Genomic DNA, 55,774 nt, shown 5'->3' with positions numbered 1-55,774 from the left:
ATGCGCTGCACCGACCGGTAGTTCTGCTCCAGCTTGATGAGCTTGAGGTTCGGATAGTCGGTGGTGAGCTTGGCCAGGTTCTCGATGGTGGCGCCGCGCCAGGCGTAGATGGCCTGGTCATCGTCTCCCACCGCGGTGAACATGGCGCGCGGGCCGGTCAACAGCTGCACCAGGCGGTACTGGCAGACGTTGGTGTCCTGGTATTCGTCGACCAGCAGGTAACGCACGCGGTTCTGCCAGCGCGTGCGCACCTCTTCGTTGTTGGCCAGCAGGATGGCCGGGATGCGGATCAGGTCGTCGAAGTCCACCGCCTGGTAGGCGGCCAGCGTGGCGGCGTAACTGCGGTAGACGTTGGCCGCCTCGACGTCGCCCGGCGTGATGGCTTCGCGCGCGGCATCGTCGGGTTCCATCAGCGCGTTCTTCCACAGCGAGATGATGCCCTGCACATGGCGCAGGCGGCCCTTGTCGGTGGTGGCCAGCAATTCCTGGATGATCGCCATGGCGTCATCGGCGTCGAGGATCGAGAACGTCGGCTTGAGACCCGCGTTGCGCGCCTCTTCGCGCAAGAGCTTCACGCCCAGCGAGTGGAAGGTGCTGATGGTCAGGCCCTTGCCCAGCTTGCGGTCCACCAGCGTCCTGACGCGCTCGTCCATTTCGCGCGCTGCCTTGTTGGTGAAGGTCAGCGCCACCACGTTGCGGCCCATGTAGCCGCATTCGCGCAGCAGGTAGGCGATCTTCTGCGTGATGACGCGCGTCTTGCCGCTGCCGGCGCCGGCCAGCACCAGGCAGGGACCGTCCAGGTACAGCACCGCCTCTTTCTGCGCGGGGTTCAGGCCGTGGCCGATGGGTTCGTGTGCGGACATGGGATTCGGGGAAAGGGGAACGACATAGAGTAATCGGACGGGCGCGACGCGCGGGTCAGATTTCCAGCGGGTCGACCTCCAGCTGCCAGCGCACCCGGGCCTCGTTGGCCAGGTACGGCAGGTGGTGCGACCACGACGCCAGGAAGGCCTGCAACGCCGGGCGGCTGGCGCTTTCCACCAGCAGCTGGGCGCGCTCGATATTGGCCACCCGCACCACGCGCAACGGCACCGGGTCGTACAGCATGATCGCGTCCAGCCCCGGGAAATCGGCGGCCCACTCGCCTTCGGGCAGGGCGCGCGCCTGTTGCAGGAAAGCCTGCGCCACCGCCAGCTCGCGCGCCTCGGCCGTCAGCAGGGCCTGGTAGGCGAACGGCGGCAGGCCGGTGCTTTCGCGCTCTTGCAGCGCATGGCGCGCAAAGCCCGCGTAGTCGTGGCGCAGCAGCGCCTGGTACACCGGCTGCTCGGGATAACCGGTCTGGATGATGACCTGGCCGTTGCCCTGGTGGCGGCCGGCGCGGCCCGCCACCTGCATCAACTGGGCGAACAGGCGTTCGGGCGCGCGGAAGTCGTGCGCGAACAATGCCGAATCGGGGTTGAGCACGCCGACCAGCCCGAGCCGCGCGAAGTCGTGGCCCTTGGACACCATCTGCGTGCCGACCAGGATGTCGACCTCGCCCGCATGCACCGATGCGAACAACGCCTCGGCGCTGCCCTTCTTGCGGGTGCTGTCGGCGTCGATGCGCAGGATGCGCGCCGCGGGGAACAGTTCGGCCAGGTGTTCCTCGACCCGCTGCGTGCCGCGCCCCATCGGCGCCAGGTCCTGGTCGCCGCATTCGGGACAGGCATGCGGCACCGGCGCCTGGTAGCCGCAGTGGTGGCATTGCAGGCGGTGGCCGCGGCCGGCGGCGCGGTGCAGCACCGTGAAGGCGGTGCAGCGCGGGCAATTGCTGACCCAGCCGCAGGACTGGCAATGCAGCACCGGCGCGTAACCGCGGCGGTTCAGGAAGATCAGCGACTGTTCCTTGCGCGCCAGCCGTTCGCCCAGGGCCTCCAGCAACTGCGGCGACATGCCGTGCTTCATCTGCAGGCGGCGGGTGTCGACCAGCTTCATGGCCGGCAGCGAACTGGCGCGGGCGCGCGCCGACAGCGCCAGCCGCAGGTAGCGGCCGCGCTCGGCATGCTGCCAGGTTTCCAGCGACGGCGTGGCCGAGCCCAGCACCACCGGAATGTCGAGATCATGGGCGCGCCACACCGCCAGGTCGCGCGCGGAATAGCGCAGGCCGTCCTGCTGCTTGTACGAGGCGTCGTGCTCTTCGTCGACCACGATCAGGCCCAGCTCGCTCATGGGCGCGAAGATCGCCATGCGCGTGCCCAGCAGCATGCGCGCCTGGCCACGCTGCGCGCGCGCCCAGGCCTGCAGCCGTTCGCCATCGGACAGGCCGCTGTGCAGCACCGCCAGGCCGTCCGGTCCCAGCAGGCCTTCCAGCCGGGCGCGCAACGCGCCTTCCAGCTGCGGCGTCAGGTTGATTTCCGGCACCAGCAGCAGCACCTGGCGGCCCGTGGCCAGCACTTTTTCGGCGGCGCGCAGGTAGACCTCGGTCTTGCCGCTGCCAGTCACGCCATACAACAGCACGGGCTTGAACCTGGCGAGCCCCGCGATGGTGTCCACCGCTTGGCGCTGCGCATCGTTCAGTTCGGGCGGCTGGTCGGCCGTGACCGGGGCGCGGACCGCCTTGCGCTTGCGTCCGTCCAGCCGCGCCACCGGGCCGCCGGCCGAGCGCTTGCCCTGGTAGGCGGTCGGCTTGCGCAGCGGCGGCGGCAGCGGCGGCAGCATCACCTCGCCCAGCGGCCGCTGGTAGTACTCGGCGGCAAAGCGCGCCAGGCGCAGCCAGCCTTCGTCAAAGGGCGGCAGGTCGCGCAGCACTTCCTCGATCGGCTTGATCTGCCTGGGCTCGTAGGACGGCTCGGCCGGGTTGTCCACCACCACGCCGATCAGCTTGCGGCGGCCGAACGGCACGATCACCCGCAGGCCGGCGGCGATCGGCTCGTGGTGGCGGTAATCGAATGGGCCGGGCAAGGGCACGTCCAGCGCGACGCGCACCCAGCAGACCGCCGCGGGCGCGGCCGGCGTGGATTCGACCAGCGCGAAGACTTCAGACATGGAGGAGAAAACGGAACATGGACGGTGCGGGCCCGCAAGTCGGGAAAACGGTGTCGGGAAAATGGGCCGGGCCGGCCAGAGGGGATTGTCGCCTCAACCCCTTCCAGAACGCCAGGGGAAGCCTGTGGATAACTTTGGGGAAAAGGCCGGGGCAACGTTAAATATTGGAATAAGGCAAGATTGCATCAAGTCTTGCAATCCTGTTGAAAACTTATTTTATTCCATTAAAAACAACGACTTGTACAAACTTCCAAGATTGTAAAATAGCTTATAAAGGGTTTTCCCCGAGCGCAATCTTGCTGTGCACAACTGCGCTCGGAAGGCCTCGACGCCCGGCCCTGCGGGCCGAAGCGTTCACTCACTTACCCTCTGAGCGAACGGCTGTGACGGTGGACTTCATCCACCAATTCCGCTACCGCGTCTGGGGGAGTGAAGCGCGAAATGCCATGCCCCAGGTTGAACACATGCCCACCTTTGCCCACCGGCCCGAAAGCGTCCAGCACGCGGCGAGCCTCGGCGCGGATGGCGTCGGCGCCGCCGAACAGGGCCATCGGGTCGAGGTTGCCCTGGAACGCGACGCAGTCGCCGGTGCGGCGCCGCGCCGCCGCCAGGTCGACGGTCCAGTCCAGGCCCACGGCGTCGCAGCCGCAGGCGGCGATGTCTTCCAGCCACTGGCCGCCGCCCTTGGTAAAGACAATGGCCGGCACGCGGCGGCCTTCGTGTTCGCGCGTCAGGCCGGCCACCACCTTGCGGGTGTAGGCCAGCGAAAACTGCTGGAACAGACCGTCGGCCAGCACACCGCCCCAGCTGTCGAACAGCATGACGGCCTGCGCGCCCGCCGCGATCTGGGCGTTCAGGTATTGCAGCGTGGCTTCGGCGTTGATTTCCAGGATGCGGTGCAGCAGGTCCGGACGCGAATACAGCATGGTCTTGATCAGCCGGTAATCGTCGCTGCCCTGCCCTTCGACCATGTAGCAGGCGATGGTCCAGGGACTGCCGGCAAAGCCGATCAGCGGCACCTTGCCGTCCAGGTCGCGGCGGATGGTGCCGACGGCATCGAACACATAGCGCAGCTTGTCCATGTCGGGCACCGCCAGGCGCGCCACGTCGTCCTCGGTACGCACCGGACGGGCAAAGCGCGGTCCCTCGCCTTCGGCGAAGTCCAGGCCCAGGCCCATGGCGTGCGGCACGGTCAGGATGTCGGAAAACAGGATGGCCGCGTCCAGGTCGAAACGCTCCAGCGGCTGCAGCGTGACTTCCGAGGCGTAGTCCGGATTCTGAGCCAGACCCATGAAGGAACCGGCCCGGGCCCGCGTCTCGCGGTATTCGGGCAGGTAGCGGCCCGCCTGGCGCATCAGCCAGATCGGGGTGTAGGGCACGGGCTCGCGCAGCAGCGCGCGCAAGAACACATCGTTCTTCAAGACGGAAGCGGACACGACTATCCTCGATGATCGGAAGCCGTGATTTTACTGCCCCAAGCTGACAGGGTGCGGCGCGCACGCGATCCGGGCTTGCCGTGACGCAAGCCGCCGCGCTTTCGTCACGGGTTGGCGACACGCGGCGCCGCGACCGCCGCGCAACCGCTGCCGGGCAGGGCCGCCGGCGCTAGTCTCGCGCCTGCTCGGCCTGCCGGCGGTAGGGTCCGGCATCGATGCCATGCTTGCGCATCAGCGCCCAGAAAGCCCGCCGATGCTTGCTGGAGGCGCGCGCGGCGCGCGCCACGTTGCCCTGGTGGCGGGACAGCGCCAGGCGGATATAGTCGGATTCGAAACCATCGACCACGCGCGCCTTGGCCTGCCGGAAGGGTTCCTGGGCTTCGCGGCCCGGCTGGTAGCGCATCCCCGCCAGCCCCTGTTGCAACACCTGCCGCGGCACCCGCGGCCGGACGTCGGCCGCGCCAACGGCGCGTGGCGCGGCGGCGGCGTATATCACGCCGGGTTCTTCCACCAGGCCGCCCGGCAGGGGCGCGCGCCGCGCCAGCCGGCCGAGCCGCACGCGCAGGCTTTCCAGGCAGTACGGCGACGCGATGAAATCGGCGGCGCCCAGGCGCAGCAGGTCTTCGATGGCGGGCGCGGTCATGTCGTGCACCAGCAGCAGGATGGGCGTGGCAAGCGTGCCGCGGGCCTGCTGCAAGGACATGCGGGTCCACGCCAGCGAAGCCGGCGCGACCGGCAGGACGCAGTGATCGTAGCGGCGCAACCCCACCGCCAGTCCCGCCAGCGCGTGCGTATCCGGACCGCCCGGACCGCTGCCCGGCAGCCGCAGGTGCACCAGGTGCAGACGCACCCGCGCCAGCCGCGGCTGGTCGCGCGCGACCCAGTCGCCCATGGCGGTTTCGTGGCCGGGCGCCAGCAGCACCCCGCAATCCATGGTTTCTCGCACGCCACCCTCCAGCTTCGAATTGCAATGCCTGAAGGCTACCGGCGCGCCAGCCGGGCCGCCATTCGTAGCGAACGCAGGCCGGCCTGCGGCTGACCGAGGGGTTGCGCAGCCGTGGCCGCGCAAATGAAAAAAGCGGCCCATGGCCGCTTTTCCCGGATCCGGGGCGAACCCCGGCAGGTCATGCTTGCGCTCAGTGCGAGCGGCCGCCTTGGCGCAGCTTGCGCGCCGCGATGGCTTGCGCCGCCAGCATGGCCAGCTCGGCCTCGACAACCGCGATGTCCGCCTTGTCCTTGGCGTTGGCCAGGGCCTCTTCGGCGCGCTTGCGCGCTTCCAGGGCACGGGCCTCGTCCAGGTCGGCGGCGCGGATGGCGGTGTCGGCCAGGACCGTCACGCTGCCCGGCTGCACTTCCAGAATGCCCCCGGCGACGAAGATGTTCTCCTCGCCTTGGTCGGCACGGACGATCTTGACCGTCCCGGGGCGTACGCGCGAGATCAGCGGGGTGTGGCCGGGCAGGATGCCCAGCTCACCCGCCTCGCCAGGCAGCACCACGAACTTCGCCTCACCGGAGAAGATCGCTTCCTCTGCGCTGACGACATCCACATGCAGGGTAGCCATATCGGTTCCTTATTGCAGTTTCTTGGCCTTCTCGAAGGCCTCGTCGATCGAGCCGACCATGTAGAAGGCCTGTTCCGGCAGCGCATCGCACTCGCCGTTCACGATCATCTTGAAACCACGGATGGTTTCGGCCAGCGGCACGTACTTGCCGGGCGAACCGGTGAACACTTCGGCCACGTGGAACGGCTGCGACAGGAAACGCTGGATCTTGCGGGCGCGGGCCACGGCCTGCTTGTCTTCCGGCGACAGTTCGTCCATGCCCAGAATCGCGATGATGTCGCGCAGTTCCTTGTAGCGCTGCAGCGTCTGCTGCACGCCACGGGCCACGGCGTAGTGCTCTTCGCCGACGACTTGCGGGTCGAGCTGGCGGCTGGACGAGTCCAGCGGGTCCACGGCCGGGTAGATACCCAGGGCGGCGATGTCACGCGACAGCACGACGGTCGAGTCCAAGTGCTGGAAGGTGGTGGCGGGCGACGGGTCGGTCAAGTCGTCAGCGGGCACGTACACGGCCTGGATCGAGGTGATCGAGCCGGTCTTGGTGGACGTGATGCGCTCTTGCAGCTTGCCCATTTCCTCGGCCAGCGTGGGCTGGTAGCCCACCGCCGACGGCATACGGCCCAGCAGCGCCGACACTTCGGTACCGGCCAGGGTGTAGCGGTAGATGTTGTCCACGAAGAACAGGATGTCGCGGCCTTCGTCGCGGAACTTCTCGGCCATCGTCAGGCCGGTCAGCGCCACGCGCAGACGGTTGCCCGGGGGTTCGTTCATCTGACCGAACACCATGGCGACCTTGTCCAGAACGTTCGACTCTTCCATTTCGTGGTAGAAGTCGTTGCCTTCACGGGTACGCTCACCCACGCCGGCGAACACCGACAAGCCGCTGTGCTGCTTGGCGATGTTGTTGATCAGTTCCATCATGTTGACGGTCTTGCCCACGCCGGCGCCGCCGAACAGGCCGACCTTGCCGCCCTTGGCGAACGGGCACACCAGGTCGATAACCTTGATGCCGGTTTCCAGCAGTTCCACCGACGGCGACAGCTCGTCGAAACGGGGAGCCGGCTGGTGGATGCCACGCTTTTCGTCGTGCTGGATTTCGCCAGCTTCGTCGATCGGGCGGCCCAGCACGTCCATGATGCGGCCGAGCGTGCCGGTGCCGACCGGCACCGAGATCGGGGCGCCGGTGCCGGCGACCTTCATGCCGCGGCGCAGGCCGTCGCTGGAGCCCAGGGCGATGGTACGCACCACGCCGTCACCCAGCTGTTGCTGCACTTCCAGCGTCAGACCCTTTTCGGCGAACGAGGAACCCTCGTCGACCAGAGTAAGCGCTTCGTAGATCTTGGGCATTTGATCGCGGGGGAACTGAATATCCACCACGGCGCCGATGCACTGAACGATGGTTCCGTTGCTCATGTCGATTCCTTGCTTGATAGCTTTTGACGGGATGCTGCCTGCCTCAGACGGCGGCAGCGCCCCCTACGATTTCCGAAATTTCCTTGGTGATCGCGGCCTGGCGGGTCTTGTTGTAGACCAGCTGCAGATCGCCGATGACCTTCTTGGCGTTGTCCGACGCCGCCTTCATGGCGACCATCCGGGCCGACTGCTCCGAAGCCATGTTCTCGGCCACGGCTTGGTACAGCAGGCCTTCCACGTAACGCTGCAGCAGGTCGTCGATCACGCTACGAGCGTCGGGTTCGTAGATGTAATCCCAGCTGTAATCCGATTTCACTTCCGAAGTCTTGGCCAGGCTTTCGGCGCCCGTCTGGTACGGATCTTCCAAACCGCTGGCCAGGGGCAGCAGACGCAGGAACAGCGGCTCCTGCTTCATCGTGTTGACGAAGCGGGTCGAAGCCACGTACAGCGCGTCGATGCGGCCTTCCAGGTAGGCGTCCAGCTGCACCTTGATCGCGCCCAGCAGGCGATCCAGTTGCGGCTTGTCGCCCAGTTGCACTTCCTGGGAAACCAGCTTGGCGCCGATACGGGACAGCACGCCCACGCCCTTGTTGCCGAAAGCGGTCGCTTGAACGGCGATGCCGTTTTTCTCGAACTCTTTCAGCTTCGACAGCACCACGCGGGTGATGTTGGTGTTCAAGCCGCCGCACAGACCCTTGTCCGTCGTCACCATGACCACGCCGACCGCCTTGACTTCGCGCTCGACCAGGTACGGGTGGCTGTACTCGGGGTTGGCCTGCATCAGGTGCGCGGCGATCTCGCGCACCTTGGTGGCGTACGGACGGCCCGCGCGCATCCGCTCCTGCGCCTTGCGCATCTTGGATGCGGCGACCATTTCCATCGCCTTGGTGATCTTGCGCGTGTTTTGCACGCTCTTGATCTTGGTTCGGATTTCCTTAATTCCGGGCATTGCGCTTTCCTGTGAAGACTGGCCGATGGGTTGGCGCTTGCGCCTCAACCATCCGATAAGGATGGGTGAGGCGCAGCTGACGCCTAACCCATCACTTTCTTAAAAAGCACCGTGCTTCTTGAATTCCTGGATGGCGGCGGCGAGTTCGCCTTCGTCGTCCTTGGACAGTTCCTTGGTGTCTTCGACGCGCTGGATCAGGGCGGCGTGCTTGGCCTTGAGCTGGTCCTTGAGCGCCTTTTCGAACGACAGCACCTGGGCCACGTCCACGTCATCCAGGTAGCCGTTGTTGACCGTGTACAGCGTGACGGCCAGTTCCCACACCTGCAGCGGCTGGTATTGCGGCTGCTTGAGCAGTTCGACCACGCGCTTGCCGCGCTCGAGCTGGCGACGGGTGGCGTCGTCCAGGTCCGAGGCGAACTGCGCGAAGGCGGCCAGTTCACGGTACTGCGCCAGGTCGGTACGGATACCGCCGGACAGCTTCTTGACGACCTTGGTCTGGGCGGCGCCGCCCACGCGCGACACCGAGATACCGGCGTTGATGGCGGGACGCACACCAGCGTTGAACAGGTCGGTTTCCAGGAAGATCTGGCCGTCGGTGATCGAGATCACGTTGGTCGGAACGAAGGCCGACACGTCGCCCGCCTGGGTTTCGATGATCGGCAGCGCGGTCAGCGAGCCGGTCTTGCCCTTGACGGCGCCATCGGTGAACTTCTCGACGTAGTCTTCGTTCACGCGGGCGGCACGTTCCAGCAGGCGCGAGTGCAGGTAGAACACGTCGCCCGGGTAGGCTTCGCGGCCCGGCGGACGGCGCAGCAGCAGCGAGACCTGGCGGTAGGCCCAGGCTTGCTTGGTCAGGTCGTCATAGACGATCAGGGCGTCTTCGCCGCGATCGCGGAAGTATTCGCCCATCGTGCAGCCGGCGTAGGCGGCCAGGTACTGCATGGCGGCGGAGTCCGAAGCCGAGGCGGCCACGACGATGGTGTATTCCATCGCGCCGTGCTCTTCCAGCTTGCGCACCACGTTGTTGATCGTCGAAGCCTTCTGGCCGATGGCGACGTACACGCAGGTGACGCCCTTGCCCTTCTGGCTGATGATGGTGTCGACGGCCACGGCGGTCTTGCCGGTCTGGCGGTCGCCAATGATCAGTTCGCGCTGGCCACGGCCGATGGGAACCATCGAGTCGATAGCCTTGATGCCGGTTTGCAGCGGCTGCGACACCGAGCGGCGGGCGATAACGCCGGGGGCCACTTTTTCGATGATGTCGGTGGCCTTGGCGTTCACGGGGCCCTTGCCGTCGATCGGCTCGCCCAGCGTGTTGACCACGCGGCCTTTCAGCTCGGGGCCGACCGGCACTTCCAGAATGCGGCCGGTCGTCTTGACCGCGTCGCCTTCGGACACGCCGGTGTAGTCACCGAGAATAACGGCGCCGACGGAATCACGCTCGAGGTTGAGCGCCAGACCGAAGACGTTGTTGGGGAATTCGAGCATTTCGCCCTGCATCACGTCGGACAGGCCGTGGATGCGGGTAATACCGTCGGTCACGGACACGACGGTGCCCTGAGTACGGACATCAGCCGAAGCGCCCAGGCCCTCGATGCGGCTCTTGAGCAGTTCGCTGATCTCGGAGGGATTGAGTTGCATATTGACTCCTGGAATCCTGTTAGTGCTGCCTTTAAGCGGCGAGCGTATCGCGCATGCGGGCCAATTGGGCTTGTACGGAAGTATCGAGCACCTGGTCCCCGACGGCCACGCGCACGCCGCCGATCAACGACTGGTCGACGGTGACGACGGGCTTGAGCTTCAGGCCGAATTTCTTCTCGAGGGCGGCGACCAGTTCTTGGACCTGGGCGTCGCTCAGCTCGAACGCGCTGGTGATTTCCGCCTGCGCCGTGCCGTCGTGACGGTTCCGCAGCACCACGAATTGCGTGGCGATCTCGGGCAGCAGCAGCAACCGGTCGTTTTCGACCAGCAGCTCGATGAAATTGCGGGCGGCCTGGGGCAGTTCGGCCTTCACCAGGCCGGTGAACAGCTCGACGCGCTGCTTGTCACCCAGACGCGGATCGGCCATGGCCTCGCGCACGTCGGGGTTGGAGGCGACCTGCGACAGCTCGCTGACCAGGTCGGCCCAAGCCTGCAGGCCCGCCTTGTCGTCGCGCGCGGCGGCGAACAGGGCTTCGGCGTACGGCCTGGCAACAGTGGAAAGTTCAGCCATGACGGTCCCGGATTAAAGCTGCGCGCGAAGCTGGTTCAGCAGCTCGGCGTGGGCGCGGGCGTCAACCTCGCGCTTGAGGATCTGCTCAGCACCCTTGACGGCCAGCGCGGCGACGTCGTCGCGCAGCGAATCACGGGCGCGCTGGACTTCCTGCGCGGCATCCTGTGCAGCTTGCGCCACGATGCGGGCACGCTCGGCTTCCGCTTCACGGCGGGCCTGCTCGATCAGGGAGGCGGCTTGCTTCTCGGCCTCGATGATGCGGGCGTGGTTTTCGGACTTGGCAGAAGCCTCGATCAGACTGACACGCGCCTGGGCCTGGGCCAGATCGGCCTTGCCCTTCTCCGCGGCGGCAAGGCCGTCGGCGATTTTTTGGCGGCGCTCGTCCATCGCCTTCGTCAGAGGAGGCCACACGAATTTCATCGTGAACCAGCCCAGAACGAAGAACACGAGCATCTGGAAAATGATCGTCGCGTTCAGATTCACGGTCGTTCCTTTAACACCTTGCGGCTCCGACGGCGCCCGGGACGGGCAACGCGGAGCACTCGATACTTTGCCGGCCGGCGACGGGGCTCAAGCCCGCATCGCCGCCAGCGTCATGACCCGCCTTTTCGCCGGCGGGCGTGCCTTAGCCGACGAACGGGTTGGCGAAGGCGAACAGCATGGCGATACCCACGCCGATCAGGAATGCCGCGTCGATCAGGCCAGCCAGCAGGAACATCTTGGTTTGCAGAGCGTTCATCAGTTCAGGCTGACGAGCCGAAGCTTCCAGGTATTTGCCGCCCATCAGTGCGATGCCGATGCAAGCGCCGATAGCGCCCAGACCGATGATAAGACCGCAAGCGAGAGCAACGAAAGCGACGTTGGTCATGACAACTCCTTGGTTAGAAATCTGAAGTCAAAAAATAAAAAGATTGGGGTACTGCTCAATGCAAGATGATCTTGCTATCCAGCGCCGGCCGGGTGGCCGACGCCGGAAATTCGGGGGATCAGTGGCCTTCGTGCGCCTGGCCGAGGTACACCAGGGTCAGCATCATGAAGATGAAGGCCTGGAGCAACACGATCAGGATGTGGAAGATGGCCCAGATCGAGCCGGCCAGCACGTGGCCGATTCCCAAGCCGATGCTGGCGCCGTTGAAACCGGTCCAGGCACCGCCCAAGAGGGCGATCAGCATGAAAATCAATTCGCCGGCGAACATGTTGCCGAACAACCGCATGCCCAGCGACACGGACTTGGCGGCGTATTCGATCAGGTTCAGCAGCAGGTTGAACGGAGCCAGGACGAGGGCGCCCAGGCCATGCGCATGGAACGGCGCGGTGAACAGTTCCTTGACGAAGCCGCCCGGGTGCTTGATCTTGATGCCGTAGTAGAACATCAGCAGCAGCACGCCCAGCGACATGCCCATCGGCACGTTCAGGTCGGCGGTCGGCAGCACGCGGTGGTAGTAGAGGGGGTCGCCATGGTGCGCGCCCAGGCCGGTCAGTCGCCAGATCGACGGCATCAGGTCGACGGGCAGCAGGTCCAGCGCGTTCATCAGGATGATCCAGAGGAACACGGTGAGGGCCAGCGGAGCGATGAAGAGGCGGCTCTTGGCATTGTGGACGATGCCCTTGGCCTGGTCGTCGACCATGTCGACGATCATTTCCACGAAGGCCTGGAAGCGGCCCGGGACGCCGGCGGTCGCGCGGCGGGCGGCGCGCCACAGGAAGAAGATGACGATCAGGCCCGTCAGGCCGGACCAGAACAACGAGTCGTAGTTGATGATGTCAAACTGAGCAATTGCAGTCTGTTTTTCGCCCGTATTGTTCAGGTGCACCAGGTGGTGCTGAATATAAGCGGACTGAGGCGACACGTCGCTGGCAGCAGCCATTTGAATCCTACCCTATTTGCTGTATGCCCGAGCCCTTGCGAGCCGGACGATTCCACGATTCCGTTTGCCGTAACCTACCCGGCAGCGCTATGACAACTTGCGGAACATCAAAAGCAGGAGATATCCCTTCAGGGTGAGTATCAGACCCAGCAGCGCGGCGGGCCAGACGAGGCTGTCCTGCGCCACACGCGAAAGCAGCCACAACAGCAATGCCGTTGCGAACAGCTTGATCAACTCACCAGAGAGAAAGGTAAAGGGACTGGCTTTACCGGCCCGAACACTGACAGCCAGGCGCAATGCGAACAACGCATTGGGTATGAAATACGCTCCTGCCCCCGCCAGCGCCGACCAACCTGCCGCCGCCCCTCCGACAACCCCCGCTATTACTGCTGCTGCGAGCCCCATGGCGCCTTGCGCCGCCAGTGCCAACAGGAGACCGCGGCCCGCCTGAGCATTCAGCGCCGCGCGATCCGCGTCACTGAGAACCAGCACCCGGTCCACCGGATCCTGACCCGCCAGAACCTGGCGTGCCTCGCCCTGTTGCGCAACGGGCTGGTTCATTCCACAGGACTCGTCCCGGGCCTTTCCACCCCAACCGCGCGCAGGTTCGTGCCGCACTGTGTTCTGCTGCATCAAACTTCCCCGCCTAAAGCCGTCGTACTAAAAGCCGTCTCAGTAGCCACGATCACTAGCAGCCACGCATGCATTACCAGCCGCGCACACTAGCCGTCCTACAGCCTTCATACGAGCCTTGCCCCTGTCAGAACCGGCGAAATCATCGCCCTGTGTTCTTATCCCGCAAGCGTCAAACCCGCAGAGTATAGCGTGTTTTTTTTTACCCGAGCAAATGAACTTTAGGGGGTTTGTAAGGCGACAACAGGCCCGGCCGGACCGCGCGTCGCGACGGAAATTGGGGACGTGAATGACGCCGGCCAACGCGCCAAAGCGCGGGCGCTCGGGACAAGAAAAAGCGGCTCCCGCAGGAGCCGCGCGGAGCTGCCCGGCCGGTGGCGCCCACACGCCGCCCGGCCGCGCGCAGCGCGTCAGTCTTCCTTGACCGGCGGCGGCGCCCACAGCCCGTCCAGCGCCACGTCCTGCGGCCAGTACAGGCGCATGCTGAGCAGGAACGGGCCATCGGCGGCCGGCGTGGCCAGCCAGTTGGAACGCTTGCGCTCGCCCGGATCGCGGCGCTGGATGTAGATGTCGAGCGAACCGTCGGCGTTGTACTTCAGGTCGTCGGTACTGCGCAGCGCGTAGCGATTGGCGGGGTTGTCCGGGAAGCCGTGCTTGTCGTTATAGACATGCAGCGACCAGAAGGCATTGGCCGGCGGCAGCTGGCCCTTCTCGAAGTGCAGCACGTAGTCTTCGTTCGAGTTGAGCGCGCGGCCCTTGTTGTCGGCCACCGTGACCGGATAGAGCACGTCTTCCGGCGTCGGCGCGCCCAGGCCGGCGTAGGCGATGGCGGCGCGGCGCGTGTAGTCGGTGCCGTAGGTGCCGATGCCGGTGAGCACGGTGTTCCAGCCATTGATCGGCGTGGCCAGGCGCGACACGCCGTCGGCGATGCGGCGGCCGGCCAGCGGCTGCGCGTCGGCCAGGGCCTGCTGCACGGTGGGGCTCAGGCGCCCATACGAAAACGGCTGGCGGCTATCCAGGCCGATGCGGCGCATGCGATCGAGCATGGGCGTGTCATTGGCATGCGGCGGGTTGTTGCGCAGCACGTCGAAGAACAAGGTGAAGAACGACGCGGCGTCCATGCTGGCGGCCTGCTCGGCCGGCGTACCTTCCGGCAGGTTCACCGGCATCGGCATGGGCACGTCGCTGCCGATCGGGGCCGAGCCGACGCCCGGGCCGGTCTGCGGATAAGGCGAGGCGCCGCCGGCGCCACGATGACGGCCGGGCACCGGCGCCGCCGCCGCCACCATCGGACTGGCCGTCATGTTGGCCTGGATCTGGTTGACCCCGGCGTAGTCCTGCGGACCGCTGGTCTGGGTCCAGCCGATCAGCCAGCCGGTCGAGGTCGGGCTGTGGATCACGTCCATGCCCGGCGGCAACGCGCCCTGCCAGTTCGGGCCGACGATGGCGAACGACTGGGCGCCGGGGCCGTTGGTGCGCGTGCCACGCGAGGCGAACACGTCGCTCCACATGTCCAGCGCCGACAGTACCGTGTAGCGCTTGCCGGTATCCGGCAAGCGCACGATCAGCGGCGCGCGCGACACGTCGAACCACAGGCTGGAATACAGCGCGTCGGCGCTGGGCCACGGCGTATCGGCGGCGCGCGGGTCGGGGAACGCGGCCTTGTGGCCGAACTGGTTCATCGGCGCCTTGCCATCGAGCGGCGACTGCACGGCGGTGGCCTTGCGGCGCGCCAGTTCCATCAGCACCATGGGATAGGCGTAGACGTACGCATCGATCGCGGTGTCGCGCAATTCCTGCGCGCTCATCTGCGGCGCGGGCGCGGCGGCGGCGGGATACGGCGTTTCGGACACCAGCCGCAGCGTCGACCGCGGCGCTTGGGCTTGCGTAGCGGTCACGAAGCAGACGCTCAGCGCGCCCGCGAGCGCGGCGGCGGACCACCGGCGATTGAAGGGGGAAGTACGCATGCAAGGCTCCTTGTTGCTATTGTTTGCAGACGAGCCGCCGCGCATGAGGCTTACCAGTTCGGGCAAGCCTCTCTGGCGCGGCACCTCGTTTTCAGAGTGACGCCTTTTCAGGATAGGGCCGATCCCTGCAACAAGGTGCTGTCCAAAAGTTTCAAGGCGCAACGCCCGCGCGGAATCGCGCAGCCATGAAAAACGCGCCCGGGGTGGGCGCGTGTCGGAAACAGGGCGTCGAACGCGGATGCCCTGAACCTGGCATGCCCGGCCCGGGGGGCCGGAACGGGCGTAACAGGAATTAACGGTGTTTGAAGTCGGGTTTGCGTTTTTCGGTGAAGGCGGCCATGCCCTCCTTCTGGTCCTCGGTGGCGAACAGGGAATGGAACACGCGGCGCTCGAACAGCAGGCCTTCGTTGAGCGAACCCTCGAAGGCGCGGTTGACGCATTCCTTGGCCATCATGACCGACGGCAGCGACATCGACGCGATCACGGTGGCCGCGTCCATGGCTTCTTCCATCAGCTTGTCGGCCGCAACGACGCGCGACACCAGGCCGGCGCGCTCGGCTTCCTCGGCGCCCATCATGCGGGCGGTCAGGGCCAGGTCCATGGCCTTGGCCTTGCCCACCGCGCGCGGCAGGCGCTGCGTGCCGCCGGCGCCGGGGATGACGCCCAGCTTGATTTCCGGCTGGCCGAACTTGGCGGTGTCGGCGGCGATGATGATGTCGCACATCATGGCCAGTTCGCAGCCGCCGCCCAGGGCGTAGCCGGCGACCGCGGCGATCACGGGCTTGCGGATGCGCTTGAGGGTTTCCCAGTTGCGGGTGATGTATTCGCTGCCGTACACGTCCATGTACGACCAGTCTTTCATGGCGCCGATGTCGGCGCCCGCGGCAAAGGCCTTTTCACTGCCGGTGATGACCACGGCGCCGATGTCCGCGTCCGCCTCGAAAGCCAGCAGCGCCGCCCCGAGTTCGTTCATCAGTTGATCGTTGAGCGCGTTGAGCGCCTTGGGGCGGTTCAGCGTCAGCAGACCGACGCGGCCGCGGGTTTCGACCAGCACAAACGACTCGCTCATTACCTGTCTCCAGAGGATGGGATGAAATAAGATATACGCATGGAAAAAACCGATGCTTTCCCCATACTTTACCGCCTCGCGCCCCACGACCCCGCGGGGCACCGCTACCGGATAACCCTAACCGTCCAGGCGCCCTCGCCGGATGGCCAGCGCCTGTCGCTGCCGGCCTGGATTCCGGGCAGCTACCTGATCCGCGATTTTTCGCGCCAGATCGAGTCGCTGACGGCCCATGCGGGCAGCCGCCGCGTGCCTGTCGACAAAATAGACAATCACACTTGGCAGGCCGCGCCTTGCGACGGCCCGTTGCGGGTGGAGTACACGGTGTATGCCTGGGACCTGTCGGTGCGCGGCGCGCACCTGGACGAAACCCACGGCTTCTTCAACGGCACCAGCGTGTTCCTGCGGGTGCATGGGCAGGACCACCTGCCCTGCCTGGTGGACCTGGCGCCGCCGCGCGGCATCGATGGCTGGAAGGTCTACACCAGCCTGCCCGAGGCCCGCGGCCACAAGGGCGCGGCGCGCCGCCATGGCTTCGGCCTGTACCTGGCGCCGGACTACGACGCGCTGATCGATCATCCCGTTGAAATGGGCACGCCGCAGGTGGCGAGCTTCACGGCGCATGGCGCCGAGCATGAACTGGTGTTCACGGGCGTGGCGCCCAACCTGGACCTGGCCCGCATCACCGACGACGTGCGCAGGATCTGCGAAACGCAGATCGCCTTCTTCGAACCGCGCGGCAAGCGCGCGCCGTTCCTGGACAGCAGCGATCGCTATGTCTTCATGACCATGGTGACGGGCGACGGCTACGGCGGCCTGGAGCACCGCGCCAGCACGGCGCTGATGACGGCGCGCAAGGACCTGCCGGTGCTGGGCCAGCAGGGCCAGGGCGAAGGCTATCGCGGTTTCCTGGGACTGGTCAGCCACGAGTATTTCCACACCTGGAACGTCAAGCGCATCAAGCCGCAGGCGTTCGTTCCCTACGACCTGGCGCAGCCGGACCTGACGCGGCTGCTGTGGGTGTTCGAGGGGTTCACGTCCTACTACGACGATCTGCTGCTGCTGCGGTCCAACGTGATCACGCAGAACGATTACCTGCGCCTGCTGGCCAAGACCATCACCAGCGTGGCGCGCACGCCGGGTCGCCACAAGCAGTCGGTGGCGGAAAGTTCGTTCGACGCGTGGACGCGCTATTACAAGCAGGACGAGAATTCGCCCAATGCGCTGGTCAGCTATTACACCAAGGGCGCGCTGGTGGCGCTGGGGCTGGACCTGCTGATCCGCCAGGAGTCGGCGGGCGCGCATTCGCTGGACGATGTGATGCGGCTGTTGTGGCAGCGGTATGGGCGCGATTTCTATCGCGGCAAGGCGCAGGGGTTGGCGGAGGATGGCCTGCCGGCGCTGATCAAGGAGGCGACCGGGGTGGATGCGCGGCGCTTCATCGCGCGGCATGCCTATGGGACGGCGGATGTGCCGCTGGCGGAGCTGCTGGCCGCTCAAGGCGTCAAGCTGCAATGGAAAGCCTCGGTCAATATTCCTTCGCTGGATGTGCGCACGCGCAAGCAGGGGGATTCACTGGTGCTGGCGACCGTGCTGGAAGGCGGCGCGGGACATAGGGGCGGGTTGTCTGCCGGGGATGTGCTGGTGGCGATCGATGGCTTGAAGGTCGAGGGGGCCGCGGGCGTCGAAGTGTTGCTGGGGCAGTATCGGGTGGGGGATTGCGTTAGCGTGCATGTGTTCAGGCGGGATGAGTTGCGGATGTTTCAGGTTCGGTTGAGTGGGCCTGAGGCGTTGGATTGTGTGTTGTCGGTTGGGTGAGTATTTTTTTTAGGGCCTTCTTTATTGGAAGGCCCTTTTTGCATTGGGGCGGTGGGGTTCGTTCTTTAGGCGCGTGTGGCGGGGCAGGCGGGGGAGGACGGGGCTACGATTGCGGTCCGGAGCCTTCGCTCCGGACTGCCCCTGCGTCATCTTCGTCACAGCCTTCGGCTGCTCCTTCAGATTCCCTTGGGCGCATCTACACGCCCCGCCCTCCCCCGCCTGCCCCGCCACACGCTCGCGTTGAGACTTAACGGCCGTTGCTGGGGCGGGCTGTTTGCTTGGCGTTTTTGCGTCTAGGTGTGGGGTGGGGAGGATCTTGCGGGGCCCGCCGCAAGGCGGCCGCGCGGGCGGCCTTTTGCGGCTTACGCGGTGTCTTGCGATTTGTGATGACGCTCTCGCGGATGCCGGGATTTGCGTCTTGCGTGAGCGTTTTCTCGGGTTATGCCGGTCTTTGGGGCTGTCGCGCTGGCACTTGCAGTGACTTTTTCCGGTTGCACACGGTGGGCGCGAAGCGCCCTGCCGGGTCAGTTCAACTTCGCGCCGGAGACTTCGACGGCTTGTTTCCAGGTGTCGAGTTCCTTGTTGATGTGGTCGGCGAAGGCGGCGGGAGTGGAGCCTACGGTTTCGTAGCCGTAGCTGTTCAGCTGGGCCTTCAGGTCGGGGGTGTTGATGGCGGCGGCGATGGCGCTGCTGAGGGTGTCGAGGATGGCGGGTGGCGTGTTGGCGGGGGCCAGGATGCCGTACCAGCCGTTGACGACGAAGCCGGGGACGGCTTCGGCGACGGTGGGGACGTTGGGCAGCAAGGGGGAGCGGTGTTCGCCGGTGACGGCCAGGGCCTTGAGCTTGCCGGACTGCACTTGGGGGAGCGAGGTCGAGATGCTGTCGAACATCAGCGAGACCTCGCCGCCCAGCAACGCGACGACAGCAGGGCCGCTGCCTTTGTAGGGAACGTGCAGCATGTCGGTGCCGGTGCGGTGCTTGAACATTTCGGCGGCCAGGTGGCTGGTGTTGCCGTTGCCGGCGGAGGCGAAGCTGAGCTTGCCGGGGTGCTGCCTGGCGTAGGCGATGAGTTCGGAGATGCTGTTCGCCGGCGTGGACAGCGGCGCCGAGACCAGCATGGGCAGGGTCGCGACCAGCGAGACCGGGGCGAAGTCGCGCCGGGTGTCGTAGGGCAGCGAGGGATAGAGGCTGGGGTTGATGGTGTGGGCGGCCAGGACCATCAGCAGGGTGTAGCCGTCGGGCCTGGCGCGGGCCAACTGGGCCGAGGCGATGGCGCCGCCGGCGCCCGGCTTGTACTCCAGCACCACGGGCTGGTTCCACTTCTTTTGCAAGGCCGCGCCCAGCGGGCGGGCCAGCATGTCGGCGCTGCCGCCGGGCGGGTACGGGATCAGCAGCGTAATCGGCTTGTCGGGATAGGCGCCGGCGGGTGCCGCCGCCGCGGGCTGTGCGCGGACGGTGGTCGCCGCGGCAAACAACAGGCTGGCGGTTGCCAGGACGGCTAGGACGGGGCGGTGCATGGCGGACTCCGGGATGGCTCGGACAGGGCGGGTTGCCTCAGCCCCTGACGTAGCGCGGCGCGCCGGCGGCATCGAGCGCGATGACCGATGGCGTGTCGGTAAACCGCAGGGGCGCTTCGGTGGCGGCCTGCAGCGCCTCGGCGCTGACGCCTTGCAGCATGGCGTGCACGCGCAGGCCGGCGGACGTGACGTCGATCACGGCCAGGTCGGTGTAGATGCGCGTGACCACGCCGGCGCCGGTAAGCGGGTAGCGGCATTGGCGCAGGATCTTGGGCGCGCCGTCGCGGCCGCGGTGTTCCATCATGGCCAGCACCTGGCGCGCGCCGACGGCCAGGTCCATGGCGCCGCCCACGGCGGGAATGGCGTCGGCGGCATCGGTTTTCCAGTTGGCCAGGTCGCCGCGTTCCGACACCTGGAAGGCGCCGAGCACGGCGTAGTCCAGGTGGCCGCCGCGCATCATGGCGAACGACACGGTGTGTTCGGTGATGGAGGCGCCCGGCAGCAGGGTGATGGGTTGGCGGCTGGCGTTGATGAGGTCCGGATCGATGGCGTCTCCAGCCGCGGCCGGCCCCATGCCGGTGATGCCGTTCTCGCTGTGCAAGAGGATGTCCTTGTCGGGCGGCAGGTAGTCGCCCACCAGGGTCGGCATGCCGATGCCGAGGTTGACCACCGAGCCGTCGGGGATATCGCCGGCCAGCAATTGCGCGACCTGCTGGCGGGTCATGGGCGTGATCGTCGGCATTTCAGGTCTCCACCCGCACCACGGTTTTCACGAACAGGCCGGGCGTCATGATGTGCTCGGGCGCGAAGGCGCCCAGCGGCACGACCTCGTCGACCTGGGCGATGGCATGGCCGGCGGCCATGCACATCACGGGGTTGAAATTGCGCGCGGCGTGGCGGTACATCAGGTTGCCCCAGCGGTCGCCCTGATGCGCGCGGATCAGCGCGTAATCGCCGCGCAGCGGCTGTTCCAGCACGTAGCCGACGCCGTCGATCACTTCCTGGCGGCGTCCTTGCGCCAGCTCGGTGCCGTAGCCGGTGGGCGTGTAGAACGGCCCCAGGCCCGCGCCGGCCGCGCGCAGGCGTTCGGCCAGCGTGCCCTGCGGCACGCATTCCAGTTCCACTTCGCCGGCGCGGAAGGCGCGGGCGAAGGCCTCCGAATTGGGCGGGCGCGGATGCGAGCAGATGATCTTGCGCACCTGGCGGCGATCGAGCAGCGCGGCGATGCCGCGGTCAAAGGTGCCGGCGTTGTTGGCAATGATGGTCAGGTCGCGCCGGCCCAGTTCCGCCAGGCAGTGCAGCAGCTCGTATGGCACGCCGGCTTCGCCGAAGCCGCCCACCAGCACGCTGGCGCCATCGGGAATGATGGCCACGGCGTCCATCATGCAGGCCTGAATCTTGTCGATCACTTATTGCTCCTGGACGAGGCCGGCGGCGTCCACGATCCGCTTCCAGCGGACGCGTTCCTGGTCGATGAAGGCGGCGAACTCGGCCGGCGTGTCGCCGCCGGCCTGCCCACCCATGGCGCGAAAACGCTCGGCGACGTCGGGGCTGCGCACCACATCGCGGGTGGCGGCATAAAGCGCGTCGATGACGGCGGCGGGCGTGCCGGCCGGCGCCAGCAGGCCGAACCAGGCGGTGACCACCATGTCGGGCACGCCAGCTTCGGCCATGGTGGGCACGTCGGGCAATTCCGCCAGGCGCCGGTCGCTGGTGACGGCCAACGCGCGCAGCTTGCCCGACTGGATGTAGGGCATGGAGCTGGGCAGGTTGTCGATCATGAAAGTGAACTGCTGCCCAAGCAGCGCGGCCACCGCGGGGCCCGCGCCCTTGTAGGGCACGTGAGTGCCGCCGATGCCGGCGCGCTGCTTGAACAGTTCCGCCGACAGGTGCGGCGACTGGCCGCTGCCCGAGCTGCCGAACGACACCTGGCCCGGATCCTTCTTCGCCAGCGCCAGCAGGTCGGCCACGCTGCGCGCGGGCGAGGCCTCGTTGACCACCAGCACGTTGGGCACGGAAATCACCAGCGTCACCGGCGCGAAGTCGGCCGGCTTGTAGGGCAAGGTCTTGTAGAGCGCGTAGCTGATGGCATTGGGGCCGATGTTGCCCATCAGCAGCGTGTAGCCGTCGGGCCTGGCGCGCGCCAGGGTCTGCGCGCCGATGATGCCGGCGGCGCCGGCGCGGTTCTCGACGATGACCTGCTGGCCCAGCTTCGCGGCCAGCTTGTCGGCGATCAGGCGCGCCGCGATGTCGGTGGTGCCGCCGGGAGAGGCCGGCACGATGAGGGTGAGAGGCCGTTCGGGCCACGCCGCCACGGCGGGCCACGCCATGGCCAACAACAGCGCGCCGGCGGCCAGCCAGCGTTGCGGGTGCGGCATGCTTGTCTCCCTGCGAGATCCTGGTGCGGATCGTCTTGTGCGAAAGAGTGTGGCCGCGACGCCGCGAAATGCCTATTCCGGAATCTGGAGGAGCGGCTTCGCCTGCGCAAAAGAGCGCGCCGCGCCCGCCGTGTCAGCGGGCCGCCATCTGCGCCGCCGTGCGCAGGAACGCCCTCAGCGCGCGGTTGCCGTCGTCGCGCCGCGTGACCGCGTAGACCGTGCCGCTGCCCACCGCGGCCGGCAGCGCGCACACCGCGATGCGCGCGCCGAAGTGACCGCAGGTCGACTGCGGCACCAGCGCCACGCCCAGCCCTGCCGCCACCAGAGCCAGTTGCGCCGGCACTTCGGCCACGCGCTGCGCCACCGCCCGCGCCAGGCCGGCGCGGGCGCAGGTATCGGCCAGCTCGCGGGCGAAGGCCGAGGTCTCGGTGCGCAGCATCACGAAAGCGTCCTGCCTGAGGTCGGCCAGCGCCAGGCGCTTGCGCCCGGCCAGACGGTGCCCGGGCGGCAGGGCCGCCACCACCGGATCGGGCCACAGCGCCAGCGATTGCAGTTCGTCGTCGTCCACGGCGGTGCGCGAGATGCTGACGTCGATGCGGTGGCCGCGCAGCGCCTCCAGCTGCGCCGCCGGGTTCATCTCGTTGAGCAGCACCGAGACCTGTGGATGGCTGGCGGCATGGCGCGCGATCAGCGCCGGCACCGGCCCCATGAAATGCGAACCGGACAGGCCGATCTCGACCCGCCCCGCCCTGCCCTGGTCCACCGCGCGCACCCGCACCGTGGCGTCCTTCAGGCCCGCGAGCGTGGCGCGCACGTCATTCAGGAACGCCGCGCCGGCCTCGGTCAAGGCCACCCGGCGGTTGGTGCGGTCGAACAGCTTGACCTCCAGCTCGCGTTCGAGCTGGGCGATCTGCAGGCTCAGCGGCGGCTGCGAAATGTGCAACCGGGCGGCGGCGCGGGTGAAGTTGAGTTCTTCGGCCAGCACGGCGAAATAACGGAGTTGGCGGATTTCCATGGCGGCCAATGATTTGCGAAATATATGAAACCAGACAAAAACTATATTGGAAACTATCGTTCGCGGCGAGCAGAATCGGCTTCTCGCGCCCTCCCGGGCGCTGACAACGCTTACCGGAGACCCGCCATGACCCAGTCGCCCCGCGTCCTGCGCATCGGCCAGATCGTTCCCAGTTCCAACACCACCATGGAAACGGAGATCCCCGCCATGCTGCGCCGGCGCGAGACCATCGCGCCCGAACGCTTCACCTTCCATTCCAGCCGCATGCGCATGAAGCAGGTGACGGCGGCCGAGCTGGCCTCGATGGACCGCGAATCCGACCGCTGCGCGCAGGAACTGTCGGACGCGCGCGTCGACGTGCTGGGCTACGCCTGCCTGGTGGCCATCATGGCGCAGGGCCTGGGCTACCACCGCGCCTCGCAGGAACGGCTGCACCAGGCCACCGTGGACAACGGCGCGCCCGCGCCCATCGTCTCCAGCGCCGGCGCGCTGGTCGAGGGCCTGCACGCCATCGGCGCGCGCAAGGTCGCCATCCTGACGCCCTACATGAAGCCGCTGACCAAGCTGGTGGTGGACTACATCGAACACGAAGGCATCGAGGTGCACGACAGCCTGTCGCTGGAGATCGCCGACAACCTGAAGGTGGGCGCGCAGGACCCGCTGGCGCCCGCCAGCCATGTCGAACGCCTGGATACGCGCGGCGTCGACGCGGTGGTGCTGTCGGCCTGCGTGCAGATGCCGTCGCTGGCGTCGATCCAGCCGGTGCAGGACCGCCTGGGTCTGCCGGTGGTGACGGCCGCCGCGGCCACGGTCTACCGCATGCTCAAGGTGCTGGACCTGGAGACGCGCGTGCCCGACGCCGGCGAACTGCTGACCGGCAAGTACTGAACGGTGCGGCCGCTCCCTGTGTAGCGGGCAGGGCAAGCGGCTTTCGGATGCGGGATCAGGGCTTGCGCTTTTTTGCCGGCGACACGGCCTGGCGGATGGCGGGCGCGTGCGCGCGCAACGTGTCCCACAGGCGCGTCATGACCGGCCCCTGCGGCCGGTCGGCGCGGCGCGCGGCCGCCAACGTCTCGGTGCTGCCCGGCAGGTGACGATTCGCCAGCGACCACAGCCGGCCGTCTCTCAATTCGTCTTCCACCAGGAAGCGCGGCATGTGCCCCCATGCCAGTCCTTGCAGAATGATTTCTTTCTTCATCACCTGGTCCGCGACCGTGCACTGGCGCGCCCCCTCGATCATGAAGAAGTCGCGCGCCGGCGCATGGCGGGCGGTGTCGCGCATCACGCACTGGGTGTAGTCGCGCAGGTCCTCGGGCCGCAGGGCGCGCCTGGCCGGCGCCAGGTAGCCGGGCGCGGCAACGGGCACGAACGGCACCCTGCCCAGGTCGAGCCATTCGACGCGCGCGTCTCCCGCTTCCATACGATGCAGAATCAGGTCGGCATCGCCTTCCAGCAATCGTTCCCAAGGCCCGGTCACGGCTTCGAAATGCAGGTTCAGTCGCGTGGCCGGCCACTGCGCAAAGAACTTTCCCAACAGGCCCAGCAGCAGCGGGCGCGGGCAGAAGTCGCCGATCACCACGTTCAGTTCGCTTTCCTGGCCCATGGACAACTGCTCGGCATGCGCGCGCAGGCCGGCCAGTTCGCGCAGCAAGGCCTGGGCGCGCCGATGAAACGATTGGCCCGCCGGGGTCGCCTTCACCCTGTAGCCGCCCCGGTCGAGCAGTTGCAGGTCGAGCTGGCGCTCCAGCTTGGCGACCGCCGCGAAGACCGCGGGATGCGAGCGATGCAGTGTTTCCGCCGCCGCCTGGAAGCCGCCCTCGCGCACCACCGCGTCAAAGCACTGCAGGTCGTGCAAGGTAAATTCGCTCATGTCGGAAATTCCTACAATGTCTGTGCGAACTTTGTAATTTCTTTGGCGCCTGGCCGCAACTACGATCCCGTTCACGTTGTTCCAACGTAGCCGGCCCGGCAGATGAGCGCGACATCCGCCCCGAGGCCCTCTCCCTCACACAGGACGCTCATCATGCAAGACGACATTCCCTTCATCACCACGGGCGACGGCGCCCGCATCGCCTACCGCTGGGACGGCGGCGACGCCGGTCTGCCGGTGCTGGCCTTGTCCAATTCCATCGGCACCACGCTGCACATGTGGGACGACCTGGCGCCGGCGCTCGCGCGCCACTTCCGTGTACTGCGCTTCGACACCCGCGGCCACGGCGCTTCCAGCGTGCCGGCAGGCCCCTACTCGCTGGACCGACTCGGCCGCGACGTGCTCGAACTGTTCGACGCGCTGGGCGTGGCGCGGGCCCACTTCCTCGGCCTGTCGCTGGGCGGCATCATGGGCCAATGGCTGGGCGTGCATGCGCCAGAACGCATCGACCGCCTGATCCTGGCCAACACGTCGCCCTATCTCGGCCCCGCGCCGCAATGGGACGAGCGTATCGCCACCACGCTGCGGGCGCCGGACATGAAGGACACCGCCGAGACCTTTCTGGCCAACTGGTTCCCGGCCGAGATGCTGCGCGCCGGCGGGCCGGTGATCGACACCTTCCGCGACATGCTGCTCAATACCGACCGGCACGGCCTGGCGGGCGCGTTCGCGGCCGTGCGCGACACCGACCTGCGCCGCACCATTGCGCTGATCCCGCGACCGACGCTGGTGATCGCGGGCCGCGACGACACCGTCACCGCCGCCAGCCATGGCGAGCAGATCGCCGCGACCGTGCCGGGCGCGCAATGGCTGCTGCTGGACGCGGTGCACCTGTCCAACATCGAGCGGCCCGATGAATTCCGCGAGGCGGTGCTGGGCTTCCTGCTGTCGCGCTGAAAAAAAGACAGATCGGTGCCGGGGACGAAACGCGCCGGGGACCGAGGGCTGGCCTGCAAGGGCCGGGGGAACGCGAAGCTACTCCCCCGCCCGTTCCCAGCGCCGCTGGATCGCCTTGGCCGCCACCACGCCATCGGCCATCGACGTGACCACGCAGGGATGCATGCGATGGGCCACCTCGCCGATGGCGTAGATGTCCGGCACGCTGGTCTCGGCGGTGGCGAAATCGGTGCGGATGTAGCCGCGCTCGTCGCGCGCCAGTTGCAGGCCGTCGGCGAACGCGGCCTGCGGCTCCCAGCCGTAGAACACCAGGATCAGGTCGTAGCGCTGGCCGTCGACGCTGCGGGTGGCCGGATCCACCTGGTACGGGCCGATGCGCACGCCTTCCTTGCCGGCGCGCAGCACCCATTGCTGCTGCGCCCGCACGCTGCGGGCGTACAGGTGCACGGCGCGGGCGCCGCGGTTGCGCACGTAGACGTAGTTTTCGAAGGCGTTGTCGCCCCCACCCAGCACCGCCACCGACAGGCCGGAGTAATCCTGCGCCACGATGGGCGAACCCGGCCCGATCAACACGCCGGGCCAGCTGGCGCCCGGCGGATGTTCCGGAAAGCCCTTGGCGCGCACGCCCGAGGCGATCACCAGGGTGCGACCGCGCGCCAGCGATACGTCCCCATTGGCGTCGGAAAGGGTCGCCTCGATGCCGCCCTTGCAGGGCCGCACCGCCGTCACCCGGGTGTCCAGGCGCAGCGGCACGCCGGCGGCGCGCACGCTGGTATCGATATTGGCGGCCACCTGCTGGCCGGTCATGCCGGGCAGCACCGCGATCCAGTCGTCGGCGAAGGGGTTGTCCACGCTCAGGCCGCCCAGGCGGCCGCTGGCCTCGACCAGCAGCGGCGCCAGGCCCAGACGGGCCAGCCAGAGGGCGCAGGAGGCGCCGGCCGGGCCGCCCCCTACAATGACCGCATCGTGCATCTGTTGCATTTCATCCCTTGTTTGCCGTCGCCGCCCCCGCGCGGGCGCCCGGCCATGGCCGGATTGTAGCCAGCGCGCCGGCCCGGTCCGCCGCCGCCTTACAATTCCGGGATTCCACCCAGGTTTTCATCATGCCCACACGCCGCATCATCCTTTCCGGGCTCGCGCTCGACGCCCGCATCGGCATCCTCGAACATGAACGCCGCGCCACCCAGCCGCTGCACGTCGACGCCGAGTTCGACGTCGACATCCAGCGCGCGGTCGACGACCACGATATCCACAGCGTGCTGGACTATCGCCGCCTGCGCGAGGCCATCGTCGAGGAATGCACCCAGGCGCACGTGAACCTGATCGAAACCCTGGTGGAACAAGTCGCCGCGCGCCTGTTGGCCGACTTCCATGAAATCCGCTCGCTGCGCCTGCGCATCAGCAAGCCCATGGCCTTCTCCGACTGTGCGGCGGTGGGCGTGGAAATCCAGATCTCGCGTTGACCATGAACGATATCGCCTCCCCCGACATCCGCGCCGTGGCGGACTCCATTGATGCGGTGGCGCCGACCGGCGCCGTCTCCGTGGCCGGCCCCGACGACAAGAAGGCCCGCCACGAAGGCAACAAGCTCACCAAGCGCCTGGCGCGCGAGACCACCCGCGCCATTTCCGACTACAACATGATCGAGTCGGGCGACCGCGTCATGGTGTGCCTGTCGGGCGGCAAGGACTCGTACGCCATGCTGGACATTCTGCTCCAGCTGCAAAAGCGCGCGCCGTTCCCGTTCGAGCTGGTCGCGGTCAACCTCGACCAGAAGCAGCCCGGCTTCCCGGCCGACATCCTGCCGCGCTACCTGACCGAGCTGGGCGTGAAGTTCCACATCGAGACGCAGGACACCTATTCGATCGTCACCCGCGTGCTCGAAGAGGGCAAGACGATGTGCTCGCTCTGTTCGCGCCTGCGCCGCGGCATCCTGTACCGCGTGGCCTCGGAACTGGGCGCCACCAAGATCGCGCTCGGCCACCACCGCGACGACATCCTGGGCACCTTCTTCCTGAACCTGTTCTACGGCGGCAAGGCCAAGGGCATGCCGCCCAAGCTGGTGTCCGACGACGGCCGCCACACGGTCATCCGCCCGCTCGCCTACGTGCCGGAAACCGACCTGATCGCCTACGCCGAACTCAAGCAGTTCCCGATCATTCCCTGCAACCTGTGCGGCTCCCAGGAAAACCTGAAGCGCAAGGAAGTCGGCCGCATGATCAAGGAATGGGACAGGCAGCACCCGGGCCGCTCGTGGAACGTCTTCAACGCCCTGTCGCGCGTGGTGCCGTCGCACCTGATGGACCGCGACCTGTTCGACTTCGTCGGCCTCAAGCCGACCGGCGTGCCGGACGCCAACGGCGACACCGCCTTTGACGCGGTCGATCCGTCGGATGACACGGACGAGGCCTGTGGCGACACGCCCGCCACGCCCGACGCGGCCGGCATCGTCGAAAAGAAAGTGACCTTCACGCGGGGCTGAGCGCGGCGTGGGGGCCCTTTTCATCGCCGAGCCGCCTCAAGATGAAAACGCCCCCTTGGGGGGCAGCAAGCCGAAGGCGCGGCGTGGGGGCCTCCCCCCTGGCGCTCAGCCGTTCAGCACCCGCACCGGCTGGCCATCGCGCCAGGCCTTCACGGCCTCCAGCGCGTTGCGGTAGAAGGCCTCGAAGTTCTCGCGGCTGACGTAGCCCAGGTGCGGCGTCAGGATGACGTTGTCCAGGTCGCGCACGCTGTCGGTGGGCGACAGCGGCTCGTCCGGAAACACGTCCAGCCCGGCGCCGGCGATGCGGAACTTCACCAGCGCGTCCATCAGCGCCGCCTGGTCCACCAGGCCGGCGCGCGACGTGTTCACCAGGTAGGCCGTCGGCTTCATCGCGGCCAGCGCGGCGGCGTCGACGATGTGGCGGCTGCGATCGGACAGGATCAGGTGCAGGCTGACGACGTCGGACGTCGCGAACAACTCGTGCTTGTCGACCCGCGTGACGCCCGCCTCGGCGGCGCGCTCGTCGGTCAGGTTGGGGCTCCAGGCCACCACGTCCATGCCGAACGCCAGGCCCACCTTGGCCACCGCCGCGCCCAGCTTGCCCAGTCCCAGCACGCCCAGCCGCTTGCCGGCCAGGGGCTCGGGCATGCCGGTCTGCCACATGCCCCGGCGCATGGCGGCGTCTTCGGCGGGCAGGTGCTTGAACAGCCCCAGGATGTGGGCCCAGGCCAGTTCGGCGGTGGCGGTGTTGGCGTCGGCGCTGCCGGGCGCGCCGCTGACCACGATGCCCTGCGCGGCGCAGGCCTGCATGTCGATGGCGTTGTTGCGCATGCCGGTGGTGACCAGCAGGCGCAGGTTCGGCAGCGCGCGGATGCGCTCGGCGGGAAACGGCGTGCGTTCGCGCATGGCCACGATCACCTCGAAGGGTGCGAGCGTGGCCTCGACCTGCTCGTCGGGAATGAAGTTGTTGAAGATCCGCACTTCGGCGTCGCCGCCGAGGGATCCCCAGTCCGCGTAGCGCTTGGCGACGTCGTGGTAATCGTCGAGTATTGCGATTTTCAAGTTAGTCTCCGGGTGGCGTGGCGCTCGCTGCGCCAGCCGCCCGGCCGGCGCGACCCGCGCCGGTCAGTTCAGTCGTGCCTTGAGTTGGTCCAGCGGCAACGCGCCGCTGGTGCGCGAGCCGTCGGCAAAGAACATCGTGGGCGTGCCGCGCACCATCAGTTGCTTGCCCAGCGCCAGCAACTTGTCCTCGGGCACGCTGCAATTGGCGGTGGCCGGCTTCTGGCCGCGCAGCATCCAGTCATCCCACGCCTTGCCCGGGTCCGCCGAGCACCAGACGTCACGCACCTTGACGTTGGAGTCGGGCGACAGGATCGGGTACAGGAAGGTGTAGACGGTGATGTTGTCGACGTCTTCGAGCGTCTTGCGCAACTGCTTGCAGTAACCGCAGTTGGGGTCCTCGAAGATCGCGACCTTGCGCGAGCCGTCGCCCTTGACCTGCTTGATGGCCAGGTCCAGCGGCAACTGGTCGAACGGGATGGAACCGAGCTTTTCCTGCGCCTCGCGGGTGACGTCGCGGCGCGTCATGGCGTCGATCAGCGGACCTTCCATCACCCAGGTCACCTTTTCGTCGGTGTAGATCAGGTCCATGCCCAATTGCACCTCGAACAGCCCGTAGGGCGTGCGGCGCACGGCGGTCACGTCCATGCCGGTGAAGCGCTGCTTGAAACGTTCCTTGACAGCATCCGCCACGGGATCGGCGGGCGCCACCTGAGTGGTGGAATAGCTCTTGCTGCCCTTGCCCGCCTGGCCGACCGTGCTGGTGGAAACGGCCTTGTCGCCCGTTGCCTGCGCTTGAGCGCTGGCGGACAGGCCCAGGCCCGCGGCCATGAAGCAGGCGGCCAGCGTGGCGGAAAAACGGAAATTCATGGGGACTCCTGTATTTAGCGTGACGTATCGCCCTCGTTGGCCGAAAGCGTAACCGATCCGACGAAAGGGGCTGGCGGGGGGCTTGCCGGAATCAGACCCCCCGGCGCCCTGCGGGTTCCGTGCCGGGCCGGCGGCGTCAGTGCATCGAGCGACGCGGGCCGATGCGATTCAATTCGTCGAGGCCCCGGCGATCAGGCGCCGCTTGACCAGCGGGACCCGCTCGACCCAATGCATGCCGGCATTGCGCAACCACACCAGCGGCGTGGCATGCGAACCGAACAGCTTGTGCAGCCCGTCGGTGGCCAGCCGCAAGGCCAGCACCGGCTCGGCGCGGGCGCGCTGGTAGCGATGCAGCACCCGCAGGTCGCCCGCCTGGCGGTAGGGTTCGCGTCCGGCCACGGTGCGGGCCAGCGCCTCGACGTCGCCCAGCCCCAGGTTCAGGCCCTGCCCGGCCAGCGGGTGCAGCCGGTGGGCGGCGTCGCCGGCCAGCGCGATGCCGGGCGCCACCATCTGGGCACGCTCCAGCGTCAGCGGAAAGCCATGCAGCTTGCTGCGCACCTTCAGGCGTCCCAGGCGGCCCTGGGCCGCATGTTCCAACAGCGATTCCAGGCGGGCCGCCTGCGCATCCGCGGGCAAGGCCAGCAATTCCCGCGCCTGCGCGTCGCGCATCGACCAGACCATCGATACCTGCGGGCCGTCGGCCGTGTCCGGCAGCGGCAGCAGCGCCAGCACGCCGTCGTCGCGGAACCACTGGAAGGCGGTGCCCTGGTGGGCGCGCTCGGCGTCCAGGTTAACCACCAGCCCGGTGTCGTGGTAGGAAACGGCGTCATGCTTGAGGCCGGCGGCGGTGCGCAGCGGCGAAGCGGCGCCATCGGCGCCGACGAACAATTCGGCCTGGATGCGGGCGCCGCTCTCGGTTTCCACCGTGCCAGCCTGGTAGCCGGTGCAGCGGTCTTCCAGCCAGGGGATGCCGAACATGCGCACCGCCTGGATCAGCACCCGCTCGATCTCGCCGGACTCGACGATCCAGGCCAGTTGCGGCAGGGCCGCCTGCCAGGCGTTCAGGTGTACCAGGCCATCGGCGTCGCCATGGATCTCCATGGCCTGCACCGGCGTCAGGCGGGCCGACGGCAGCGCGTCCCACACGCCCAGCTCGGCCAGGAAACGCTGGCTGGCGGGCGAGATGGCGTAGACGCGCGCGTGGTAATGGTTGGGATCCGCCGGTGGCACGGTCGTACGCGGCGCCAACAGGGCCACGCGCTGGCCGCGGCGGGCCAGCGCCAGGGCCGAGGACAGGCCGACGATGCCGGCCCCGCAAACCACGATCTGGTGTGTCATCTTGCGCTCGGCTCCCCGGCCTGCTTCGGCCACAGCAGCCACATCTGGCCGCGTTGCTTCATGCGTCCGGCCTGCTGGCCGGCCTCGTCGCCGTAGCCCCAGTAGAAGTCGGCGCGCGCCGCGCCGCGGATGGCGGTGCCGGTGTCCTGGGCGAACACCAGGCGTTGCAACGGCCGGTCGGAGGCCGGGAAGGTGGTGGCCAGGAACACCGGCGTGCCCAGCGGCACGAAACCGGCATCCACCGCGATCGCCCGCCGCGGGGCCAGGTTGACGCCATAGGCGCCCTTGGGGCCGAGCTCGGGATCGATCACCGGCTCTTCGCGGAAGAACACCACGGCCGGGTTGGCGTTGAGCATCTCGGGCACGCGCTTGGGATTGCGCTGCGCCCAGGCGCGGATGTTCTGCATCGAGGCCTGGTCGGCCGACAGCTCGCCGCGGTCCGCCAGCCAGCGGCCGATGGACACGTAGGGCTGCCCGTTGTGGTCGGCGTAGGCCACGCGGATGGTCTTGCCGCTGTCGGGGCCGTCGGTCAGCAGCACGCGGCCCGAGCCCTGCACCTGCAGGAAGAAGTTGTCGACCGGGTCGTCGACCCACACCACCACCGGCGGGCGGCGGCCGGTCGATTCGATGGCCGCGCGGGTGTCGTAGGGCACCACGCGCTTGCCGTCGAGCTTGCCGCGCACGCGCTTGCCGGCCAGTTCCGGATAGACCGAGCCCAGGTCGATGGTCAGCAGGTCGGCCGGCACCGCGTACAGCGGCCATTGGTAGTTGCCGCCCTGGCGGCGCGAACCGCGCACCAGCGGCTCGTAATAGCCAGTGACGGTATTGGCGGCCGGCTTGCCGTCGGCCGCGTTCAGGCGCCAGGGTTGCAGGTAGGTCTGCAGGAAGCGGCGCACGCCCTCGGCATCGTTGGCGGCGGGCGCCCGGGCCGGATCGGCCGCGGCGGCACAGACCGGCTGCCAGGCGCGCGGGGTGGCGCGGGCGGGAGCGGCCAGGTTGCCGCTGGTCGGGCGCATCAGCCCCTTGCAGTTGCGCAGGAACAGGGGCCAGAACTGGGCCAGGTCGTCGCTGCTCCAGCCCGGCATCTCGGCCCAGGTGCCGGCCTTGTATTTGCCGGCCAGGGCGCGCGGCGGCGTATCGGGCAGGGCCGACAGCGCCGGCACCACCAGCGGACCGTCGACGGCCGCGGGGCGGGCGCCGGAAACGCCGGGTTCACCGGATTCGGGCGGGATCTCTGAGGTGGTGGTACATGCCGCCAGCAGGGCCGACAGCACGGACAGGCTAAGAATGCGCTTCATGAGCAGATGGAAAACCGTACAACGTATGGCCGCGCCCCGCGTCAGTGCAGGGTGCGCGGCATGGCCAGGACGAATTCGGAAATCGGCACTTCGAACGGAATGCCGTTCTCGCCGACGCAATGATAGGTGCCGCGCATCGTGCCGACCGGCGTGGGCAGGGGGCAGCCGCTGGTGTATTCGAAGGTCTCGCCGGGCGCCAGCAGGGGCTGCTGGCCCACGACGCCCAGCCCGCGCACTTCCTGCACGCGCTGGTTGCCATCGGTGATAATCCAGTGGCGGCTGATCACCTGGGCCGGATGCTCCCCGGTATTGGTGATGCGCACGGTATAGGCGAACACGTATTGCTGTTCGCCGGGATCGGACTGTTCAGGCACGAAGCGCGGAGTGACAGAGACGCTCAGGTCGTAGGGTTTCACAGTCCTTTCCTGTGTGGCACGAGCAAGCTGCAATAATGGCACATTATGCCTTCACCCACCCCGAACGCCATGTCTACCACCACCCGCATCACCCCCAGCATCCTGTCCGCCGACTTCGCCCGCCTGGGCGAGGAAGTGCGTGACGTCGTCGCCGCCGGCGCCGACTGGATCCATTTCGATGTGATGGACAACCACTACGTGCCCAACCTGACCATCGGCCCGATGGTCTGCGCGGCGATCCGTCCCCATGTTTCCGTGCCGATCGACGTGCACCTGATGGTGGAGCCGGTGGACGCCCTGGTGCCGATGTTCGCCAAGGCCGGCGCCAACTACATCAGCTTCCACCCGGAAGCCAGCCGCCACGTCGACCGCACCCTGTCGCTGATCCGCGAGAACGGCTGTAAGGCCGGCCTGGTGTTCAACCCCGCCACGCCCCTGTCGTACCTGGACCACGTCATGGACAAGGTCGACCTGGTGCTGATCATGTCGGTCAACCCCGGCTTCGGCGGCCAGAGCTTCATCCCCGGCGCGCTGGCCAAGCTGCGCGAGGCCCGCGCCCGCATCGACGCCTGGACCCAGGCCGGCGGCCACGAAATCGTGCTGCAGGTGGACGGCGGCGTGAAGATCGACAACATCGCCGAAATCCGCCGCGCCGGCGCCGACACCTTCGTGGCCGGCTCGGCCATCTTCGGCAAGCCCGACTACCCCGGCATCATCAAGTCCATGCGCGAGCAGATCGCCATCGGCGAAACCACCGCCGTCTGAGGAATACCCGCAATGACTCCCTTTCGCGCCGCGCTGCTGGACCTGGACGGCACCCTGCTCGACTCCATCCCCGACCTGGCCTTCGCGGCCAACGCCATGCGCGTGGAACTCGGCATGATCGCGCTGCGCGAGGATGTCGTGGCCACCTTCGTCGGCAAGGGGGTGGACAACCTGGTGCGCCGCAGCCTGGCTGGCAGCCTGGACGCCGCCGACCCGTCGCCCGAGGACTTTGCCCGGGCGCGCGAGGCCTTCTACCGCCACTACCACCTGGTCAACGGCGAACGCGCCCAGGTCTACCCGGGCGTCATCGAAGGCCTCAAGCACATGCGCGAGCAGGGCCTGAAACTGGCCGTGGTCACCAACAAGCCCACCGAATTCACCCTGCCGCTGCTGCAACGCACCGGCCTGGCCGGGTTTTTCGACGCGGTGGTGTGCGGCGACACCTGCGCCCGCCGCAAACCCGACCCCGACCAGGTGCTGCACGCCTGCGAACTGCTGGGCGTGACGGTGGCCGAGGCCGTCACCATCGGCGATTCCATCAACGACGCCCAGGCCGGCCGCAGCGCCGGCACCCAGGTGCTGGTGGTGCCGTATGGTTACAACGAAGGCCGTGACGTGCGCGAGCTCGATGTCGATGGTATAGTGGACACGCTCGTCAACGCCGCCCAGTGGGTGGAGCTCTGGAATCAGAACCAGAACGCCGCGAAAGCCCAGGCCTGAAGCCGGGGTCCGCGCCCTTGACGGCACACTTGAACATCGAACCGCTATCACCTGATGAACGTTTCCATCCAGAACCAAATGCTCGGCGCCTCGTGGCGCTGGTGGCGTTTGTCTTCCGGGTGGCGATGATTCCCTTCCCGGCCCTGGACGCGTCCCCGCCTCCCAGCGCCGATACTGTGTAGAACACAGAGCCAAGCCCGGAACCAGTAACCTGGACCGGGCTTTTTGTTGTGTGCCCGGTCCCCAGCAGATACCCATCGCCCCGAGACCGACATGACCGAAATCGAATTCAAAGCCCTCGCCGCCCAAGGCTACAACCGCATCCCGCTGGTGGCCGAGACCTACGCCGACCTGGACACCCCGCTGGGCATCTACCTGAAGCTGGCCCATGCCGGCCCGCAGGCCGGCCGCATGACCTGCCTGATGGAGTCGGTGGTGGGCGGCGAGCGCTTCGGCCGCTATTCCTTCATCGGCCTGCCGGCCCGCACCGTGATCCGCGCCAGCGGCACCCGCACCGAGGTGCTGCACGACGGCAAGGTGGTCGAGACCCACGACGGCGACCCGCTGGCCTTCATCGAGCAGTACCAGGCCCGTTTCAAGGTGGCCCTGCGCCCCGGCATGCCGCGCTTCTGCGGCGGCCTGGCCGGTTACTTCGGCTACGACACCGTGCGCCACATCGAACCGTGCCTGGGCCCCGCCGTGAAGCCGTTCCCGGCCGGCATGGAAGGCGGCACGCCCGACCTGATGCTGATGCACGTGGACGAGCTGGTCATCGTCGACAACCTGGCCGGCCGCATCTACCTGATGGTCTATGCCGACCCGGGCCAACCCGAAAGCTACAGCCGCGCCCAGCAGCGCCTGCACGACCTGCGCGCGCGCCTGCGACGCCCGGTGGAAATTCCCTACAGCCACGCCAGCATGCAGACCGAGGAGCGGCGTGACTTCAAGAAGGAAGACTACCTGGCGGCCGTGCACCGCGCCAAGGAACACATCGCCGCCGGCGACCTGATGCAGGTGCAGATCGGCCAGGTCATCGCCAAGCCTTTCCGCGACTCCCCCCTCTCCCTCTACCGCGCCCTGCGGTCGCTCAACCCCTCCCCCTACATGTACTTCTGGAACTTCGGTGACTTCCAGGTGGTGGGCGCGTCGCCCGAGATCCTGGTGCGCCAGGAGCGCGTGGTTGTGGACGGCGCGCCCAAGTCGCAGGTCACCATCCGCCCGCTGGCCGGCACCCGCAAGCGCGGCGCCACGCCCGAGGAGGACGCCGCCCTGGCCGCCGAGCTCAAGGCCGACCCCAAGGAAGTGGCCGAGCACGTGATGCTGATCGACCTGGCCCGCAACGACGTCGGCCGCGTCGCCGAGGTGGGTTCGGTCAAGGTCAGCGACACCATGGTGATCGAGCGCTATTCGCACGTCATGCACCTGGTGTCCAACGTCACCGGCAACCTGAATCCCGGCATGAGCAGCATGGACGTGCTGCGCGCCTCGTTCCCTGCCGGCACCCTGACCGGCGCGCCCAAGGTCGAGGCCATGAAGATCATCGACGAGCTCGAGCCCGTGCGCCGCGGCATCTACGGCGGCGCGGCCGGCTACCTCAGCTACGGCGGCGAAATGGACGTGGCCATCGCCATCCGCACCGGCGTCATCAAGGACGGCACGCTGTACGTGCAGGCCGCCGCCGGCATCGTCGCCGACTCCAACCCCGAAGCCGAATGGGCCGAGACCGAGGCCAAGGCCCGCGCCGTGCTGCGCGCGGCCGAGCAGGTCCAGCACGGCCTGGACGAGCCCATCTGAGACGCCCGCCGCCCCCCATGACCGCCCCGGGCCGCGAATCGGCCCGCCTGGAGAAAAAAATGCTGTTGATGATCGACAACTACGACTCGTTTACCTACAACCTGGTCCAGTACTTCGGTGAACTGGGCGAGGATGTGCGCGTGGCGCGCAACGACCAGATCACCCTGGAAGAGATCGCCGCGCTCAACCCCGACCGCATCTGCGTGTCGCCCGGTCCGTGCTCGCCGGCCGAGGCCGGCATCTCGGTGCCCGTCATCCAGGCCTTCGCCGGCAAGAAGCCGATCCTGGGCGTGTGCCTGGGCCACCAGGCCATCGGCGCCGCCTATGGCGGCAACATCGTCCGCGCCCAGCAGATCATGCACGGCAAGACCGTCCGCATCTCGCATACCGGGACGGACATCTTCACCGGCCTGCCGACGCCGTACACTGTCATCCGCTACAACTCGCTGACCATCGACCCGGCGACGCTGCCCGAGTGCCTGGCCGTGACCGCCACGGCGCCGGACGGCGACATCATGGGCGTGCGCCACAAGACGCTGCCCCTGTACGGAGTACAGTTCCACCCCGAATCCGTGCTCAGCGAACACGGCCACGCCCTGCTGCGCAATTTCCTGAACCTCGCCTAAGAAGGACGCACCGTGACGATCTCCCCCTCCGAAGCGCTGACGCGCTGTATCGAACACCGCGAAATTTTCCACGACGAAATGCTGCATCTGATGCGCATGCTGATGCGCGGCGAGATGTCGCCGCAGATCGCAAGCGCCTTGCTGATGGGCCTGCGCGTGAAAAAGGAAACGGTGGGTGAAATCACCGCGGCCGCGCAGGTCATGCGCGAATTCGCCACGCCGGTGGTCACCCCCAACCCCGAAGACCTGCTGGACATGTGCGGCACCGGCGGCGACGGCAGCCACACCTTCAACATCTCCACCACCGCCATGTTCGTGGCGGCGGCGGCCGGCGTGCCGATCGCCAAGCACGGCAACCGCAGCGCGTCCTCGTCGAGCGGCAGCGCCGACGTGCTGGAAGCGCTGGGCGCCAACCTGGTGCTGACCCCCGAACAGGTGGCGGAATGCATCCAGGCCACCGGCATCGGCTTCATGTTCGCGCCGGCGCACCACGGCGCCATGAAGAACGTGGCCGCGGTGCGCAAGGAACTGGCGGTGCGCACCATCTTCAACATCCTCGGCCCGCTGACCAACCCGGCCGGCGCCGCCAACCAGTTGATGGGCGTGTTCCACCCCGACCTGGTCGGCATCCAGGTGCGCGTGCTGGAACGCCTGGGCTCGCGCCACGTGCTGGTGGTGCATGGCAAGGACGGCATGGACGAGGCATCGCTGGGCGGCGCCACCATGGTGGGCGAGCTCAAGGACGGCAAGGTCAGCGAGTACGAGATCCACCCCGAGGACTACGGGCTATCCATGATGTCCAACCGCGGCATCAAGGTGTCCAATCGCGAACAGTCGCGCGAGCTTGTCATAGAGGCGCTGGACAATGTCGAGGGCACCGCCCGCGACATCGTCGCGCTCAATGCGGGCCTCGCCATCTACGCAGGCAATAAAGCCGATTCCATTCCCGCAGCGTTAGCGCTAGCATTTGAACTGATTTCCACCGGCGCGGCGCGAGCCAAGCTGGAAGATTTCTGCGCATATACCCGGAAATTCCAGAAATGAACGATATTCTCGCGAAGATCCTCGCCGTCAAGGTCGAGGAAGTCGCCGCCGCCCGCCAGATGCGCAGCGAAGCCGAAGTCCTGCGCGAGGCGCAGGCGCGCCAGGACGTGCGCGGCTTCGCCCAGGCCATCGAAGACAAGATCTCGCAGGGCAAGGCCGGCGTGATCGCCGAAATCAAGAAAGCCTCGCCGTCCAAGGGCGTGTTGCGCGAGACCTTTCAGCCCGCTGAAATCGCCTCCACGTATGCCGTGCATGGCGCGGCCTGCCTGTCGGTGCTGACCGACGTGCAGTTCTTCCAGGGCTCGCACGACCACCTGCGCCAGGCGCGCGCCGCGTGCTCGCTGCCGGTGCTGCGCAAGGACTTCGTGATCGACCCCTACCAGATCATCGCCGCCCGCGCGATGGGCGCCGACTGCGTGCTGCTGATCGTGGCCGCGTTGACGCCGATGCAATTGCGCGAGATGGAAACGCTGGCGATGGAACTCGGCATGGACGTGCTGGTGGAAGTGCATGACGCCCAGGAACTGGACGTGGCGCTGACGCTCAAGACGCCGCTGCTGGGCATCAACAACCGCAACCTGCGCACCTTCGAGACCAGCCTGCAGAACACGCTGGACCTGTTGCCGCGCATCCCGGCCGGCAAGCGCGTCGTCACCGAAAGCGGCATCCTCACGCCGCAGGACGTCCGGCGCATGCGCGAACACAAGGTCGATGCCTTCCTGGTGGGCGAGGCCTTCATGCGCGCCCCGGACCCGGGCGCCGAACTGGCGCGCCTGGTCGGCTGAGCCGCACCGCCGCGCGGCGTGTTCAGTGTGGACGCGCCAGCCCCAGCGCCGCCGCGCGCCGGTACAAGGTGCTGCGATGCACGCCGAGCGCGCGCGCCGCGGCGCTGACATTGCCCCCGTGCGCGGCCAGCGCCGCGCGGATCGCGTCGTCGGCCATCGCCTGCAGGCTGGCCACCGGCGGCGCGGACGGCTGTGCGGGTGCGCCACGGATGTCCGCCGGCAGCATGTCGTGTTCGACCACGCCTGACGCGCCCGCCAGCACATGCAAGGTGCGCAGCACCGCCACCAGCTGCCGATAGTTGCCCGGCCAGGCATAGCGCACCAGCGTTTCCTCGATCCCGGCCGGCAACACCGGGCCCGCGCCCTGCGCGGCCCATTGCGCGCGCAGCAATTCGCGCAGGTCGGCGCGTTGGCGCAGCGGCGCCAGGGTCACGGTGTATTCGGCAATGCGGAAATACAGGTCGGCGCGTACCGGGGCATCCACGCCTTCATGCGCCAGCGGCCGATGGGTGGCGCACACCAAGGTGAAATCCACCGGCACCGGCCGGGCCGCGCCCAGCGGCGACACCTCGCGCGATTGCAGCACGCGCAGCAGGCGCGACTGCAGCGCCAGCGGCATGTCGCCGATCTCGTCCAGGAACAGCACGCCGCCGTGCGCCTGCCGCAGCAGGCCCTTGCTGCCCTGGCGGCGCGCGCCGGTGAAGGCGCCGTCCTCGTAGCCGAACAATTCCGATTCGATCAGGCTTTCGGGCAGCGCGGCGCAATTGACCGCCACGAACGGGCCGGCGGCGCGGCGGCTGCGCGCATGCAGCTGGCGCGCGAAGACCTCCTTGCCGGCGCCGGTCTCGCCCTGCAACAGGATCGACACGCCCGCATCCGACAGGTGCACCGCCCGCGCCAGCGCGCCCAAGGTGGCGGCGTCGAAGCTGGCGGTATCACCGCGCGCGATCGGCGCCGGTAACGCCGACGGGGCCGACGGGGCCGGCAGGCGCAGCGACGGCGGCGGCGCGACCGGCGCGCGAGAACGGGGCAGGCGCAGCCGGGCGTGGTAGGCGGCGCCGCCACGGGCATGCACGCGCCCGGCCGCGTCGGGCGCATGGTCCAGGTCGCCGTCGAACAGGTCGGCGTAGCGATAGACGCCCAGCGCCGTGGCCGCCAGGCCCAGCGCCTGCATGGCGCGACGGTTGGCGCCCACCAGCAGGTCGCCATGAAAGGCCAGCAGGGCTTCGGCCGGCGTGCCCAGCCCGGACCGGTCGGCGTGCAGGCGCAGCACGGCGCAGGGCTCATGGGCGGCATCGAACAGCTGGTGTTCGATCAGGTCGACCGCCGCGCGCACCAGCGCCAGCACGTCCGGCCGCACTTCGCGCGCGGGGCTGGACAGGTCCAGCACGCCCAGCATGCGGCCTTCGCTGTCGGTGATGGGCACCGCCGCGCAGGTCAGGATGCGATTCGGCTCGAAGTAGTGTTCGGCGCCGTCGACGATGATGGGCCGGCCTTCCACCAGCGCGGTGCCGATGGCGTTGGTGCCGGCGGCCGCCTCGTCCCACGGCGCGCCGGGCATCAGGGCGACCCGCGAGGCGCGCTGCGCGAAATCGATGTCGCCGTCGCTGTCCAGCACCAGGCCTTGCGCATCCGACAGGATCACCAGCCCGTCGCTGCCGCCTTCGCGGCGCAGCAAGGACATGGCCGGCTCGGACATCCGCCGCAAGGCTTCATTGCGCTGGCGCGCCTCGCGCAATTCGGCGGCGGTCATGGGTTCCGCGCGGCGCGCGCCGCGCATGTCGATACCCAGGTCGGCGCAGCGGCGCCAGGAGCGCAGGATGGGCTCGGCGACCAGCCCGCCAGGCACGACGCCTTGCTGGTTGAACAGCTGGCGCGCGTGCGTCAGCGACTGCCAACGGGATTGAGTGGCCATGCGTGTCTCCTTGGACGGTGTTCTGCGACACCTGTTCCGCGACAGTGTCGCGAAACGCGACACCCGGTAGCGGCGAACCGCCGCCCACGGCCCTTGCCGGCGCGTGGAAGGGTACTTTCGCACGCGGCAAGCGCGCTTGTCCAGCCGCGTCCCCACACATGGCACGCGGTTTGCTTGATGTGGAACAGGCACCCGACTGCCGTTACACCGACCTATACGGAGACAAGCATGGACATCGCGACCCGCGTCACCCCCGAATCCTATGGCACGCGCCTGGACCTCAGGACGCAGTACGACAACTTCATCGACGGCAAATGGCAGGCGCCCGCCGACGGCGAATACTTCGACAACGTCACGCCGGTCACCGGCCAGGTGCTGACCCGCAACGCCCGCTCGAAAGAGCGCGACATCGAGCTGGCGCTGGACGCCGCGCACCGCGCCGCGCCCAAATGGGGAGCGACCCCCGCCGCCGAACGCGCGCAGATCCTGATGCGCATCGCCGACGTGATGGAAGCCAATCTCGAACGCCTGGCCACCGCGGAAACCTGGGACAACGGCAAACCGATCCGCGAGGCCCGCGCCGCCGACATCCCGCTGGCGATCGACCACTTCCGCTACTTCGCCTCGTGCATCCGCAGCCAGGAAGGCGGGCTGTCGGAGATCGACCACGACACCGTGGCGTATCACTTCAATGAACCGCTGGGCGTGGTCGGCCAGATCATCCCGTGGAACTTCCCCATCCTGATGGCGGCATGGAAACTGGCGCCGGCGCTGGCGGCGGGCAACTGCGTGGTGCTCAAGCCGGCCGAGCAGACGCCGCTGGGCATCCTGCTGCTGATGGAACTGATCGGCGACCTGCTGCCGCCGGGCGTGGTCAACGTGGTCACCGGCTTCGGCCTGGAAGCGGGCAAGCCGCTGGCCTCCAGCAAGCGCATCGCCAAGATCGCCTTCACCGGCGAGACCACCACCGGCCGCCTGATCATGCAGTACGCGTCGCAGAACATCATCCCGGTGACGCTGGAGCTGGGCGGCAAGTCGCCCAACATCTTCTTTGCCGACGTGGCGGCGCAGGACGACGACTTCCTCGACAAGGCCATCGAAGGCTTCGTCATGTTTGCGCTGAACCAGGGCGAAGTCTGCACCTGCCCCAGCCGCGCGCTGATCCAGGAATCGCTCTACGACAGGTTCATGGAACGCGCGCTCAAGCGCGTGGCCGAGATCAAGCAGGGCAACCCGCTGGACGGCGACACCATGCTGGGCGCGCAGGCGTCCACCGAGCAGTTGGAAAAGATCCTGTCGTACCTGGACATCGGCAAGCAGGAGGGCGCGGCGGTGCTGGCCGGCGGCGCGCGCGCGCAGTTGCCGGGCGCGCTCGAAGGCGGCTATTACGTGCAGCCCACCGTTTTCAAGGGCCACAACAAGATGCGCGTGTTCCAGGAAGAGATCTTCGGCCCGGTAGTGGCGGTGACCACGTTCAAGGACGCCGACGACGCGCTGGCGCTGGCCAACGACACGCTCTATGGCCTGGGCGCGGGCGTCTGGTCGCGCGACGCCAACACCTGCTATCGCATGGGCCGCGCCATCAAGGCCGGTCGGGTCTGGACCAACTGCTACCACGCCTATCCCGCGCATGCGGCGTTCGGCGGCTACAAGCAGTCGGGCATCGGCCGCGAGAACCACAAAATGATGCTCAACCACTACCAGCAGACCAAGAACCTGCTGGTGAGCTACTCGCCCAAGAAACTGGGTTTCTTCTGACCCATGGGCGACGCCCGCCGGTCCGTGTCGCACCGGCCCATACCGGGCCGGCCCGTCGCGGGCCAGGGTGGCGTCGCGGGAGCTGCATCATGCCAGGACCCACCCCGCGCGTGGTCGCCACCGACGCGGCGCGCGCGCTGATCGACACCCTGCGCGCCAAGCATGGCCCGCTGATGTTCCACCAGTCGGGCGGCTGCTGCGACGGCAGTTCCCCCATGTGCTACGCGCAGGGAGAGTTCATGGTCGGCGGCTCGGACGTGCTGCTGGGCGAACTGGAGGGCTGCCCGTTCTACATGGGCGAAGACCAGTTCGCGTATTGGGAGCACACCCAGCTCATCATCGACGCCGTGCCCGGACGCGGCGGCGCGTTCTCCCTCGACAGCGCCGAGGGCAAGCGCTTCCTGCTGCGCTCGCGGCTGTATTCGGACGAGGAATGGGCCGCCGTGGCGCCGGTCACGCGCGGTTGAGACCGGCGCTTCGCGCGGCCTGCCGCGGGCGGGGTGTCAGGAACGCCGCGGCCCGCCGTCCTTGGCGGCCGGCTCGGCGCCAGCGGTCTCCTGTTGTCGCCACTGGAACGACACGCGGCGGATGCGCGCGGCGCGGAATTGCGTGAAGGAACGGCCACCCGGCATGGGTGCGCCGCGTAGCGGACTGCTGCTGTTTTTCATTGCGGGAAAAGCGTTGGCGGAAAAAAACTCTGCGGTGCCGGCGCGCGGCGCCGGCAACCATGATCGAAAGGTGAGCGCCGGGTTCAGCCGGCCGCGGCGGCCCAGGCGCCGACAGGGGCGCGGCGGGTCCAGTCCAGGGCGTCCTCGAGGCGGTCGTTGCCCCAGAACATCTCGCCGTCCACCAGGAAGGTCGGGGCGCCAAACAGTCCCAGATGGCGGGCCTCGTCGACCCGGCGCCGCAGCGCTTCCTTGGCGGCTTCCGACTTGCCGCGCGCGATCAGCGCGTCGGCGTCGAGCGACAGGTCGGTCAGCAGCGTGTGCACCACGTCCTCGGCCTGGATGTCCTGGTCGTGCTGGAAATTGGCGCGGAACACCGACAGGCAGAAATCACGGCCCCAGGGCTCGTCCTGCCCCAGCAGCGCGATCCGGGCGGGCAGCACGCTCATGCGCGGAAACAGGCGCGGCCGGTTGTAGGGCACGCCGTACTTTTCGGCCAGGCGGGCGATGTCGCGCATCATGTAGGCGCCCTTGCCGGGGAACAGGCGGAACGGCGTGTCGTTCCAGCCCTGGGCCTGGAAGATGGGGCCGAGCAGGAATGGCCGCAGGTCGACCCGCACGTCCGCCTGCGCCGCCAGGGCGCCGATGCGCTCGATCGCCAGGTAGCTGTAGGGGCTGGCGAAATCGAACCACATCTCGAGGCGGGGCGTGGCGGGCAGGGACGCATTCATGACAAAAGCTCCAACGGCTGGGGAACCTGGGAAACCAGGGCGACCTGCGCATCCGGCAGGCCGCTGAGGACGACATCGCGATCGCTGCCCACGATGATGGACTGGCCGGCTTGCAATACGCTGTCGTCCGGACGGCGGTACTCGGACAGCCAGAGCGCGCCGGCGTGGCACTCGATGCGCAGGCCCGAGGCCCGTCTGAGCAGCATAGTCGAACCCCGGGCCAGGCGAAATGACATTCCCGCAGTGCAACATAACCGGATCATGGCGCATCCCCCCGCCGCAACGGCGGCCATCATGGCGGGCGTGGGCGGCTGGCCACCGCATCACCCGTCGTCTGAGTCATATTGGACGCCGCAGGCGTTATATTGCACAAGCGACATTTCCGCCGCACACGCATGAGTTTTACGAATGTCATACCCGCTGGCAAAACTTCCCCCGCTTGATCTGGTCCGAGGCTTCGTCGCCGTGGGCCGCCGCATGAGCATCACGCTGGCGGCGCAGGACCTGCACGTGACGCAGTCGGCGGTCAGCCGCCAGATCCGGGCGCTGGAGGCCCACCTGGGGGTGCCGCTGCTGGTGCGTGGTTTTCGCAGCGTGTCGTTCACGTCGGAAGGCGCGCAGCTGTTCCGCATGGCCGACACCTGGCTGAGCCAGTTGGGCGACCTGACCGAGCAATTGCGCGCCCCGGAACGCCGCACGCCAGTCACCGTCACCACCACCATCGGCGTGGCCTCGCTGTGGCTGCTGCCGCGCCTGGGCGACTTCCAGGCCGCCCATCCGCAGATCGACGTGCGGGTGGCGGCCGACAACCGGGTCATCGACATCGACCGCGAAAGCGTCGACATCGCCATCCGCTACAGCCTGCGCGACACCGTGCCGGACGGAGCCGTCTGGCTGTTCGGCGAGTCGGTGGTGCCAGTGGCCCATCCCTCCCTGCAGGCGCGCGCCTTGGATGCGCGCGAACTGCAGCGCCATGTGCTGCTGGAGTTCGACGACCCCACCCGGCCCTGGCTGCAATGGTCGGAGTGGCTCAACGCGCGCGGCCTGGGGCGAGTGCGGCCCAAGGGCATGCTGCGCTTCAACCAGTACGACCAGATCGTGCACGCGGCGCTGGCCGGCCATGGCATCGCGCTGGGGCGGCTGGCGCTGATCGCGCCCATGCTGGCGGACAAGCGCCTGGCGACGGTCGGCGGCCAGCCGGCGGACGCCACCGAGCACGCCTACTGGCTGGTGCGCAACGCGCGCCGCAGCACCCCCGACGCCGAGATCGTGACGCGCTGGCTGGTGCAGCAGGCCGCCACCACGGCGCGCCTGCTGGCTCCGGAATAAGGCCTCCCCCGCGAGGCCGAATCCCCCGCCATGCCGGCGCCTGGCGATCGCCAGGCGCTCTTGCGGCTTGGGCGACCGGCTTGGGCGACCGGTTTGTGCGACCCGCTTGGGCGACTCACTACAAGTTCTATACAAACCTTCATAGATTTGCGTTCCCCCTCCTGTAGATTGCGGCCTGCATAGCACGCACGGACCCGAGCTCCCCCCCTGCGAATGAACCCGCGCGCCCCGTTCCCCCGGCGGTCGCGCGGGCCCGTTGCCGCCGTTTCACGGCGCAATGCCCCGCCCTCCTTTCATGGCGCAGATGAAGCTCTTCCGTTCCACCGACGCCTGGCAATCCTGGTTTATCAACTTCCAGCGTTCCTTCCTGATCCTGCTGGCGCCATGGCTGGTGTCCGTGCTGGCGCAGGGCGCCGGCCGCGCCTATCTGCTGGCCGCCTACGCGCCCCCCGGCGCCTACGCGGCGCTGCCGCAGGACGTCAAACGCATGCTGGCGACCGGCCTGCTGTTTGACATCAAGGTCGCGGCGATCGCATTCTCAGTGCCGCTGCTGGCCGCGCTGGTGCTGGCCGCGCGGCCGGCGGCGCACGCCCTGTGGCTGCGCTGCCTGCCAGGCCTGGGCGCAGTGCTGGCCACCCTGTTCGCCGCCAGCACGGTGGTGAGCGTGTACTACTTCGCCACGTTCTCGCGCTCGATCGACATCTTCGTATTCGGCCTGATGGACGACGACACCCGCGCCATCCTGGCGACGCTGTGGCACGGCTATCCGGTGCTGCGGACGCTGGCGCTGCTGGCGGCGGTGCTGGGCGCGACGTACTGGCTGGCGCGGCGCTGGGGCTCGGGCATCATGCGGGCGCGGCTGGCGCGGCGCGCGCTGGTTCCCAGCGCGCTGCGGCTGTTCCTGATCATCGGCGTCACGGTGCTGGCCTGTCGCGGCTCGCTGGGCACCTTTCCGCTCAACAAGGACGACACCGGCATCTCGTCGCTGCGCCTGCTCAACGACATCACGCCCAACGGCATTTCGGCGTTCTTCTGGGCGTTGTCCGAGCGCGACAACGACAAGCGCTTCAGCCCCGTCACCGCTGACGAAGGCGCGCGGCTGTATCGGCGTTTCCTGGGACGACCCGGCCGCGATCTGCAACCCTTCATGGCCAGCACCGGCGCCAATCCGCCAGCCCGCGCCCGGCCGCCGCACGTCGTGCTGCAGGTCATGGAAAGCATGGGGCACCACATGAACACCCACGACCGCCCCGGCCGCGACCTGTTGGGCGCGCTGCGGCCGCACTGGCGGCAGGACTGGCGCTTCGACCGCTTCCTGTCCGAAGGCAATGGCACCATCGATTCGCTCAGCCGGCTGCTGGTGCGCAGTCCGGTGCTGGCCATCAGCCAATCGTCGGCGGCCAATGCCACCTTCGCCAGCAATGCCTTCACGCCATTCCTGGCGCGCGGCTATCGGGTGGTGTTCGTCACCTCGGGCACGGCCACCTGGCGCAACCTGGGCCGATTCGCCACGCATCTGGGCGCGCATGAGTTCGCCGACCAGCTGACGCTCAAGCACCGCTATCCCGAGGCGCAGGCGGGCGCCTGGGGCGTGCCCGACGAATACATGTTCCGCTACATCGCCGAGCGCCTGGCGCGGGCCGACCGTGACGGTGAACACCTTTTCATCGTCGGCCTGTCCACCACCCACCACCCGCCGTTCCTGGTTCCCGAAGGCGGCCAGCGCGGCGGCCTGGAGCTGGGCGATGTCGAACGCCTGCCCTACTACGAAAACTGGACAGGCCTGGAAGACGCCTTCGACACGCTGCGCTACGCCAACGACCAGCTTGGGCGCTTCCTGAGCGGCCTGAAAGGCTCCGCCCAAGGCGCCCGCACCATCGTCGCAGCCACCGGTGACCACAACATCCTGGGGGTCGCCTATTCCGCCGACACCGACGCCGTCCTGGCGCGCGCGGTGCCGTTCTACCTGTATGTGCCACCGGCCTATCGTGGGCAATCGAGCTACGATCCGTCACGCCCGGGCAGCCACAAGGACATCCTGCCCACGCTGTACCACCTGAGCCTGCCGGACACTCCCTATTTCCGCAGCGGCTGCGATCTGCTGGCCGCGCGGCCCGATCCGCAATGGTGCTTTGGCTTCAACAACCCGCGCCTGCTGATCACGCGCGACGGCGCCTACCGGCGCGATCATCCCGGACGCATCCTGCCCTGGGCCGGCGCCAGCGGCCTGGCGCTGGCGCCCGAGCGGGTCGCGTCGGCAGCGCAGGCGGCCGAGCAGGAACGGCTGGAAGCGTATGCCCCGCTGCTGCAATGGCAGATCAATCACCAGGTGCAGCACCAGGTGCCATTGCGGCCGGATCGCCCCTGAACCGGCCCGCCGCGCATGCGCGGCGCGCGGCGCGCCGCTCCCGGACCCGAGGCGGCCCGCGCCCGCTAGTCGACGCGCACCAGCGCGTCGCCCGCGACCATGTCGCCGACCACCGCGGCGTCCGCGAAGCCCTGCTCGCGGAACAGCTCCAGCACCGCCTGGGCCGCCTGGGGATCGCAGGCGACCAACAGGCCGCCAGCGGTCTGCGGGTCGGTCAGCAACGCCCGTTCGACATCGGATACGTCCCCGCCCAGCCGCACCGATTCGCCATACGACGCCCAGTTGCGGCCCGACGCGCCGGTGACCACGCCTTCGGCGGCGAAGGCCTGCACGCCTGGCAACCAGGGCAAGGCCTCGCGCCGCAGCCTGGCGGTCAGCCCCGCGCCGCGAGCCATCTCCAGCGTATGTCCCAGCAGGCCGAAACCGGTGACGTCGGTGATCGCATGGACCCCGTCCATCGCGGCCAGCGCCGCGCCGGGGCGGTTCAGGCGGGTGGTGGTGTCGATCATCACCCGGTACCCGTCGGCGTCCAGCCGGTTCTTCTTCAGCGCCGCCGACAGGATGCCCACGCCCAGCCCCTTGCCCAGCACCAGCACGTCGCCGGCACGCGCATCGGCGTTGCGCTTGATGCGGTCCGGATGCACCAGCCCCATGGCCGCCAGGCCGTAGATCGGTTCGACCGAGTCGATGCTGTGGCCGCCCGCCACCGGAATGCCGGCCTCCTTGCAGATCGACTCGCCGCCGCGCAGGATGTCGGCGATGACGCCGTGCGGCAGCACGTTGATCGGCATGCCGACGATGGCCAGCGCCATGATCGGCGTGCCGCCCATGGCGTACACGTCCGACAGCGCATTGGTGGCCGCGATGCGGCCGAAGTCGTAGGGATCGTCGACGATCGGCATGAAGAAGTCGGTGGTCGCGATCAGCGCCTGCTCGTCGTTGAGCCGGTAGACGGCGGCATCGTCGGCCGTCTCGGTGCCCACCAGCAGGTTGGGGTAGCTGGCGGCCGGCCCGAAGCGCGCCAGCAGCTGCGACAGCACGCCGGGCGCGATCTTGCAGCCACAGCCGCCGCCGTGCGACAGCGAGGTCAAGCGCGGCACCGCCGCGGACGCTGCATCCTGGGTCATGTGAATCTCTCCGTAGGTGATGGGGAAAAGGATAGCATCGCGCCCCCGAATGGCCCTATGATGATCCGGCAGCAGGCAGCAACGGACGGCCGCCCGCCACCGGGCGCACCGACAGCCAAACTTCACCGTGCGTGAGGGCTATATGGATCGCCGACACTTCCTCCGTTTCTCGAGCGCCCTGTGCGCCACCCAGGCCGCGGCCCTGCCCCTGGCCGCGCGCGCCGGCCAGGCGCCCGTCAGCGCCGACTGGCGCAGCTTCGAACTGACCACCCACATCCAGGTCCGCGACCCCGGCGCCCATGCGCGCCTCTGGATCCCCCTGCCCCACGCCACCGACACCGGGTACCAGCGCGGCGCGCAGAGCGCCTGGCTGGTCAGCGGCGGCGGCAGCGCGCGGCTGGCGCAGGCGCCCGGCTACGACGTGCGCATGCTGGCGGTGCAATGGCCCGACGCCCAGGCGCCGCGCGAAGTCACCGTGACCAGCCGCTTCCAGACCCGCAACCGCCGCGTCGACCTGACCCAGCCGCCGCCACCCGGCGCCTCGCGCGAAAGCGCCGCCACCCTGCGCGAATACCTCCAGCCCACCGAGCTTTTGCCCACCGACGGCATCGTCAAGACCACCGCGGACCGCATCACCCGCGGCCACCAGGGCACGCTGGCGCGGGCCCGGGCCCTCTACGACTGGGTGGTCGACAACACCTGCCGCACCGCCTCGACCCGCGGCTGCGGCACCGGCGACGTGCGCTACATGCTTGCCGCCAACGACCTGAACGGCAAATGCGCCGACATCAACGCGCTGTTCGTCGCCCTGGCGCGCGCCGCCGGCATTCCCGCCCGCGACGCCTACGGGCTGCGCGTGGCCGATTCGCAGCTCGGCTTCAAGAGCCTGGGCAAGGCCGGCGACGTCACCCGCGCGCAACATTGCCGCGCCGAGTTCTACGCCGACGGCTACGGCTGGGTCCCGGTCGACCCCGCCGACGTGCGCAAGGTCATGCTGGAGGAGCCGCCCGGCGATCTGCCCACCACGGACGCCCGCGTGCGCAGCGCCCGTGTCATGCTGTTCGGCGCGTGGGAAATGAACTGGGTTGCCTACAACCATGGCCACGACGTCGTCCTGCCCGGCTCCGCCCACGGCGCCGTGCCGTTCCTGATGTACCCCAACGGCGAAACCGCCGACGGCCGCCTGGACAGCCTCGACCCCGACAGTTTCCGCTACACCCTGACCGCCCGTTCGCTGTCCACCTGAACCAGCGCGCCCATGGTCAGCCGCCGCCACCTGCTGCAATCCACGCTGTCGCTGGTGGCGCTGCCGGGCTGGGCCCGCGCCGCCGCCAGTGACAGCGCCCTCAAGGCCGCCACGGGTCCCGACTGGGCCGCCTGGACCGCTGGGACGCCGCCGCTGGTCCTGCCCGACCTTGCGGGCCGCGAGCAGAAACTTGCCGCCTGGCGCGGCAGTGTGGTCATCGTCAGCTTCTGGGCCACCTGGTGCGACCCCTGCCGCGACGAATTCCCGCTTATGTCCGCCATGGCCAGGCGCCACCGCGAAGAAGGCCTGCGCCTGGTCGCCGTGAACGTCGGCGAAGCGCTGGGCAAGATCACCACCTTCCTGGCCAAGTGGCCGGTCGCCGGCACCGTCCTGCATGATCGCAACAGCAGCGCCGCCAGGCAATGGGATGCCGTCGGCCTGCCCGCCAATTACCTGGTCGACCGCGGCGGCCGCATCCGCCACTGGCACCTGGGCGCGCTGGACTGGCAGGCCGCGAACGTCAACGGCATCGTCACCAGGATGCTGCGCGCGTGATTGTGCGTGCGGCGCTGCTACCGCGTGACGGCCATGTCCGGCGTGAAAGCGCCCTTGCCTCGCGCCATTCGTCTCAGGCGCCGGTATGCCTTGAACACCCGCCGCAGGTCGGTGACGCCGCGCGCATGGCGGACCAGCCGCGGCCAGGCGCGCAGGTCGAGCATCGACCGCGCCAGTTGGGCGCGCGCTTGCGGGTTTTCGACGTCCTTGCGAAGCAGGTCGACAAAGCACAGGAGTTCATGCAGGACGTGACGCACGATCGAGACGCGGGTTCTCTGGCCGAGGTCCTGCCGCCTGGACAGCGCCAGCAGCGCCTCGATGATGTGAACGTAGCTGACGCCGCGCCACTGGCGTATCCGGGCTGACGGCGAAAGGGTTATCGAGTCGGGGTTGCGCCGATAGCCGTACACCGGCTCGGACGCGAAGCCCATGCGCCTGGCGACCAGCGCGAGTCGGGTGGTCCACAGGATGTCCTCGTGAAATATCGAGGGATCGAACGCCAGGCCGTGTCGGGTGATGAGTTCGCGCTTGACCAATTGCAGGCAAACATAGTGCGGCCATTCACCGATGGCGACGCAGTGCGCGATCCAATCCTCGCCCGTCATGGCGCCGGCGGTCGGTTGCCGGGTGAGGACGGGGGACCGGGGCAAGGGTGCAGGCGCGTGCGTGAACCGGTACGCGTTTCCGACCAGCAGCTCCAGCCCCTGCGAAACGGCCTGTTCGTGCCACCGGGCGAGGCCGGCCGAGGGCAGGAGATCGTCGGCGTCGGCGAAGGCGACCCAGGCGCCGCGCGCGGCCCGCAGGCCCGCATTGCGCGCGGCGCCGAGTCCCTGATGGGGTTGCCTGAGGATGCGAAGGCGCGCGTCCGTGGCGCCACGCGCCTGCAGGATCGCCACGCTGCCATCGGTGGACCCGTCGTCGACCGCGATCACTTCCAGGCTCAAGGCGGCGTCGGCCAATAGCGCGTCCAGTTGGTCGGACAGATACCGTTCGCAGTTGTATACCGGCACGATCAGGCTGACCTGCGGCGCAGTGGGTTCGACGTGGCTCATGTTCTGTTCAGGCGTGGGCTTTACGGGAGCGCCGCGCCTTGAACCCCATGTGGTGGCATGGGTTTACGCAGGGATGTCTTGTCCGATGGGCGCGGGCGGATCGGTAAGCTACGCCGGATTCAGCGGGCCGGGGAACAAGACGGACAAATGCAGGACCGATCCGGATACTTGCGATCCGGCAGCCACGAATTGGCGGAAGGCAGCAGGAGTCGAACCTACCTGGGAACGTCTGACGTCCCCAACCGGGTTTGAAGCCCGGCCGTGCCACCGGGCACGGATGCCTTCCAGAGAAAACCGCCGATGAAAGACCGCCTATGATACCGCCTGGCCCGCCCCGAGATACGCGCTGTCGTTGCGCAGCACGTGGGTATCGCGCAGCCGCCGCGTCAAGCCGGTCCGATCGAAGAACTCCAGGATCTGGATCGCGCGCTTGCGGCCCAGCCCCGTCGCATCCCTGAAGGCCGCCGCGTTCAATCCTTCGGGCCTTGCCGCGAGATCGATCGCCAGCGCCACCAGCTCGGCCACCCGCTCGCGATGGTAGAACAGATCCTTCACCACCTGCGCCACCTCGCCGCGCCGCAGCAGCTTGCGCAGCACCTGCCGCACCCGCTCCTCCGGCTCGCCCTGCGCGCGCGCCAGGTCGCGCACCCAGGGGGGATCGTAGGCCCCGGCGGCCAGCAGCGGCAGCAGGCGCAGCGCGAGTTGGGCCTCGGCCTCGGCCAGCGCCGCGGTGTGGCCTGGCAGATGCAGCCAGGGTCCGTTGCGCAGCACCCGGCCCTGCTGCCGCAGATCTTCCAGCAACCCCTGCCACAGCGCCTCGGAGGCGGCCGGCAAGGCCATGCGGCGCAGGCGGGAGCCGTCGGGGCCCGGTTCGTCCGGCGCGCCCTGGTGGAAGGTCGCCAGCGCCTGCTCCACCCGTGTCCGCAGCGCTTCCCAGTGCGTGGCCAGGATCAGCGTGCGCGCGCCCTGCGGCGTGCGCGGCTCGATCCAGATCGCCCCCTCGGGCGCCGTCAGGTCGCGCACCGGCCTGCCTGCCAGGCGTTGCAGCGCCGTTTCGTCCAGGCCCAGCGCGGCCTGCGCCAGCAGCGGTTGCAGCCCGCCGCCATCCAGCATGTCCGCCACGCCTTGCAGCCACTGCATCCGCGCCGGCGCGCGGCGCTTGCGGTCCGGCGCGTTCGGATCGAGCACCCGGCCGCCGCCCACGGTGCGCGTGGCCTGGGCGTTGCGCACGATGTATCGGTCGCCCGGCATCGCACACACCGGCTCATCGAACACCAGCTGCACCCAGCCCGACTGGCCCGGGGCCAGCGCGTCGGCCGACAGCGGCACCACGTGCGCCACCTGCCGCGCCGCGCCGATGTGCACATGCAGCGGCGTCCAGGCCCGCAGCGGCGCCTCGGCCGAAGGCAGCAGCGTCAAGGCCACATCGACGTGGCGCGACGGCAGGAAGCAGCGCGCATCGGCGATCCAGTCGCCGCGCGTGATCGCGCTCTTGTCGATCCCCGCCAGGTTCAGGGCGCAGCGCTGGCCGGCCGCGCCGGTCTCGCTGGGCTGGTTCTGCGCGTGGATGCCGCGCACCCGCACCCGCGTGCCCGCCGGCATCAGGCGCAGGTCGGCATCGTCGTCGCCGGCGCGCGCGCGGCCGCCATGCGCGGTGCCGGTCACCACGGTGCCGTGGCCGGCCAGCGTGAAAACGCGGTCCACTGCCAGCCGGAACAGGCCGGCGCCATCGCGCGCGCCCAGCGCCTGCGCGGCCTCGTCCAGATGCTGCTTGAGCCGCGCCACGCCTGCGTCGCCGGCGCGCGCCGCGCATACCTCGAACAGGGACGCGTCCTGCAGAAACGTCGCCGCCGCCAGTGCCGCGATCTCGCCGCGCACCGCCGCCAGCCGGGCGGCGTCGGCGCGATCGGCCTTGGTCAACGCCACCGCCCCGCGCGCCACGCCCAGCAGCGCCAGGATCGCCAGGTGTTCGCGGGTCTGCGGCATGACGCCGTCATCGGCCGCCACCACCAGCAGGCCGAAGTCGATGCCGCTGGCGCCTGCCGCCATCGTGTGCACCAGCTTTTCGTGGCCCGGCACGTCGATGAAGCCCAGCACGTCGCCGTTGGGCAGGGGCGTATAGGCGTAGCCCAGCTCGATCGAGATGCCGCGCGCCTTTTCTTCCTTGAGGCGGTCGGTATCGACGCCCGTCAGCGCCCGCACCAGCGTGGTCTTGCCATGGTCGATATGGCCGGCGGTGCCGACGATCATGCCCGCGGCTCCGTGGATTGCGCCGCGAGTCCGGCGAGCTGCTCGATGAAGGCGGCCTCGTCGCGCGCCTCCAGGCAGCGCAGGTCGAGCCACAGCGCGTCATCGGCGATGCGGCCGATCACCGGCACCGGCAGGTGGCGCAAGCGGGTTTCCAGCCGGTCCAGATGGCGCCCGGGACGGCCCTTGCCACGATATCGCACCGCCAGCCCGTGGCTGGGCAACTGGTCCACCGGCAACGCGCCGCTGCCGATCTGGCTGAACATCGGCACCGCCTCGACCTCGTAGTCGGCGCCCGCCGCGTGCGCCAGCACGCCGCGCACGCGCTCGGCCATGGGCTGGATCTCGCGCTGCGGCCGGGTCAGCAGGCGCAGCGTGGTCAGGCGCTGCGCCAGGAATTCCGGCGCGCGGTACAGCTGCAATACCGGTTCCAGGGCCGCCAGCGTCAGCTTGCCCACGCGCAGGGCGCGCTTGAGCGGGTTCTTCTTGATCTTGCGGATCAGGTCGGCGCGCCCCACCAGCAGGCCGGCCTGTGGGCCGCCCAGCAGCTTGTCGCCGCTGAAGGTGACCAGGTCGGCGCCGGCGGCGATGGTCTCGCGCACCGTGTCCTCGCGCGGCAGGCCGAACTGGGTCAGGTCCACCAGCGTGCCGCTGCCCAGGTCCACCGTGGCCGGCAGGCCACGCGCATGCGCCAGCGCCGCCACCTCGGCCACGCCGACGCTCTTGGTGAAGCCGGTGACGGCGTAGTTGCTGCAATGGACCTTCATCAGCATCGCGGTGCGCGGGCCGATGGCGTTCTCGTAGTCGGCGGCATGGGTGCGGTTGGTGGTGCCCACCTCGACCAGCCTGGCGCCGGCGCGCTTCATGATGTCGGGGATGCGGAAGGCGCCGCCGATCTCGACCAGTTCGCCACGCGACACCACCACCTCGCGGCGATCGGCCAGCGCGTTCAGCATCAGCAGCACGGCGGCGGCGTTGTTGTTGACCACCGTGGCGGCCTCGGCCCCGGTCAACTCGCACAGCAGGTCGTCGATCAGGTCGTCGCGGTCGCCGCGGCCGCCGCTGTCCAGGTCGAACTCCAAATTGGCCGGCGTGGTCAATGCGCGCAGCACCGAGGCCACCGCCTCGTCGGGCAGCAGCGCGCGGCCCAGGTTGGTGTGCAGCACGGTGCCGGTCAGGTTGTAGACGGCGCGCAGGCGCGGCGCGGCGGCGCGCGCCAGGGCGCCGTCGACGGCGGCGGCCACGGCGGCTTGCGCCAGTTCCGCGCGCGGCAGTTCACCCGCCAGGGCGCGCTGGCGCAGGGCATCCAGGTGCCGGCGCAGCGCCGCCACCACCTGCGTGCGGCCATGCGTGTCCAGCGCCGCGGCCAGCGCCGGCGCGTTCAGCAGCCGGTCGAGCGCGGGAATGTCGGCGGCGGCGGCAAGCCCGGTCATGGCTATTCCTCTTCGGCGCCGTGCCACAGCAGCGGGTTGCCGCTGGCGCGCGAATAGCCGGCCTCGCCCACCAGCACGTCCAGCATCAGGCTGGCGAGGTCGTCGGCCACCGGCTCCACGTGCAGGTCCTTGTCCTGATAGAAGATCTTGCGGTAGGTGTGGCAGCGGTCGCAGGTCTCGGCCTTGATGGCGGGCGCGCGGCCCTCGATGGCCTGGTAGGCCACGGACTCGACGTCCTCGCAGTGCGAACACTTGACGCGCACCATGTGCCACTGGGTCGCGCACAGGCTGCAACACAGGTAGCGGTAGCCTTCGAACTGCCCCCCCACCCGCACCACGCTGGCCACCGGCAGGCTGGCGCAGACGGGGCAGACGCCGAAGGGCGAGGCCACCGGCAGCTGCTTTTCGTCGAAGCGGCTGGCCAGGTCGGTCCAATACACCTGCAAGGCGGCCATGACGAACGGCGCGG

The 55,774-nt window shown here is 68.4% G+C and carries 53 protein-coding genes and 1 tRNA gene (2 of these 54 running past the window's edge); 17 read left to right on the top strand and 37 right to left on the bottom strand.

The genetic code is table 11. From position 1 onward, the window contains the following. The 15 genes from AC6CR5_RS22210 to AC6CR5_RS22140 all read right to left on the bottom strand — a co-directional run. Positions 1–863, bottom strand: the start of a protein-coding gene (locus AC6CR5_RS22210; RefSeq protein WP_026385150.1) for a UvrD-helicase domain-containing protein. The gene continues 1,201 nt to the left of window position 1, outside the view; 863 of the gene's 2,064 nt are visible here — the first part of the coding sequence; the start codon lies at positions 861–863; its stop codon lies off the left edge, out of view. A gap of 55 nt (positions 864–918) precedes the next feature. After that, positions 919–3,024 carry a primosomal protein N' gene (locus AC6CR5_RS22205; RefSeq protein ID WP_238874725.1) on the bottom strand — a complete coding sequence of 702 codons (2,106 nt, stop codon included), beginning with the start codon at positions 3,022–3,024 and terminating at the stop codon, positions 919–921. Between the two features lie 362 nt (positions 3,025–3,386). Next, the gene (gene hemE, locus AC6CR5_RS22200; RefSeq protein ID WP_006386771.1) at positions 3,387–4,460 is read right to left on the bottom strand and encodes a uroporphyrinogen decarboxylase; all 1,074 of its coding nucleotides are present in this window, start codon (positions 4,458–4,460) and stop codon (positions 3,387–3,389) included. Between the two features lie 169 nt (positions 4,461–4,629). Beyond that, the gene (locus tag AC6CR5_RS22195; RefSeq protein ID WP_026385149.1) at positions 4,630–5,406 is read right to left on the bottom strand and encodes a hypothetical protein; all 777 of its coding nucleotides are present in this window, start codon (positions 5,404–5,406) and stop codon (positions 4,630–4,632) included. Positions 5,407–5,596: 190 nt separating this feature from the next. Further along, positions 5,597–6,022 carry a F0F1 ATP synthase subunit epsilon gene (locus AC6CR5_RS22190; protein ID WP_006386769.1) on the bottom strand — a complete coding sequence of 142 codons (426 nt, stop codon included), beginning with the start codon at positions 6,020–6,022 and terminating at the stop codon, positions 5,597–5,599. 9 nt (positions 6,023–6,031) lie between these two features. Beyond that, on the bottom strand, positions 6,032–7,432 hold the full coding sequence (atpD, locus tag AC6CR5_RS22185; RefSeq protein WP_024067547.1) for a F0F1 ATP synthase subunit beta: 1,401 nt from the start codon (positions 7,430–7,432) through the stop codon (positions 6,032–6,034). Between the two features lie 43 nt (positions 7,433–7,475). Further along, the gene (gene atpG / locus AC6CR5_RS22180) at positions 7,476–8,381 is read right to left on the bottom strand and encodes a F0F1 ATP synthase subunit gamma (RefSeq protein ID WP_006386767.1); all 906 of its coding nucleotides are present in this window, start codon (positions 8,379–8,381) and stop codon (positions 7,476–7,478) included. 99 nt (positions 8,382–8,480) lie between these two features. Continuing rightward, a complete protein-coding gene (gene atpA / locus AC6CR5_RS22175; protein ID WP_006386766.1) occupies positions 8,481–10,022 on the bottom strand; it encodes a F0F1 ATP synthase subunit alpha in 1,542 nt (513 codons plus the stop codon). Between the two features lie 31 nt (positions 10,023–10,053). Continuing rightward, positions 10,054–10,593: a F0F1 ATP synthase subunit delta gene (locus AC6CR5_RS22170; RefSeq protein ID WP_006386765.1), complete on the bottom strand. Its 540-nt coding sequence runs from the start codon at positions 10,591–10,593 to the stop codon at positions 10,054–10,056. Positions 10,594–10,605: 12 nt separating this feature from the next. Then, positions 10,606–11,076, bottom strand: coding sequence for a F0F1 ATP synthase subunit B (locus AC6CR5_RS22165; protein WP_006227275.1), 471 nt, complete (start codon positions 11,074–11,076; stop codon positions 10,606–10,608). A 142-nt stretch (positions 11,077–11,218) separates the two neighbouring features. Then, on the bottom strand, positions 11,219–11,461 hold the full coding sequence (gene atpE, locus AC6CR5_RS22160; RefSeq protein WP_003815363.1) for a F0F1 ATP synthase subunit C: 243 nt from the start codon (positions 11,459–11,461) through the stop codon (positions 11,219–11,221). 118 nt (positions 11,462–11,579) lie between these two features. Beyond that, entirely contained in the window at positions 11,580–12,461 is an 882-nt protein-coding gene (gene atpB / locus AC6CR5_RS22155; protein ID WP_006386764.1) for a F0F1 ATP synthase subunit A, read from the bottom strand. 87 nt (positions 12,462–12,548) lie between these two features. After that, positions 12,549–12,962, bottom strand: a complete 414-nt coding sequence (locus AC6CR5_RS22150) for an ATP synthase subunit I (RefSeq protein WP_026385148.1) — start codon at positions 12,960–12,962, stop codon at positions 12,549–12,551. 542 nt (positions 12,963–13,504) lie between these two features. Beyond that, complete coding sequence (locus tag AC6CR5_RS22145; RefSeq protein ID WP_047993062.1) at positions 13,505–15,061, bottom strand: DUF1254 domain-containing protein; 1,557 nt, start codon at positions 15,059–15,061, stop codon at positions 13,505–13,507. Positions 15,062–15,353: 292 nt separating this feature from the next. Beyond that, positions 15,354–16,130 carry an enoyl-CoA hydratase gene (locus AC6CR5_RS22140; RefSeq protein WP_006386761.1) on the bottom strand — a complete coding sequence of 259 codons (777 nt, stop codon included), beginning with the start codon at positions 16,128–16,130 and terminating at the stop codon, positions 15,354–15,356. Between the two features lie 39 nt (positions 16,131–16,169). Here AC6CR5_RS22140 and AC6CR5_RS22135 point away from each other — a divergent pair, with 39 nt between their 5' ends. Continuing rightward, a complete protein-coding gene (locus tag AC6CR5_RS22135; RefSeq protein ID WP_498084965.1) occupies positions 16,170–17,945 on the top strand; it encodes a M61 family metallopeptidase in 1,776 nt (591 codons plus the stop codon). A 524-nt stretch (positions 17,946–18,469) separates the two neighbouring features. Here AC6CR5_RS22135 and AC6CR5_RS22130 read toward each other — a convergent pair. The 5 genes from AC6CR5_RS22130 to AC6CR5_RS22110 all read right to left on the bottom strand — a co-directional run bounded on the left by AC6CR5_RS22130 (position 18,470) and on the right by AC6CR5_RS22110 (position 22,855). Continuing rightward, positions 18,470–19,462: a tripartite tricarboxylate transporter substrate binding protein gene (locus AC6CR5_RS22130; protein WP_498084964.1), complete on the bottom strand. Its 993-nt coding sequence runs from the start codon at positions 19,460–19,462 to the stop codon at positions 18,470–18,472. A gap of 37 nt (positions 19,463–19,499) precedes the next feature. Beyond that, entirely contained in the window at positions 19,500–20,204 is a 705-nt protein-coding gene (locus AC6CR5_RS22125; RefSeq protein ID WP_498084963.1) for a 3-oxoacid CoA-transferase subunit B, read from the bottom strand. Between the two features lies 1 nt (position 20,205). Beyond that, a complete protein-coding gene (locus AC6CR5_RS22120) occupies positions 20,206–20,871 on the bottom strand; it encodes a 3-oxoacid CoA-transferase subunit A (protein WP_006386757.1) in 666 nt (221 codons plus the stop codon). Then, positions 20,872–21,840 carry a Bug family tripartite tricarboxylate transporter substrate binding protein gene (locus AC6CR5_RS22115; protein ID WP_498084962.1) on the bottom strand — a complete coding sequence of 323 codons (969 nt, stop codon included), beginning with the start codon at positions 21,838–21,840 and terminating at the stop codon, positions 20,872–20,874. It lies immediately after the preceding gene. Positions 21,841–21,973: 133 nt separating this feature from the next. After that, entirely contained in the window at positions 21,974–22,855 is an 882-nt protein-coding gene (locus tag AC6CR5_RS22110) for a LysR substrate-binding domain-containing protein (RefSeq protein ID WP_498084961.1), read from the bottom strand. A gap of 126 nt (positions 22,856–22,981) precedes the next feature. Here AC6CR5_RS22110 and AC6CR5_RS22105 point away from each other — a divergent pair, with 126 nt between their 5' ends. Further along, positions 22,982–23,743: a maleate cis-trans isomerase family protein gene (locus AC6CR5_RS22105; protein WP_049070818.1), complete on the top strand. Its 762-nt coding sequence runs from the start codon at positions 22,982–22,984 to the stop codon at positions 23,741–23,743. Positions 23,744–23,798: 55 nt separating this feature from the next. Here AC6CR5_RS22105 and AC6CR5_RS22100 read toward each other — a convergent pair whose 3' ends face one another. Further along, positions 23,799–24,725, bottom strand: a complete 927-nt coding sequence (locus AC6CR5_RS22100) for a LysR family transcriptional regulator (protein WP_053499827.1) — start codon at positions 24,723–24,725, stop codon at positions 23,799–23,801. Positions 24,726–24,878: 153 nt separating this feature from the next. On the opposite strand from AC6CR5_RS22100, the gene pcaD reads away from it, so the two are divergent. Continuing rightward, complete coding sequence (gene pcaD / locus AC6CR5_RS22095; RefSeq protein WP_238920600.1) at positions 24,879–25,682, top strand: 3-oxoadipate enol-lactonase; 804 nt, start codon at positions 24,879–24,881, stop codon at positions 25,680–25,682. Between the two features lie 78 nt (positions 25,683–25,760). On the opposite strand, the gene AC6CR5_RS22090 is transcribed toward pcaD, so the two are convergent. Then, positions 25,761–26,663 (bottom strand): NAD(P)/FAD-dependent oxidoreductase, encoded by a 903-nt coding sequence (locus AC6CR5_RS22090; protein ID WP_058665400.1) that lies wholly within the window; start codon positions 26,661–26,663, stop codon positions 25,761–25,763. A gap of 122 nt (positions 26,664–26,785) precedes the next feature. Here AC6CR5_RS22090 and folB point away from each other — a divergent pair, with 122 nt between their 5' ends. Both folB and ttcA read left to right on the top strand, forming a co-directional pair. Beyond that, a complete protein-coding gene (gene folB, locus AC6CR5_RS22085; protein ID WP_006386740.1) occupies positions 26,786–27,145 on the top strand; it encodes a dihydroneopterin aldolase in 360 nt (119 codons plus the stop codon). A gap of 2 nt (positions 27,146–27,147) precedes the next feature. After that, entirely contained in the window at positions 27,148–28,164 is a 1,017-nt protein-coding gene (gene ttcA / locus AC6CR5_RS22080; RefSeq protein ID WP_238920602.1) for a tRNA 2-thiocytidine(32) synthetase TtcA, read from the top strand. A 105-nt stretch (positions 28,165–28,269) separates the two neighbouring features. Here the strand turns inward: ttcA and AC6CR5_RS22075 are convergent, their stop codons facing one another. The 5 genes from AC6CR5_RS22075 to apaG form a co-directional block, all read right to left on the bottom strand. After that, positions 28,270–29,226 (bottom strand): D-2-hydroxyacid dehydrogenase family protein, encoded by a 957-nt coding sequence (locus AC6CR5_RS22075; RefSeq protein ID WP_047993070.1) that lies wholly within the window; start codon positions 29,224–29,226, stop codon positions 28,270–28,272. A 63-nt stretch (positions 29,227–29,289) separates the two neighbouring features. Continuing rightward, positions 29,290–30,054, bottom strand: coding sequence for a DsbC family protein (locus tag AC6CR5_RS22070; RefSeq protein WP_394817533.1), 765 nt, complete (start codon positions 30,052–30,054; stop codon positions 29,290–29,292). Positions 30,055–30,261: 207 nt separating this feature from the next. After that, positions 30,262–31,431, bottom strand: coding sequence for a UbiH/UbiF family hydroxylase (locus AC6CR5_RS22065; protein ID WP_054446346.1), 1,170 nt, complete (start codon positions 31,429–31,431; stop codon positions 30,262–30,264). Then, positions 31,428–32,729 (bottom strand): murein transglycosylase A, encoded by a 1,302-nt coding sequence (gene mltA / locus AC6CR5_RS22060; protein ID WP_026385138.1) that lies wholly within the window; start codon positions 32,727–32,729, stop codon positions 31,428–31,430. Before mltA ends, AC6CR5_RS22065 begins: the two co-directional genes overlap by 4 nt. A 41-nt stretch (positions 32,730–32,770) precedes the next feature. Continuing rightward, positions 32,771–33,145, bottom strand: coding sequence for a Co2+/Mg2+ efflux facilitator ApaG/CorD (gene apaG, locus AC6CR5_RS22055; protein WP_006386734.1), 375 nt, complete (start codon positions 33,143–33,145; stop codon positions 32,771–32,773). A 45-nt stretch (positions 33,146–33,190) separates the two neighbouring features. On the opposite strand from apaG, the gene rpe reads away from it, so the two are divergent. The 6 genes from rpe (at position 33,191) to trpC (ending at position 38,879) form a co-directional block, all read left to right on the top strand. Continuing rightward, complete coding sequence (gene rpe, locus AC6CR5_RS22050) at positions 33,191–33,910, top strand: ribulose-phosphate 3-epimerase (protein WP_006386733.1); 720 nt, start codon at positions 33,191–33,193, stop codon at positions 33,908–33,910. Between the two features lie 12 nt (positions 33,911–33,922). After that, positions 33,923–34,630: a phosphoglycolate phosphatase gene (locus tag AC6CR5_RS22045; protein ID WP_020925473.1), complete on the top strand. Its 708-nt coding sequence runs from the start codon at positions 33,923–33,925 to the stop codon at positions 34,628–34,630. A gap of 273 nt (positions 34,631–34,903) precedes the next feature. Further along, on the top strand, positions 34,904–36,424 hold the full coding sequence (gene trpE, locus AC6CR5_RS22040; RefSeq protein WP_024067527.1) for an anthranilate synthase component I: 1,521 nt from the start codon (positions 34,904–34,906) through the stop codon (positions 36,422–36,424). Between the two features lie 59 nt (positions 36,425–36,483). Further along, entirely contained in the window at positions 36,484–37,050 is a 567-nt protein-coding gene (locus AC6CR5_RS22035; RefSeq protein WP_006392505.1) for an aminodeoxychorismate/anthranilate synthase component II, read from the top strand. 12 nt (positions 37,051–37,062) lie between these two features. Further along, positions 37,063–38,094, top strand: a complete 1,032-nt coding sequence (trpD, locus tag AC6CR5_RS22030; RefSeq protein ID WP_006386729.1) for an anthranilate phosphoribosyltransferase — start codon at positions 37,063–37,065, stop codon at positions 38,092–38,094. Further along, positions 38,091–38,879, top strand: coding sequence for an indole-3-glycerol phosphate synthase TrpC (gene trpC, locus AC6CR5_RS22025; protein WP_498084960.1), 789 nt, complete (start codon positions 38,091–38,093; stop codon positions 38,877–38,879). The genes trpD and trpC overlap by 4 nt, the downstream gene beginning before the upstream one ends. 22 nt (positions 38,880–38,901) lie before the next feature. Here trpC and AC6CR5_RS22020 read toward each other — a convergent pair whose 3' ends face one another. After that, positions 38,902–40,794 (bottom strand): sigma-54-dependent Fis family transcriptional regulator, encoded by a 1,893-nt coding sequence (locus AC6CR5_RS22020; RefSeq protein WP_498084959.1) that lies wholly within the window; start codon positions 40,792–40,794, stop codon positions 38,902–38,904. Between the two features lie 228 nt (positions 40,795–41,022). On the opposite strand from AC6CR5_RS22020, the gene adh reads away from it, so the two are divergent. Beyond that, positions 41,023–42,552: an aldehyde dehydrogenase gene (gene adh, locus AC6CR5_RS22015; RefSeq protein WP_006384406.1), complete on the top strand. Its 1,530-nt coding sequence runs from the start codon at positions 41,023–41,025 to the stop codon at positions 42,550–42,552. Between the two features lie 89 nt (positions 42,553–42,641). Next, complete coding sequence (locus AC6CR5_RS22010) at positions 42,642–43,019, top strand: DUF779 domain-containing protein (protein ID WP_024067524.1); 378 nt, start codon at positions 42,642–42,644, stop codon at positions 43,017–43,019. A 36-nt stretch (positions 43,020–43,055) separates the two neighbouring features. Here AC6CR5_RS22010 and AC6CR5_RS22005 read toward each other — a convergent pair whose 3' ends face one another. The 3 genes from AC6CR5_RS22005 to AC6CR5_RS21995 form a co-directional block, all read right to left on the bottom strand. Beyond that, a complete protein-coding gene (locus AC6CR5_RS22005) occupies positions 43,056–43,220 on the bottom strand; it encodes a hypothetical protein (protein WP_498084958.1) in 165 nt (54 codons plus the stop codon). 83 nt (positions 43,221–43,303) lie between these two features. Continuing rightward, entirely contained in the window at positions 43,304–43,948 is a 645-nt protein-coding gene (locus tag AC6CR5_RS22000) for a 2-hydroxychromene-2-carboxylate isomerase (protein ID WP_006384404.1), read from the bottom strand. Continuing rightward, entirely contained in the window at positions 43,945–44,184 is a 240-nt protein-coding gene (locus AC6CR5_RS21995) for a DUF2917 domain-containing protein (protein ID WP_080564186.1), read from the bottom strand. Before AC6CR5_RS21995 ends, AC6CR5_RS22000 begins: the two co-directional genes overlap by 4 nt. Positions 44,185–44,356: 172 nt before the next feature. Between AC6CR5_RS21995 and AC6CR5_RS21990 the strand changes: the two genes are divergently transcribed. Then, on the top strand, positions 44,357–45,277 hold the full coding sequence (locus AC6CR5_RS21990; protein WP_026385134.1) for a LysR substrate-binding domain-containing protein: 921 nt from the start codon (positions 44,357–44,359) through the stop codon (positions 45,275–45,277). A gap of 277 nt (positions 45,278–45,554) precedes the next feature. Further along, on the top strand, positions 45,555–47,645 hold the full coding sequence (locus AC6CR5_RS21985) for an LTA synthase family protein (protein ID WP_498084957.1): 2,091 nt from the start codon (positions 45,555–45,557) through the stop codon (positions 47,643–47,645). Positions 47,646–47,710: 65 nt separating this feature from the next. Here the strand turns inward: AC6CR5_RS21985 and selD are convergent, their stop codons facing one another. Beyond that, positions 47,711–48,772 carry a selenide, water dikinase SelD gene (gene selD, locus AC6CR5_RS21980; protein WP_054508071.1) on the bottom strand — a complete coding sequence of 354 codons (1,062 nt, stop codon included), beginning with the start codon at positions 48,770–48,772 and terminating at the stop codon, positions 47,711–47,713. A 142-nt stretch (positions 48,773–48,914) separates the two neighbouring features. Here selD and AC6CR5_RS21975 point away from each other — a divergent pair, with 142 nt between their 5' ends. Beyond that, positions 48,915–50,018: a transglutaminase-like domain-containing protein gene (locus tag AC6CR5_RS21975; protein ID WP_498084956.1), complete on the top strand. Its 1,104-nt coding sequence runs from the start codon at positions 48,915–48,917 to the stop codon at positions 50,016–50,018. A gap of 12 nt (positions 50,019–50,030) precedes the next feature. Next, positions 50,031–50,573: a TlpA disulfide reductase family protein gene (locus tag AC6CR5_RS21970; RefSeq protein ID WP_498084955.1), complete on the top strand. Its 543-nt coding sequence runs from the start codon at positions 50,031–50,033 to the stop codon at positions 50,571–50,573. Between the two features lie 17 nt (positions 50,574–50,590). Here AC6CR5_RS21970 and AC6CR5_RS21965 read toward each other — a convergent pair whose 3' ends face one another. The 5 genes from AC6CR5_RS21965 to fdhE form a co-directional block, all read right to left on the bottom strand. Beyond that, on the bottom strand, positions 50,591–51,625 hold the full coding sequence (locus tag AC6CR5_RS21965) for a glycosyltransferase (RefSeq protein WP_498084954.1): 1,035 nt from the start codon (positions 51,623–51,625) through the stop codon (positions 50,591–50,593). Positions 51,626–51,815: 190 nt separating this feature from the next. After that, positions 51,816–51,911 (bottom strand) — tRNA-Sec (locus AC6CR5_RS21960). Positions 51,912–51,937: 26 nt separating this feature from the next. Continuing rightward, entirely contained in the window at positions 51,938–53,875 is a 1,938-nt protein-coding gene (gene selB, locus AC6CR5_RS21955) for a selenocysteine-specific translation elongation factor (protein ID WP_150101886.1), read from the bottom strand. After that, positions 53,872–55,305, bottom strand: coding sequence for an L-seryl-tRNA(Sec) selenium transferase (gene selA, locus AC6CR5_RS21950; protein WP_150101885.1), 1,434 nt, complete (start codon positions 55,303–55,305; stop codon positions 53,872–53,874). The genes selB and selA overlap by 4 nt, the downstream gene beginning before the upstream one ends. 2 nt (positions 55,306–55,307) lie before the next feature. After that, on the bottom strand, positions 55,308–55,774 hold the 3' end of the coding sequence (gene fdhE, locus AC6CR5_RS21945; protein ID WP_035182973.1) for a formate dehydrogenase accessory protein FdhE. Its footprint extends 469 nt past the window's final position; the window shows 467 of its 936 coding nt (coding positions 470–936); its start codon lies beyond the right edge, outside the window; it ends in the stop codon at positions 55,308–55,310.

The organism is Achromobacter sp. EG18 (assembly GCF_059759395.1).
This window is presented reverse-complemented; position numbering and strand designations above follow the sequence as displayed.

Excerpts from the sequence above, each read along its gene's own strand:
- AC6CR5_RS22205 (WP_238874725.1), bottom strand. The coding sequence starts at position 3,024 with ATGTCTGAAGTCTTCGCGCTGGTCGAATCCACGCCGGCCGCGCCCGCG.
- AC6CR5_RS22190 (WP_006386769.1), bottom strand. The coding sequence starts at position 6,022 with ATGGCTACCCTGCATGTGGATGTCGTCAGCGCAGAGGAAGCGATCTTC.
- atpD (WP_024067547.1), bottom strand. The coding sequence starts at position 7,432 with ATGAGCAACGGAACCATCGTTCAGTGCATCGGCGCCGTGGTGGATATT.
- atpG (WP_006386767.1), bottom strand. The coding sequence starts at position 8,381 with ATGCCCGGAATTAAGGAAATCCGAACCAAGATCAAGAGCGTGCAAAAC.
- atpA (WP_006386766.1), bottom strand. The coding sequence starts at position 10,022 with ATGCAACTCAATCCCTCCGAGATCAGCGAACTGCTCAAGAGCCGCATC.
- AC6CR5_RS22170 (WP_006386765.1), bottom strand. The coding sequence starts at position 10,593 with ATGGCTGAACTTTCCACTGTTGCCAGGCCGTACGCCGAAGCCCTGTTC.
- atpE (WP_003815363.1), bottom strand. The coding sequence starts at position 11,461 with ATGACCAACGTCGCTTTCGTTGCTCTCGCTTGCGGTCTTATCATCGGT.
- atpB (WP_006386764.1), bottom strand. The coding sequence starts at position 12,461 with ATGGCTGCTGCCAGCGACGTGTCGCCTCAGTCCGCTTATATTCAGCAC.
- AC6CR5_RS22145 (WP_047993062.1), bottom strand. The coding sequence starts at position 15,061 with ATGCGTACTTCCCCCTTCAATCGCCGGTGGTCCGCCGCCGCGCTCGCG.
- AC6CR5_RS22140 (WP_006386761.1), bottom strand. The coding sequence starts at position 16,130 with ATGAGCGAGTCGTTTGTGCTGGTCGAAACCCGCGGCCGCGTCGGTCTG.
- AC6CR5_RS22135 (WP_498084965.1), top strand. The coding sequence starts at position 16,170 with ATGGAAAAAACCGATGCTTTCCCCATACTTTACCGCCTCGCGCCCCAC.
- AC6CR5_RS22130 (WP_498084964.1), bottom strand. The coding sequence starts at position 19,462 with ATGCACCGCCCCGTCCTAGCCGTCCTGGCAACCGCCAGCCTGTTGTTT.
- AC6CR5_RS22125 (WP_498084963.1), bottom strand. The coding sequence starts at position 20,204 with ATGCCGACGATCACGCCCATGACCCGCCAGCAGGTCGCGCAATTGCTG.
- AC6CR5_RS22115 (WP_498084962.1), bottom strand. The coding sequence starts at position 21,840 with ATGCCGCACCCGCAACGCTGGCTGGCCGCCGGCGCGCTGTTGTTGGCC.
- AC6CR5_RS22110 (WP_498084961.1), bottom strand. The coding sequence starts at position 22,855 with ATGGAAATCCGCCAACTCCGTTATTTCGCCGTGCTGGCCGAAGAACTC.
- AC6CR5_RS22105 (WP_049070818.1), top strand. The coding sequence starts at position 22,982 with ATGACCCAGTCGCCCCGCGTCCTGCGCATCGGCCAGATCGTTCCCAGT.
- AC6CR5_RS22100 (WP_053499827.1), bottom strand. The coding sequence starts at position 24,725 with ATGAGCGAATTTACCTTGCACGACCTGCAGTGCTTTGACGCGGTGGTG.
- pcaD (WP_238920600.1), top strand. The coding sequence starts at position 24,879 with ATGCAAGACGACATTCCCTTCATCACCACGGGCGACGGCGCCCGCATC.
- AC6CR5_RS22090 (WP_058665400.1), bottom strand. The coding sequence starts at position 26,663 with ATGCAACAGATGCACGATGCGGTCATTGTAGGGGGCGGCCCGGCCGGC.
- folB (WP_006386740.1), top strand. The coding sequence starts at position 26,786 with ATGCCCACACGCCGCATCATCCTTTCCGGGCTCGCGCTCGACGCCCGC.
- ttcA (WP_238920602.1), top strand. The coding sequence starts at position 27,148 with ATGAACGATATCGCCTCCCCCGACATCCGCGCCGTGGCGGACTCCATT.
- AC6CR5_RS22070 (WP_394817533.1), bottom strand. The coding sequence starts at position 30,054 with ATGGCCGCGGGCCTGGGCCTGTCCGCCAGCGCTCAAGCGCAGGCAACG.
- AC6CR5_RS22065 (WP_054446346.1), bottom strand. The coding sequence starts at position 31,431 with ATGACACACCAGATCGTGGTTTGCGGGGCCGGCATCGTCGGCCTGTCC.
- mltA (WP_026385138.1), bottom strand. The coding sequence starts at position 32,729 with ATGAAGCGCATTCTTAGCCTGTCCGTGCTGTCGGCCCTGCTGGCGGCA.
- rpe (WP_006386733.1), top strand. The coding sequence starts at position 33,191 with ATGCCTTCACCCACCCCGAACGCCATGTCTACCACCACCCGCATCACC.
- AC6CR5_RS22045 (WP_020925473.1), top strand. The coding sequence starts at position 33,923 with ATGACTCCCTTTCGCGCCGCGCTGCTGGACCTGGACGGCACCCTGCTC.
- trpE (WP_024067527.1), top strand. The coding sequence starts at position 34,904 with ATGACCGAAATCGAATTCAAAGCCCTCGCCGCCCAAGGCTACAACCGC.
- AC6CR5_RS22035 (WP_006392505.1), top strand. The coding sequence starts at position 36,484 with ATGCTGTTGATGATCGACAACTACGACTCGTTTACCTACAACCTGGTC.
- trpC (WP_498084960.1), top strand. The coding sequence starts at position 38,091 with ATGAACGATATTCTCGCGAAGATCCTCGCCGTCAAGGTCGAGGAAGTC.
- AC6CR5_RS22020 (WP_498084959.1), bottom strand. The coding sequence starts at position 40,794 with ATGGCCACTCAATCCCGTTGGCAGTCGCTGACGCACGCGCGCCAGCTG.
- adh (WP_006384406.1), top strand. The coding sequence starts at position 41,023 with ATGGACATCGCGACCCGCGTCACCCCCGAATCCTATGGCACGCGCCTG.
- AC6CR5_RS22010 (WP_024067524.1), top strand. The coding sequence starts at position 42,642 with ATGCCAGGACCCACCCCGCGCGTGGTCGCCACCGACGCGGCGCGCGCG.
- AC6CR5_RS22005 (WP_498084958.1), bottom strand. The coding sequence starts at position 43,220 with ATGAAAAACAGCAGCAGTCCGCTACGCGGCGCACCCATGCCGGGTGGC.
- AC6CR5_RS22000 (WP_006384404.1), bottom strand. The coding sequence starts at position 43,948 with ATGAATGCGTCCCTGCCCGCCACGCCCCGCCTCGAGATGTGGTTCGAT.
- AC6CR5_RS21995 (WP_080564186.1), bottom strand. The coding sequence starts at position 44,184 with ATGTCATTTCGCCTGGCCCGGGGTTCGACTATGCTGCTCAGACGGGCC.
- AC6CR5_RS21990 (WP_026385134.1), top strand. The coding sequence starts at position 44,357 with ATGTCATACCCGCTGGCAAAACTTCCCCCGCTTGATCTGGTCCGAGGC.
- AC6CR5_RS21985 (WP_498084957.1), top strand. The coding sequence starts at position 45,555 with ATGCCCCGCCCTCCTTTCATGGCGCAGATGAAGCTCTTCCGTTCCACC.
- selD (WP_054508071.1), bottom strand. The coding sequence starts at position 48,772 with ATGACCCAGGATGCAGCGTCCGCGGCGGTGCCGCGCTTGACCTCGCTG.
- AC6CR5_RS21975 (WP_498084956.1), top strand. The coding sequence starts at position 48,915 with ATGGATCGCCGACACTTCCTCCGTTTCTCGAGCGCCCTGTGCGCCACC.
- AC6CR5_RS21970 (WP_498084955.1), top strand. The coding sequence starts at position 50,031 with ATGGTCAGCCGCCGCCACCTGCTGCAATCCACGCTGTCGCTGGTGGCG.
- AC6CR5_RS21965 (WP_498084954.1), bottom strand. The coding sequence starts at position 51,625 with ATGAGCCACGTCGAACCCACTGCGCCGCAGGTCAGCCTGATCGTGCCG.
- selB (WP_150101886.1), bottom strand. The coding sequence starts at position 53,875 with ATGATCGTCGGCACCGCCGGCCATATCGACCATGGCAAGACCACGCTG.
- selA (WP_150101885.1), bottom strand. The coding sequence starts at position 55,305 with ATGACCGGGCTTGCCGCCGCCGCCGACATTCCCGCGCTCGACCGGCTG.